Raw genomic sequence first — 57,422 nt, 5'->3', positions numbered from 1 at the left:
CGCGCGTCTGGCCGCCTACAGTGCTGTCTCCACCTCCCTGGCCCTGCGCAGTGATCGCGGGCTGAGCCAACTGCTGGACGCGGCAGTACCGATCGGCTCCGGCATCGGTGGGATGTCGTCGCTGCTGGAGGTCGCCGGTACGCCGGTCTTCGTGAAGCGGGTGCCCCTCACGGATATGGAGCGGCTGCCGGAGCATGTCCGGTCCACCGCCAACCTGTTCGGACTTCCCACCTTCTGCCAGTACGGCATCGGTGGGCCCGGTTTCGGGGCATGGCGGGAGCTCGCCGTCCACACCATGACCACGAACTGGGTGCTCGCGGGGCAGTACGAGGGGTTCCCCCTGATGTACCACTGGCGCGTGCTGCCGGACACGGCGCAGGCCCTGCCCGAGGAACTCGCCGATGTGGAACGGGCCGTAGCCTACTGGGGAGGCGGGCCAGAGGTGCGCCGTCGTATCGAGGCCCTTGAGCGGTCCTCCGCGAGCCTCACACTGTTCATGGAGTACATCCCGCAGACACTGCATGAGTGGCTCACGGAACAGGTACAACAACGGGTACGGGTACGGGCCGACGACGAGGCCGCCGACCGGGCCTGTTCCCTGGTGGAGAAGGAGTTGGAGGCCGGCACGTCTTTCATGAATGCCCGCGGGCTCCTCCACTTCGACGCCCATTTTCAGAACATCCTGACCGATGGCCGACGCCTCTACTTCACGGACTTCGGTCTCGCTCTCTCCTCCCGATTCGATCTGTCACCGTCCGAGGCCGCCTTCTTCGAACTGCACAGGACCTACGACCGCTGCTACACAGTCAGCTACCTGGTGAACTGGCTGATCACCGCCCTGTACGGTTACGAGCGGAAAGAGCGCGAGGCACTCATCCGGGCATGCGCCGAAGGAGAGGACCCACCGGCCGGCCCGCAGGAGGCCAGGGCGATCCTCGCCCGTCACGCACCACTCGCCGCGGTGCTGACGAGCTTCTACGGCAAGGTGCAGGATGAGAGCAGGCAGACCCCGTACCCGCTGGAGGCGCTCCGCCGGGTCTGCGCCCGCGCCGTGTGATCGGCCGGTCCATCACCAGCCACATGCGCACATCTCCGGTCACCGACGCCGTCAAGATGAGATGGCCCTCGCCACCACAGCTCCCCGATGACACCCGCAGAGACAATGATTCCATCCGCTCCCGCGCCGCGTCCGTCAGCTCGCCTCTGCCCGCCGCGTGATCAATTATCAGAGCCGCCATCGGCGGAAACGGGCACGACGGTCGGTACAAACAGGCTCAGCCGGTAGGTGGTCGGTTGGATCAACCGCCCGCAGAGGGTGTCCAGTCGGACCATCGTCCAGTCGATCTGCCTTGCCTCGCTGTTCTCGGTCCGCAGACGCTGGAGCTGAACGCGCCATTCCGACTCGTCCTGAGTCTCGAAGAGCACTTCCCAGCGCCCTGTCTCAGGGGCGATCTCAGGGGCAAAGCGGGCAGCAGTCCGCTGGCGCCCCTCCTGCTGCCGTCGTTTCCGCTTTCTCTGTCCTGGCACCGCCCTAGCATCGCGGCGCCCCCTCAGGCCGGCAAGGCCATTACCCGCATGCCGACCTCGGCCGGCCTTTGATCATCCCGCGCGGACCGAAGGCGCCGGTTCAGCCGCTGCGCCCTTGATCGTTTCGGTGGCGCCGCGCGGACCCGGGCCGACTGCTACGAGCCGCAAGCTCGTGCGGGGTCAGCCGTGAACCATCGCCGGGAAAGGAATCGCCCTCCGACTCGCGGTTGTGGTCGATATGCGTACGGTGTGCGGGTTGGACCGGCTGCTCCTCGGGCCGCGGCGGGGGCGGTTGCGTCCCACGACGCCTGATGGCCCAGGGAATCATGCCGACAAGCACCGCCACGATCGCGATTCCTATGATCAGTGGTGCTATACCGCCCAGGACCGGGCTGCTCGCCGACAGCGGGAAAAGAGGCTGACTGCTGATGAGCACGTTCATCTCCTTTGCGCTGATGCCTACAGGAGACGCCAGAACCGGCGCCGTCGTCCCTATGGGGAAAACGTCTGCCCCGAAGGCGTAGGGCGACACATCTGGTCCGATGTGTTCGGCGCCTCGGATGAGCTGGCACGAGGCATTGCCCAAGGACGAGCAGACGCCGTTCACCCTGAGCCCGCGGCCCCCTGCCGAACTCCGTGTGGGAGGGCGTGCTCGGCGACTCGACGGCTTCTCGGCGGTCAGCCGTGGTGTCGCCGAGCACATGCCCAGCGAGTACTGCCGCAACAACGGCCAGGACGAACCGGATGATGCGGACGAGTCCGCCGCGGCGGCGACGCTGTATGCCGCGCATGCCTCCCTGTTCGGCTGCCGGGATTCCGCCATCTGGACCGGCGCGCGGGCGGTGGAGGCCATCGACCAGCATCTTCTGTACCTGGCCGAGTGGGATACGAGTCGCGGGCGGACCGGGGCGCGGCGATTGCGCTGGACTTCGATCCCACTGTCGTCGCGTCGGCCTACCCCACGGCGCGGAAGGGGGCTTCAGGGGGTGTCGGTGGGAGTCGGCGCCGGCCGGCGTAGGGCGTTGACGGATTCGCGAAGGCTGACCTCCAGGTAGCTCATACGGCCGGTGGCCTGGAGCAGCGCGGCGCCGCCGGTGATGGCGGTGAGTATCTCGATGGCGGCGTTGTCGACGTCGATGTCGGCGGCCGTTTCGCCGCTGTCCCTGAGTGCCCTTACGCCGGCGGCGATATGGCCCTGCCACACCTCGTAGAGCTCGGTGATGATCTCGCGGACCGCCGGGTCGGCCATGTTCAGTTGGGCCGTCAGCGCCGTCAGCGGGCATTTGTCGCGCTGGGCGTCGTATCTCTCGATCACCCGTTGCCGCCAGGCCTCCCACTTGGGCCAGCTCGTCAGATCGCCGAGCATCGGCTGCTGCTCGGCGAGCACCTGCTCTGCCTCGTGGCGCGCCACGGCCAGCAGAAGATCGGCCTTGCCGTCCGGGAAGTAGTGGAAGAGCTGGCTCTTGCTCGTCGAGGTGGCCGCCCGGATGTCGTCCAGGCCCACCTTCGCCGGTCCGCGGTCCCGGATCAGGCGCGCCGCGCTCTCCACGATGCGTTGCCTGGTGGCGGCGCCCTTCGCAGTCAGCATGCGCGCGTCCAGTCCGCTCGGATCGGATCGGTAGTCGGTATGGGCGTTTCGAGGTGGCGGGCATCGTGTTCGGTTCACCTTACTCCAAACTGGACTTGCCGGTCCAATTTCAAAGTGTGACTGTGGACCGAACGGTCCAGTCGGCCGTCGGGAGCGCAAGAGCGGGAACGGAAGAGAGAGCACCATGGATCTGCAGCTGAACGGCAAGCGGGCGCTGGTGACCGGGTCGAGCACCGGACTCGGTGAGGAGATCGCCAAGGTCTTGGCAGCCGAGGGAGCGGCGGTCGTCGTCCACGGCCGTGACGAGGCCAGGGCCACGGCGGTCGCCCAGGCCATCCGGGAGGACGGCGGTGAGGCCACCGTCGCGATCGGTGACCTGGGGACGGACGCCGGTGCCGACGCGGTGAGGGCGGCATCCGGCGCCGACGGACCGGTCGACATCCTCGTCAACAACCTCGGTACCTACAACCCGGCGGCGGCCTGGGTCACCACCCCGCCCGCCGACTGGTCCGAGATCTACAACACCAATGTCGTCTCCAGTGTGCGTACGATCCAGCGCTTCGTCCCGGACATGCGGGAGCGCGGCTGGGGCAGGGTGATCCAGATCAGCAGCGTCCTCGGTGAGCTGCCCATGGCGAGCCAGCCGCACTACGCCGCGACCAACGCCGCCCGGAACAATCTCGCCGCCTCCCTGGCCCGCGAGCTGAAGCACACCGGAGTGACATCCAACTCGGTCGCCGCCGGCGGCATCCTCACCCCCGGCACCCAGGCCTATCTGCTCGACCTGGGGAAGCGGAACGGCTGGGGGGAGACCTGGGAGGAGATAGAGCCCAACGCCGTCGGCGAACTGGCCCCCAATGACATCGGCCGCATCGGCCGCCGGCGCGACTACGCCGACCTCGTCGCGTTCCTGGCCAGCCCGCTGTCGGGGTACATCACCGGCACGACCCTGCGCGTGGACGGCGGATGGTACGACGCGTAGTGCGCTGACGCGCCGAAGCGATGACGGGGCCGTCCGTCGGGCCCTTTCCCCGCCACCGCGAGGAACGCCCGGTTCCGTCGATGGGCCGCCCCTCCCGGCGCCACGGTCCTGGTGGCGTCTTCCGGCACGGCCGTCACCCTTGCCGCTTGCGGCAGGGCCGGGGTCTTCCGGGTCTTCGTTGCCCATGTAGGCCCATGGGTTCGGCCAGATTCGTGGGCAGGGGGCGCCGAGGCCGTGAGCGGCGACAATGGCGCGACGCGAGGGGCTTCTCGGCCGGTCCGTGCAACTGTGTGGATCAGGATCCATCGTTCGGCCAGCTTCCCAGAGCGGCAGCGAGCCGATGCGTAAGAGCCGGGTCCTGGACCTCATGGGCAAGGCGGTAAGTGATGGGCCCGACCTGCCGGCCCACGTGGTGGTCGAAGTGTGGATACGGCCCGGCAGAGTTGTGAGCGAGTTTGCCGACCAGCTCCGCGAGCCTGAAGAGCAGCTCTTCTTGCACCGTAAGCGGTCTCTCGGCATCCAGGCTCCGCTTGCGAATCAGATCGAACACCCCACGACCGCCGGCCCACCGGCTCTCATCGCCCGCCAAAGCGAGGGCGGCCTCGATCTCGGGAGTCCTGCCCAGACTCGCGGCGGCTGCATCAAGCACCGTTCCGGCCCATCGCACAGGATCCTGTTGACGCTCGAACAGGGATCGTCCCCAGGAGCTGACAGCATTGGTTGTTCCGCTCACGTCCCGATCATGACAGGCCTCAGGTCAGTGGGGGCCGGTCACGGCGCAGGATACGCAGGTGCTCGCCGCCGGGCGCACCTCCAGGCGCTCCGCCGGGATCGGCTCGCCGCACACCTTGCACCGCCCGTAATCGCCTCGTTCCAGCCGCTCCAGCGCTTGGTCCAGATCGGCCAGACGGTCCTTGGCCTGTGCCAGCATGGCGGCGACATGGGCCCGTTCGAAAGCGGTGCTCGATCCTTCCGGGTCATGCTCGTCATCGACCGCCACCAGAGCATTCGCCTCGACGATCTCGGCGAAGTCGCGGCTCAAGAAGGCGATCTGCGCGATCGTGTCGGCCCGCTCGCCGGTCAGCCGCCCGTGGACAGCCTGGCGCCCAGTCGAGGGGATAGCGGCATCATCGGAGAAATCGCCCATTTTTACGTCAACGCCATCCTCTGGATTCACATTCCCCAGCTTCTGAACCTTGGGTGCCGAGAATCCTAGTATTCAAGGCTGGTGCGGGTGTATTGACCTAAGGGTGTGGATGGCGATGTCAGCGGTCACCGCTGGAGACAGGGACAGGCCTCAGCCGGGCATCCCCATGATCAACCCGCCGTCGATGACGACGTCCTGTCCGATGATGTAGGAGGACAGAGGGGAAAGCAGGAAGCCAACGGCGTGGGCGACGTCATCTGAGCTTCCGTTGTACCCAGCCGGCACCGCAGAGGCCGTGGCTTCACGCCCGCCTTCGTCCGGGGTGAACCTGTCGTACATCGCGGTGCGGATGTATCCCGGACTTACCGAGTTGACACGGATTCCCTCGTGCGCGAGACCCACACCGAGAGAACGAGCCAGATTGTGAACAGCCGCCTTGGTGGCGGCATAGACAACGGCGGGCACCATTCCCCGATGCAGTGTCCAAGAGGCGTTGAGAACGACGGATCCGCCCCCCGCCTGCCTCAGCAACGGCAGCGCCTTCTTCACCGTGAAGAAGACTCCCTTGAAATTGCCCGATACGAGCTGATCGAAGTCCGTCTCGTCCGTCGCGTCGATGTCCTTGAAGATTCCCGACCCCGCGTTGGCGAAAAGGCCATTGAGGTGTCCGTAGCGCTCGCGGATCCGCACCATGAGAGAATCCATGCCGTCGAGATCAGTGGCGTCCACCTGAGACGTCAGGAGTCGGCTCCCCTCGCCGGAGACGGATAGGAGTTGCTCGGATGCCTCTTCCAGACGTGACTGGTCTCGCCCGGTGATGACTACATGGGCGCCGCTCTCAAGAAGATAGCGGGCTGTCGACAGGCCAATCCCGCTGGTTCCACCGGTGACAAGAAGCACCGCGCCGTCAAGGCCTGGTTGCGTCGGAGAAGCCATGATGTCGTCTCCTAGCCCTTCAATATGGCTTGAGGGGGGCCGCATAGTGGTAAGGAACCGGGGAGTGCCATCCCTCCCCAAGATTAATTCGAAGGTTACGTGTCAGCCACTTCGCGCCCGCGACCGCGGACAGGCCGGCCGACTGAATGAATGACCGGCGTAGCCCGGCACATCCTGTGCCGATGCTCTTACCTAATCCTGTTCTCGGATCAGCCCTTCGCTGAACCACCCGCGCCTGTCCGCACGGCCCGGCACGCGGGTTACCGGGGTCGGCAGTGTTCGCCTGTTCGCCAGTTCACGGTGGCGGTGGTAATGACGGTGTCGAGCCTGTCCCGGGCGCTCACCAGATCACCGATCTGTCTGTCGATACGGTCCCGTTCGACCGCAAGCCGGTCGAGCAGTTCTGGCGTGGCTTCACCGTTCACGACACACGGCAGCAGATCCAGGATCGACTTGCTCGGCAGCCCGGCCGCGTACAACTGCTGGATCAGTCGGACACGGTCAACCGCGCTCTCCGGGTAGTGTCGCTGGCCGCTGGGGCTGCGTTCCGAGTCAAGCAGGTTCTGCTCCTCGTAGTACCGCAGCGCCCGAACGCTGACGCCTGTCCTGGTGGCGAGCTCGCCGATACGCATCATGTCTCTCCGATGTGACCCGGACCACGCTTCTTGCCTCTGACGTCAGCGTCAGGTTTTAGCGTATCTCACGAAGACCTCACCCCCTCCGGAAAAGCGACGAAAGCGCCCATGACCAGCTGATCCGCCAGCCTCCGCGTCGAGCTCCGCACGGGCATCACGCACGCCGCGATGTCCTGCTGGCGCGCTACCGCACACCGTCTGCACCTCCGATGTCAATCGCTCAACAGCTAGAAGGAAGATCTTTCGATGACCGCATCAAATACGGCGACGATGGACCTGGCCGTCACCGCACCCACTCCCGTCGTCTCGGTGAAGCCGGTAGAGCTGGAAGCACCGGACCGTGGTGAGGACCTGCGGCTGAGGATCTCCGCGCCGGCGACCGGGAGCGAACTGCCGGTCATCGTCCTCTCGCACGGCTTCGGCTCGTCGCTGAACGGCTACGGCCCCCTGGCCGACTTCTGGGCCGCTCACGGCTTCGTGGTGATCCAGCCCACCCATCTCGACTCCAGGACAGTGGGTCTTCCCCAGGACGATCCCCGCACACCGCGGCTCTGGCGTTTCCGCGTCGAGGACATGAAACGCGTCCTCGATCAACTCGATCTGCTGGAAGCCGCCGTTCCCGGTCTCAGCGGCCGCCTCGACCGAAGCCGCATCGCCACGGCCGGACACTCCTTCGGCGGCCAGACGGCGGGCAATCTGCTGGGCCTGCGCGTCCTTGATCCGGTGAGCAAGAAGGAAGAGGACCTGTCCGACGCGCGGATCAAGGCAGGCGTGCTGCTCGCCACGGCCGGAAAGGGCGGAGCCGACCTGACACCGTTCGCGGCCGAGCACTTCCCGTTCATGAACCCGAGCTTCGCGAACATGACCACGCCCGCCCTCGTGGTCACCGGGGACAGGGACGACTCCCCACTGTCCGTCAGGGGACCGGAGTGGCTCACGGACCCGTACTTCCTGAGCCCGGGTGACAAGAGCCTGCTCACCCTGTTCGGGGCGGAACACTCGCTCGGCGGGATCGCCGGCTACGAGGTCCAGGAAACGACGGACGAGAACCCCGAGCGCGTCGCCCTGATCCAGCGGGTCACCTGGGCCTACCTTCGCCACGCACTCGGCATTGAGGATGCCGGTTGGACGGCAGCGCAGAAGGCTCTGTCGGAGAGCACCGCCCCCATGGGCCGGATCGAATCCAAGCGAAACCCCCAAAGCACGTTTGGGGCCTGAGAGGTGTGTTTGCCTGAGAGGTGTGTTCGGTAGTGCGGCCGGGCCGTGGATGATTACGGGATGCCGGTCCAGGTGAAAGCCGTGCGACAGGCCCCAACCGGGCCCGCGACAGTCCGAGTGTGTTCAGTGGTGGAGGACCCGCCCCGGCACCCGGGTGTCAGAGGTCGACCTCGATCGTCTCATTGATGTCGATGCCGACGACGAACTGCTTCATGCACTCCGCGTCCGTCAGCGGCCGGCGCCAGTCGTAGGACTCCTCCATCAGCATCTCGGCCGGAGTGCGCTGGTGGTGGCGCGCGAACGTGCCCTTCAGTACGGGGTGCCCGTCCGGTACCTCGCACGGCACATGTTCGTGTACGGCGGTCAGCGCGCCCGGAGCCGTGGTGCCGCGCGGCGTCATCACCCGGGAGGCGTACGTACCCAGGAAGCGGGCCAGGTCGGCCGCGCCCATCGAGGGCAGCCGCGGGTTGTCCCGGTCGATCAGGACCGGATCGGCGTCCTCGCCGTTACGGTGCAGTCTCGGCTGCCCGAGCCGCGCCTCCTTCAGCGTCCACTCCGCCAAAGCCGGGACCGACTTGGCGGGGACGTCGAGGACCGGACCGCCGACGCAGTACGCCGACACCTGTCCGTCCGCGACGTCGACGACGGCCAGGGGTCCGTTCTCGAAACGCGGGTCGACAGCGGGCGCGGCCGCCGGAACGGGCTCGGCCGTGGCCTTCCTCGTGGCCGGGCGCCGCGACGTCGGTGTCCTGGCGGTGCTCGCCGTCCCCGTCGGCCGTCGCCGCGTCGACCTCACGGTGTGGTGCGCGCTTTGTGCAAACCCGTGGCCGACGTGATGCTCCAGGAGGCGCGCGACTGGACGTACAGGAGTCCGGGTCGTCTTGGGGTCGCGGCCGACGCCGTGAACGGCCCCTCGCCCTCGATCAGAAGGGCTCCCGGCGTGAAGTCCGGACGCAGTTCATGGAGGGAGAAGGCGGTCCCCTCGTACTGAGTGACCCGCAGTGGCATCCGGCCACCCGGGTGCCTGAGGACGTAGGAGCCGCTGGATCCCACTTCTTCCGTCAGGACCGGAATGTGCTCCGCCGGATGCAGCCAGATCCGCCACGCGCGCTTGGTCACCATGTCGAGGTGTATCCGGTCGTGTCCGTCGACCGGCACGGGAACGATCGCCCGCGACAGCGTGGAGCCGTGCGTGAGGATCTTCCGGGGTCTTCCGTCCCTGCCGGGCGGGCTGGTCAGTTCGACCCAGGAACCCTCGGCTCGGGCGAGGTGGACCACCAGCAGTTCAGGGTTGCGGCGGTCCGTACGGACGAGCTGGACTCCGGTGGAGCCACCGCTCTCCCGGCGCTGCTGCTCGCCCGTGTTCTCGGGCCAGGTGTCGTAGGGCGTGGACGAAGTGGGCGAGGAAGCCGGGTGCGTTGCCGCAGCGGGTGGACGGTGGTCCGGTTTCCGCTTGTCGGCCGTCCTGACGGTGGTGGCGGACGGGCGGGGCCGCGGACGGGGAGCGGTCTGCCGCTCCCGTGGTCCGCTGTCGATCGGCGGTAGGCCCTCCGACAGGCGTACGGCATCGGCCGCGCACACGGCGATCGTCCGGACGGCACCCTCGGGTGGTGCCCACCGGGCCTCCTCGGTGGAGGGTCCATGGCGGGGATCGAAGAAGCACAGCGGGCGCCGTTCCGGGCGCGGGCGCCCTTCCGTCGCGGCGTCCACACAGGCGAGCGCGTGGCGTCCCTCGTCGAGGGAGCGCAGCACATCAGCCGCGTCCCGGAGGTTGCGGTCACCGACGAAGTTCCGCTTGGCCTCTTCGTATGCGTCCAGCGCCCGCTGGTAGTCGGCGAGAAGCCCGGCATCGTCCGGATGGCTTCCCGGTGCGAAGGAGTGCCGGGCCAGTGCCTCCCCGAACGCGGTGATCTCCGCGTCGACCCGGGCAAGCTCGTCCTCGCGTCCGCGTCCCCGGAAGAGACCGGTGAACATCCCCACTATTCCGTCGGTCACACAAGTGATCGTAGTCGTACCGGCCGGCCCAGGGGCGGCACCTGGCGCCCGCGGCCCCTTGTCCCGCTGCGCCGCGACTGCCGGTTCGTCGCACGAGACCAACCGGCGGCACAGGACTGGAAACATCACATACTGTGCGAATGCAAACGCTTTGAACTTGACAACGAGTGAACTCGTTGCACCGTGGTCCGACCGCGGCCGAAGCCCGGTCCAAGACCCACCGAGGCCTGATTTCCGATCGCCTGCCCACGGATTCGCACCTCAGGGAACCACTCTGCCTGCAGATACACAGTGCAGTTCCGGATTCTTTCACTTTGTGACCGGTTATGACAATGCTGTATACGCACCCGAACGGAGCATGCAATTCTAGGAATATCCCATTCCACTTCATCGTGGATTTCGACGCTTGAGGCGCTCGAATCTTTGCTATGGGAGAGTTTTGATGATGCGTGAGGAGGTGAGACGCTAACGTCGTCCGTCGACGCGAGAAAGCCCCGGTGGCGTCCAACCTGTCCGGGGCCTCTCTGGGGTTGATCAAGAAAGGAACGTGAATTCCGTGCTCGATCGGTTTCGCCCTGCGGGCTCATTCGTGCCCGCAGCAGGATACGACGCTAACATTCCGCAGTTCAGGCGTGGTGAAACCCGTGTGCCGAGTACCTGGGTTGTCACGCCGGAGCTGTGCGCCTTCATCGCGCCGCTTGTCGGACCGATGGTCCTTGTCCCGGGTGTCCGGCAGCCACCGGCGGGTGCCGCGGCCACGGTGGGGGCCCTTCTCGCGGCCCGCCGCTCCCGCATCGTCCGCCGCGGTCTGCCGGCGGGCGGACGCCAGTACGCGGCCGCGAGCGGCGGGCAGTCGGCTTTGCTGCCCGCGGCCGCATGAGGTTTGAGCGCTCCGGGAGAAAAACATGACGTGTCGTTCGGGGAGGGCCCGTGCCGCCAGCAGGCCGGTATAGACAGTGCGGTCACTGTGACCGCGTGTTCGAGCAGACCGCGGGACGTGGACGCAGACGTGAGTACTGCACGGTGGAGTGCCGCAGGCACGCGCAGCGTGAACGTGAGGGCCGGCTGTCCCAGCAGCCCTCGCACAGTCCGCTGGGGCGGCCGCTCGCGGAGGATCTGCAGGCCCTGGCGGCCGGTCTGCTGACGGCCGAGTACGGGGGGCTGGGCCTGGAGAAGCTGCTGCGGCTCGCGCGGGAACTGGCGAAAGAGGTGGAGTGCTACACCGCCGCCGCGGTGCACGACGCGCGCGCGGCGGGTTCGGGCTGGGAGAAGGTCGCACGGGCCGCCCAGGTGAGTGTGCCGACGGCGCGGCTGAGATGGAACGAGAAGCAGGTCGTACGGATGATGCACCGGCGGGCCGCGCGGCAGCCTCTGATCGGTGTCGCGGCGGCGGAGGGGCAGAATTCGGGTGATCCTGAGCAGCCGGCGGTCCGCGCGTCGCAGCGGCTGGCGTCGGCTCTGTCCTATCTGCACCGGGCCAGCGGTCTGACCATCCGTGAGGTGGCGGAGAGGACCGGTCTGTCGGCGTCGTACGTGTCACGGATCCTGTCCGGGGAGCGGATGCCGAGTTGGTCGGTGACGGCTTCGCTTGCCCGGGTGTTCGACGGCGAAGCCGATCACCTCAGCGCGTTGTGGGCGAGTACGCATGAGGTGACACACCCGACGAGGCATCCGTTTCCCCGGCAACTGGCCCGCCTGCAGGACGCGTTGCGCGGTCAGTATCTGGCGGCCGCCCGGCCGGATCCTTCACATCTGTGCCGGATCCGGCCCGGGGTCCTGACTCCGGAGATCGTGGAGGATCTTCTCTCCGGGGAGGAGGTGCCGGACTGGGACACGACCGGCGCGTTCGTATCGGCGCTGGGCGGGTGGCCGGCGGACATCCGGCCGCTGTGGGAGGAAACCCACTACGCGTTCCTGATGTGGCTGCAGTCCGCGCCCGGCGGGACCCGGACGGAGACCGGCGCCGGGAACGACGAGGACGACGACCCGCCGACCGGTTGCGGTCCGCCGCGATGAGACAAGAGGAAGGAGACATGTCCGTGGTCCGGCCCTCACACAACAACAGCGGCGGCTCGGCGCTCTCGCGCACGGATGCGGTGCGGGCCGATCAGCGCCCTGGTGAGCTGACGCTCTCTCTTCCGCTCGACTACATGGCTTTCTGCACCCTGCATCAGGACACGTATCTGCGTTACGCCTGTGCCCGGATCGGCGACGCGGAGGTGAGCCGGACCGTCGTGCGGACCGCTCTGGGGGAGCTCGCGCTGGTCTGGCCCGCGGCGCTGCGCAGTTCGTGTCCGGAGGCGGTGGCCTGGCAACTGCTCAGCGGCATCGTGTCGGCGGCTCTCACGGACTCGGGGACGGTTTCGGGTCTTCAGTCCGTGCACCGGATGCTGCCCGCAGGCCCGGCGGACGCACTCCTGCTCTGCCGGGAACTGTCGCTGACGGTGAAGGAGGCTGCTGAACTCATGGGCGAGGAGGAGCCCGCGGTGCGCAGCCGGCTCTCCATGGCTCTGCGCAGCCTGCCCGCCCCGCTGGACGACCTGACGGCCGGCCCGACCCGTCCGCCCGGTTCCTGACCGGCGCGCCGACCGGTATACGCGGCGCGCGGCGCGTACCGCGCGCGCCGCAGTGCCGTTCAATGCCTCAGTGCGCCCCCGTAGAGGGCGTGTTACTCCTTTGTCTTCCACCGGACCCGTCCCCGTCTTGCCTAGCATGTGTGTCTTGCCGACTGAGGGCTGCCGGTACTCCGCGCGCCGGTGTGGCGGGGACCGGTGTAGGACGGGGAGCGACCGCTGTCTACATCCATCGACGTGAGCGTGGCCAGTGTGGCGCGCATGTGCGACTTCTATCTCGGAGGCAAGGACAACTATCCGGCGGACCGGCGGGCGTGCGAGAGGCTCAGTGAGCGACTGCCCGACACCCGGGCGCTGATCATCAACAACCGGCGCTTCCTGCGTCGTACGGTGCGGATACTGGCCGCCGAGTACGGGGTGCGACAGTTCATCGACCATGGCACGGGACTTCCCACGCACGACAACATCCATCAGGTCGCGCAGCGTGTCGACCCCGACAGCCATGTCGTGTACGTGGGCAACGACCCGATGGTGCTGGCCCATGGCCGGGCCCTGCTGGAGCAGGAGGACAGCACGGCGGTCGTCCAGGCCGATCCGCGGGACACCGACGGTGTCTTCTCCGATCCGGACACGGAGCGGCTGATCGACTTCAACCAGCCGGTGGCGGTGCTGTTCGTCTCGGTGATGCACTGCGTACCCGACGGCGACAGCACACCCGCGGACCTCGTACGCAGGGTCGCCGCGCGTCTGGCGCCGGGGAGCTTCCTGGTGGTCTCCCAGCTGGTCAGTGAGCGTGAGGACGTCCGGGAGTTCGTCAACGGTCTGATGCTGGACAGCACGGGCGGACGCTGGGGCCGGGTACGGGAGAAGGGCGACGTACGGGAATTCTTCGCGGGGCTGGACGTACTGGACCCGGGTCTGGTCGAGGTGTCGTCCTGGCGGCCCGATTCGGAGGTCGTCCCGCGGCAGCGCTCCCATGAATGGATCGAGTACGGCGGCGTCGGGCGTATCGGCTCGGCGTGATGACGGAGCCGGGCCGGCGCCGTATTCCGCGATGATGACGACGCGGCGGCGTCGAGCCCCGGAGGGAGCCATTCCGGGCACTCGGCCGGACCTCTCCGGCGTTCCTGTCCGCGCTCAACCGCCGCCCGGGGGCGGGCTCAACCACTGCCCGGGGACACGCTCAACGACCGCGGGGTGGGGCCGGTGTACTCAATCAGCGCTGCGCGGGCTGGTGTCGGGTCAGGGGTAGCGCTCGCGCAGGGTCCGCCGGAGCAGTTCTCGGGTGTCCTTGGGGTTCAGGGACTCGTCGGCGAGGCGGTCCAGGACCAGCCGGTACTCCTGGGTCTCCTCCGGCTCTTCGAGGAAGACCGCGCTCTTGATCTGTTCGAGATAGACGATGTCCGGCAAGTCCCGCGCGGGGAAACGCAGATAGGTGATGGGCATGCCCGGTGACGAAGCGTCGGTGAGGTCCAGCGGGACCACTTGAAGGGTCACGTTCGGCCAGTGGGACTTCTCCACCAGATGCTCCAACTGCTCGCGCATCACCTCACGGCTGCCGAGCACACGGTGGAGGACCGCCTCGTCGATCACCGCCCACAGACGCGGCGCGTCCGGCCTCGACAGGAGTGCCTGCCTGCGCATCCTCAGTTCGGTACGGCGCTCGACCTCGGCCTGCGACGCCATGGGGAGCCCGCGCCGGGTTACCGCCCGAGCGTAGGCGGGGGTCTGCAGAAGCCCGGGAACGAAGTGCACCTCGAACGTGCGGATGGCGGCCGTCGCCTCCTGCAGTCCGATGAGGCGCTCGGACCACTCCGGCATCAGCCGGTTGTCGTACCGCTGCCACCAGCCCGGCTCGGACGAGCGGCGCAGCAACTGCAGCAGAACGGACCGCTCGTAGTCGTCCGCGCCATACAGGCTCAGCAGGGCGACCACGGTGCTCTCCGACGCGGGTTTGCGGCTCCTGCCCGTCTCGATGCGGCAGAGTTTCGACGCGCTGCACCTGAGGTGGCGACCGACGTCCTGCTGGGTCATGCCCGCGTCTTTACGCATTCCCGCCAGCTGGGCTCCGACGAGCATCTTGAGAAGAGTCGGTGCGGGGTCGGATCTGCTGAGGTAGGGCTCAAGATAAGCGACACGGTGCGGCTCGGCGGCGGACATGCGGGCTCCAGCTCAACGACAGGGAACAGGACCGCAGTTTCCCATCCCGGAACCCGCACCGTACACGAAAGGGATTAAGTCCGGACCCGTACCGGCCTACAACAGATGATCGAAATCTCCGTCCTTCACACCAGCGAGGAAAGCCGTGACCTCCGCCGCCGTGTACACGAGCGCCGGCCCCCGCGGATCACGGGAGTTGCGTACCGCGACGCTCCCGCCCGGCAGGGGCGCCAACTCGACACAGTTCCCTTCCGCGGCGCTGCGACGGCTCTTGACCCACATGACATCCAGAGAACTGGCCGCGACACCATTACCGACTGACTGCATGACACCTGCTTCCGCACATGATTTCGACAATTCCCGCGACCGAATCTCGAAGTACACGTGTCGGCCGGGGACATGCGTGTTCGATATCGGTAGCGGACTCGCTGCAATTTCTTCTGCAATTGCATGAGACTTGCTGACAGCGTGGATACTAGCTTCGTCGGCCGGGTAAGCCCGGTGCCGCGACCAGGCACCTCGTCGGGGAGGAAACGTGTCACCACACACAGCGACTACACGAAACCGGGCCGATCACGCCGAAAAAGCGCCTCTGATGCCCCAGACCGGTTCACCCGAACGGGGCACTCCCCCTCCCCCTATCACCCCCGACTGGGGACTCCAACTGAGGATCAGCGCGCCCGGATTCACCGCACGCCGCATCACCCGCCGGCCCCAGGCCCTCACCCGCGCCAGGACCTTCGCCCGCCGCACCCTCCATGGCTGGGACCTCGACCGCTTCGCCGACGACGCCCTCACCATCACCGGCGAACTCGTCGGCAACGCCATCCGCCACGCCCTGCACGAACCAGGAACCGGCGAGGACATCGCCTGGCTGGGCCTCATCCGCAACCCCACCCACCTGGTCTGCGCCGTCACCGACCCCAGCGACGCGCTCCCCGCGCCACGGTCCCCCGCCCAACTGCTCGACGAGAACGGCCGCGGCCTGCACATCGTCGAAGCACTCGCGGAAAGATGGGGGTACACCCCCCACCCCACCGGCAAAACGGTCTGGGCGGTCCTGCCGACCTGGCCCCACCACTAGGGTCTTTCGTTTGGATCTGGCTGGATGAGGGAGCGGGGTCTGGTGCCGTGGATCGCAAGGCGGAGGAGGGAGCCCACGCGGAGCGTAGGCGACTGACGACAACGCGGCGAGGCGCGGTGCCAGGGCACGCGAGCCCAGCAAGACCCAAACGAGAGGCCCTAGGCCCTGTCCGGTCGATCTTCGTGGATCAGCCCGGGGCGGCTGGTGCGTGCGATCGCGAGGCGTTCGAAACACGCCCTGAGAGCTGTCCTGCCTCGGGGAGCGGCCATTCCGCCGTGCGTCGAATATTCGATCACCCCGCTGGGGGCGAAAATCGCAGATCGGTTGCGTGGGCTCGTCGATCTGGTCGAGGTGTCGGTCACCACGGTGTTCGCGGCCCGCGATGCCTATGACGCCCGCCGGCCCTGACACAAGCGGGCACAGGGGCACAGGGCGGCGGATACATGGCGAAGAGACCGCACACGGCGGGAGTCGCGATGCGCCAGGCCTGTGCGATCGACGACACGGTGATCGGATGTAATGCCATGGTGGACACATGGTGGAACGCGTTGCCCGAGTCGGTACGTGAACAGGTGGACGGCTTCGTCCTGAATGACCGTCGCCTGCACGCGGTCCGGGAGGTGCTGGAAGCGGTTCAGACCCTGCCGGAGGGGCCTCGGACGCCGCGGCCGGGCCTGCGTGGCTGTCAGGAGATGGTGACGGCCCGGTATCAGGCCCTGGCCGACCGGATCGCCCCTCGGCCGGTTCCACCACGCGATACGGAGACGCTGACCGCCCGGATCGGCCAACAGCCTGGGCGGCTGGTCGCATTGGAAGCGCTGTGGGACGGGGACACCGACGGCTGGATGGTTGACCTCGTCGCCGTCTTCGACGCCCCGCAGAGCGAGCTCGGACTGGCGACGATCCGTCACGGATCGGATCTCCGCCTCTTCAATGGACAGGTACCGCCCTGGCCCGAGGCGCAGGAAGCCATACGAATCGGTACCGCCCTCGCGGAACGTTTCGATGTGCCCTTCCACTTCGCCAGTCCCGACGAACCCGACGACCAGGCGATCCGCTGGCGGGCCACACTCTGAATTGCCCTGTCCGGCCCTCCGCCTGTTCCGGCAGACCTCCGCGGTCGGAGTACTCCACAGCGAGGTCAGCTCCGGCCTCGGCGGAGTCCATGAGAACCGCCGCTCCGTCGGTCTCCCAGATCCCGCAGTCCTCCCAGTCGGTGCCGGGATCGTCCAGGAGGGCCCCGGCGGCTTCGAGGAGCTCGGCATCGGAGTCGGCGGCGAGCCGGCGCAGGAAGACGCGCTGCTCGGGCAGGTGGAGAGGGCCGGGTGGTGGGGCGCGGGAAGGTCACGGTCAAGTCCGCCCGGTCCGCCCGTGGGCAGGCTCGCTGAAGGTCAGATGGGTGGGATCGAGCGCTCGCAAGAAGTCCGAGGCGTCGAAGAGTTCTCCCGCGGCGGCCACGCCGGTCCTGTCGACCCGGCCGTCGATGATCCGTTCTGCCGCCTCCACGACGATGGGTGCGGTGACCGCGTAGATGTCGTGGCCGGACGCTGTCGCCCGGCGGCGGACGCCGGCCCTGCGCGCGACGACGTCGACGAGGAAGGTCTGTGCCGAGCGTCCGTCGGCGTCCACCGCCGTGGGCGGGGGCGTCGCGGGGTCGCTCAGATCGCGAAGGGGCGCCTCGTTGATACAGACACGGATCTCCGGCACTCGCAGGTGGCGGGAGATGGTGACCTGGTCGGCCGTGGAGAGCTCGGTGACCTTCTGGACGCCCAGCGGGGGCGGGAAATGCCAAGAGTATGTCCGCGGTGAGCCCTCGGGCGGAGTGAGACGGTTGCCGGTGAACACGAGGTGCCGGCCGGCGTTGCGCCGTACGGTCTTGCGCGTTCCCTGGGTCGGCTGCCAGCTGTCGAGGGCGATCGCGACCGTGATGTCGTCGGCGTCCGGCCAGTCACCCATCGCCGCGCAGGCCAGCAGATCGCCCAACCCGCCGTAGAACGCCATCGACGGCGCGACCACCACGCCCGCGTCATGGGCCTGGCGGGCACGCCGTTCGAACGTCTCCAGGGTGACGGCCTGCTCGGCGGCCACGTCGAGATAGGGGATGCCGGCGCGCAGTGCCGCGTCGAGCACGGCGGGCGCGGTGTCGGCGAAGGGACCGGCGCAGTTGATGACCGCCGCCGCGCCCGACAGCGCGCGGTCCAGGGACGGTGGATCGACGAGGGACGCGACCCGGGTCTGTGCCCCGGGGTGGGCTCGGGCGGCGGAGTGGAGCTTGGCGGCGTCGCGGCCGACGAGGAGAGGGGTGCGGTTACGCCGGCGAAGCTCCCCGATGACGAAGGCGGCGGTGTGCCCGTAGGCGCCGACGACCGCGATCGTCCCATGGTGTCTGTTCATGCGGCCATGCTCACGGCCGTGGGCGCCGGACACGAGTGACCGAAACGACGAGATGCGTACACTTTCGGACATGACATCTGTGGTGCTGGCGCTCTACGACGGGGCCATGCTGTTCGAGACCGCGGCGGCCTGCGAGGTGTTCGGCGTCGACCGGGGACTGGCCGACGCGTGGTACGACTTCCGGGTCTGCGGGCCGCGGGAGGCCCGGCTGGGCGGCTGGCTCCGGGTCGACACCCCGCATGGGTTCGACGCCCTCGCGGAGGCGGACACCGTCATCGTCCCGGCCTGCGCCGACGTCCAGGCCGACGCGCCGGCCGATCTCGTGGACGCCGTGCGCGCGGCCCATGACCGGGGCGCCCGGCTCGTGTCGTTGTGCACCGGGGCGTTCGTGCTGGCCGCGGCGGGGGTGCTGGACGGCCGTCGCGCCACCACGCACTGGGAGCACACCGCCGCGCTCGCGGCCCGCTACCCCCGCGTCCAGGTCGACCCGGACGTCCTCTACATCGATGACCGCGGTGTGCTGACCTCGGCCGGCAAGGCCGCCGGAATGGATCTGTGTCTGCACATCGTCACCGCGGACCACGGCGCCGCGGTCGCCAACGCGCTGGCCCGCCGGCTGGTGGTCCCGGCCCGTCGCGCCGGCGGCCAGGCCCAGTTCATCGCCGTATCGGCGGGCGCCGACACCGGCCACGCGTTCTCGGATCTGCTGGACTGGGTGAGCGAGCGGCTGCACGAGCCGCTGACCGTACCCGACCTGGCCCGCCGGGTGAATATGAGCACCCGGAACCTGACCCGCCGTTTCACCGCGGCCACCGGCACCACTCCCCTGCGCTGGCTGCACACCCAGCGCGTCCACCGGGCCCAGGAACTCCTCGAAACCACCGACGACAGCATCGAACTCATCGCCGCGCGCACCGGTATGGGCACCGCGGCCACCTTGCGCCGGCACTTCCACCGTGCCCTCGGTGTGCCTCCGGACATCTACCGGCGCACGTTCCGCAACCACCGCGCTCCCACCACGACATGGGCTCAGGCGTGACGAGGCCCCGGCGCCGGCGACGCCGTGCCACCCCAGCGGACCGCGCCGACGGGGCTTGCGTGGTTCGTGTCAGGCCGGTTCCGCGTACCGTGAGCCGGCGAAGTACCGTGTCACCGCCTCCACTTCGTCGCCGTCGCGCAGTCGCCGCAGTTCGACCAGAGGGTAGGTCTGATGGCCGTCGACCATGTCGCGCGGCAGGCCGAAGGAGTGTCCGGGCACCGGCCACAGCAGCAGCCACTGATGCTTCTCCATGGCGCCCGGTCCACGGCCCACCGTGACGGCGACCACCTGGTCCCAGCGGATCGCCACCTCCGGGTCGCCGGAGTTCCCCACCGACAGACCCTCGGGGCCGATCCGCAGCCTCAGGGGTCGCACCCATCCCCGGAAGGACACCAGACTCCAGGTCCAGCCCAGTACCGTGCTCAACGGCCCCAGCGCCACCACCGGTTCGGGGACCGAGGAGACGCCTTCGGTGATCAGCAGAACCGTCATGCCCGTTCCGGTCACCGCGACGGCCAGCGCCGCCAGGAGCCGGGCCCCGGTACGACGCCGCCCGACGAAGGTCCGGGGCTCCCGGGCGGCGGCCCGCGCGGCCGGCCGGGGCCCTGGCGCGTCGGCCAGAGGCCCTGGCGCGTCGACCAGCGGGCCGAAGCCGGGACCCTGCGCCGTGATGGGTCCGGGCGCCACCGCACGGCGCAGTCCGTGGGGCGCCCCCTCGAAACGCGGTCCCGCGTACCGGGTCAGCGCCCCGATCAACGCGTCGACGCCCTGGTCGAGTTCGGCGGTGTCGACCACGTCGTAGGCTCTGCGCCCGCTCCCGGTGAACGCGCGCCCGACCGGCAGGTCCGCTCCCTCGACGGGGTAGACACGGAGACGGGGTGGCCGCGGGACGGCCGTGCCCTCGTCGCCCTCTGCGGTGTCCGCCCTGCTGTAGTGGAGGGCCACACCCTCGATCTGTCCCCAGGCGAGACCGCCCTCGTGCAGGGTGATCCCGTACCCGTCGATACGCAGACCGAACGGGCGCCGCGCGCGGCGCAGATCCCTCGCCCCGGCGAGGACCGCCAGGCCGGTGAGTGCCATCGCGAGGAAAGCCGGGTTACGGGCCTCGCCCTTCGCCAGGACCGCCCACACCACCGCGCCGGCCTCCAGACAGAGACCCCATCCCATCCAGCGTCTGCCGCTCGCGCGCAACCGGCCGCTTCTCGTGAACTCCATCTGTCAACCGCCCCCCGCCGCCACCGCGGCCACCTGCTGTCCTCGCCGCCCCGCCGCCTCGCGGGCCCGGCCGGAGCCGCGTCGCTGCCCCTGCCCCTCCCCCTTTCGGACGCCGTGGCACGCACCGCATGGGCGAACACGAGACGAACGAGTGGCGACGCTTCGGCAGCCCTCGCGGATCAGTCCCCCGCGCGCTCCTCCGGGGGCGAGGAGCCGGCCCCGGCGGGCCGCCACTCGGTATTCGGGTGCAGCGGATCGATGGAGCGGAGGCTCCCGTTCGCCCTCGTGACGAGTGAGCCGCCGGTCCGCATCGGGAACGCTCCCTCCGACGAGCCGAAGGCGCTTGTGCCCATGGCGGTGGTCTGCCACCGCTTGCGGCCCGTCCGCAGGTCCAGGGCGACCAGCCGTCCGCTGTAGCTGGACAGATGGACCGCGCCCTCCCGTTCGGAGACGATCGGCGGTCCCAGCAGGTCCACGGCCGTGTCCTCGCTCCACAACCGGTCACCCGTCGTCGTGTCGACCGCGGTGACGCGGCCGGTGTCCTGGACGAAGAAGAGGCGGTGTCCGGCCAGTGTCGCGGCGCCGACCGGGCGCTCGGGCAGCTTCACCGTCCGCCGACTGCCCGTCCGGACGTCGACGCGCAGCAGGGAACGGAAGCGCTGTTCGGGTACGGCCTCGGCGTCCGGGACCAGTACGATCAGGTCGCCGCCGTCGAGCCCGACCGCGATGGCGAGTCCTTTCCTATGGATGATCTCCTCCGGGGTTCCGTTCCCGGGGTCCAGGCGGAGGAAGGTGGTCCCTTCCTCCGGGGTGCCGGAACACGCGGCATACGGCGCGTCGTCGAAGACCAGAGGCTGGCAGACCGGCCCGCCACCGGGCCACGGTGTCGACCACAGCTCGGCGCCGGTGGCGGCGTCGCGCCCGACGAGCGAACCGTCGTCGATGCCGTCGCTGGAGAGCACCGCGCGGCCGAAGAACGCCACCCTGCCCGTGAAGGCCGCCCTTCTCGTCCAGATCTCCTTCCCCGTATCCGCGTCCAGCACGATGAGATCTTCCCTCTGCGAACCGTCCGAGGAGGCGGGTCCGCGCAGCAGCACGCGCCCGGCCCGCACATCGATACCGCTGGACGCCCCGGGATCGGAGGACGGCACCCGCCAGTCGACACGTCCGGACGCGGCGTCGATCCGCGCCGCGTGGAAGCGGTCCCCGTTGCAGTAGACGGCGAGTTCGTACGCCCGGCAGTCCGTGAAGGCGTCGGACTCCCCGTTCGCGCCGGACAGCGTCAGCTCCCACGGGCGCCAGCCGGCGGGCAGCGCGGCCTCCCGCGCCGGGGAGGACCGGCCGACGCCCGCCGAAGGCACGGCGAGTGGCCGGTCGTCCGTCGGCCCCCCGGTGTCCCGGACACCGGCCAGCACCAGCACGCCCGCCCCGAGACCGGCCACGGTGACCACGGCCGCCAGAGCGAGCGAGGATCTGCCACGCAGCAGACGTGACAAGGGCCGTGACGAGGCCGGTGGCAAGGGCGGCGACAAGGGCCGTAACCGTCCCGGACCCGAGGACGGCCCGGCCGCGGGGCCCGAGGCACCGTCCCCGGCCGCGAGCCCCTCCTCGGACAACTCACCGAGCAGCCGGGCCAGTTCTTCCAGATCCGGCCGGCCCGACGGATCCTTGTCGAGACACCGTTCGACCACCCCGCGCAGTGGGGGCGCCACACGGTCCAGAACGGGCTGCTCGTGCACCACCTGATACATCGTCAGGTACGGACTCTCCGCGTCGAAGGGCCCGTGACCGGTGGCCGCGTACACCAGCAGCGCGCCGAGCGAGAAGATGTCCGAGGCGGCGGTCACCTCACGCGGACGGCTCAGCGCTTCCGGCGACATGAACGGCGGTGTGCCCATGATGTGCCCGGTGAACGTGAGCGACTCGTGGTCGACCGCCCGCGAGATCCCGAAGTCGATGACCCTCGGTCCGTCGGGCGCCATCAGCACATTCGCCGGCTTCAGATCGCGGTGCACCACATCCACACGGTGGATGTCGCCCAGCGCCTCCACCAGCCCCCGGGCCAGCCGCAGCACCTCCACCGCCGGCAGCGGCCCCTGTTTGTCCACCCGGTCCGACAACGTGGGAGCGGGCACGTACAGCGTGGCCATCCACGGCAGCCCGGCATCGGGATCGGCGTCCACCACCGAGGCGGTGAACGCGCCACTGACCCGTCTGACCGCCGCCACTTCCTGCCGGAAGCGGATCCTGAACTCCTCGTTCTGGGCGAACTGCGCGTGCACGACCTTGACGGCCACCTGTCTGCCGGACGCGGAGCGCGCCAGATAGACCACTCCCATACCACCGGACCCGAGCCGGTCCAGAAGCTGATAGCCACCGACCGAATCCGGATCCACCGCACCCAGCGGCACCCGCTCACACCCCTTCGCCGCTACACCGTCTTCCGCCCCCGCATCACGACCCCGGCGCCCGCCCATGCCGGGTCGTCGCGTGGAATCGGCCGGTAACCGTATCCCGAACACCCGTCGACTCGCGAGGAGTCGTCCCGGAGGGAATCGTGTCGTGAGTGCTCGGGCCGTCCGGACCGCGGGGGCGGTGAGGGCATTGAGGGCGGTGAGGGCTCGTCGCGTGAGCGGGTGCGTCGTCCCGGCTGCCCGGTCAGAGAGCCGCGGGCCGGAGTCCGGTGGTCACGGCGGAGCCGGGGGCGGTGGCGGGCCGGGGCACGGCGCGGGCGACCGCCAGCGGCTTGGCGTAGCAGCGGCTGAGCTCGTGGAAGCGGTAGTGGCCGAACTTGGCGCTGGGTTCGTAGCCGCTGGACGTGTAGAGGGAGATCGCCTCCGGCTGTTTGGTACCGGTCTCCAGAACCATACGGGTACGGCCCGCGGCGCGGGCGTCGTCCTCCAGGGCCGCCAGCACCAGCCGGGCCAGACCGCGGCCGCGCGCCTCCGGGATCACGTACATGCGCTTGATCTCCGCGTCACCGTCCGCGTACCCCTGGTCGTTCTCCTCCTGGCTCCGCCAGCCGCCGGTGGCGACCGGGTTGCCCTGGTCGTCGTAGGCGATCAGATACAGGCCCTGTGGCGGCTGGAACATGGCCGGGTCGAGGTGCGTGGCGTCGCCCTCGTGGCCATATCGCTCGGCGTACTCAAGCTGCACGCGGTCATTGAGCGTGACGGCGTCGGGGTGACCGAAGGAGACGCGTTGTACATTCATACAACCGATCGTACTTCCATGCGATCGGCGTGCTGGGTGATTATTTTCTCGCACCGTACAGGCCGCGCGCGCCCGTGGCACCGTCACCGCCGCCTGCCGGTCTGACGGTCCGCGTCCTCGGCCCTCGGCCGGGTGCCGAGGGCCGAGGACGCGTCATCCGTCTTCATGACATCGGCTGGCGTCGTCTCACTCGGCGTAGACGCTCAGTCCTGAGAGCTGGCCCGCGGGCCAGCCGGTGTTCGCCGTGAACTGCACACGTACGTACCGTGCCGACAGCCCGGAGGCGAGGGCGAGCGTCACGCTGTTGCCGGTCGCCGGGTTGAAGACATGCGCGGCCTGGGCGCTCAGCGGGGAGAAGGGCGTGTTCTCCGCCGCGCCGAGGACGGACAGGGTCTGGGTGCGGGTGGACCAGGCGGGGTTCGGCGGGAGGGACAGTACGACCCGTTTCACCGGCCGGACGGAGCCGAGGTCGACCTGGATCCACTGTGGGAAGGCGTTGTTGGGGCTCTCCCAGTAGCTGTTGGCGTCACCGTCGACGGCGTTGCCCGGACCGTAGTTCTGCGTCTGGCCGCTCGCGCTCGCCGGCTTGCCGCGCGCGAGGTCGCCGGTGGGCGGCGGGGTGGTGCCGCCGGTCGGTGTGGGGCGGGTGGCGGTCAGCGCGAGCTGGCCCTTCAGCATCCGGCCGCCGTCACCGGTGAGCCGCAGATAGTAGTCCGACGAGCACGCCGTGCCGTCCTCGTCCAGGGCCCGGATGCCCGAACCCACCGGGATCTGGGAGGCGTTCTCGGCGGTCTTCGCGATCTGGTTGCCCTCGTTGAACTCGTCGAACATGGAGATGTAGATCCCCGCGACCCCGAGACGGCACATGTTGTAGAACTGCCGCCACATGAAGTCGCCGTGCGAGCGGTGTCCCGACTGGAGATCGCCGGGCAGTACACAGGGCTGGTAGTCGATCCCGTAGGCGTCGCAGTGCGCCTGGTCGGGCCCGTTGACGTTGGCGTAGAAGTTGTCGGCGCCCGCGACATTCCCGATCCGGCCGACCATCCACGGCGAGAGCATGTCGAAGGCGTGATACACGTCCAGATATCCGGCCCGTGAGTCCTCGTTGCCGCTCCGCCAGTGCGTGGGCACCCCGCCCATCACATAACAGCCCTGCGCCTTGAACCAGTTGACGACATCCAGACACACCGCGGCCGACCAGGTCTTGTTGGGCTCGTTGAAGCCGAAACCCCAGATACCGACCACCGGTTTGCCGTTCTGGCGGGCGTAGGCCGGGGATTCGGTGTACACCCTCATCTTCTCGATCCAGTCGGCCTTCATCTCCGGCTGCATATTCGTCCAGGCCGTGGCGTCGTACATGATGTAGAACTTCCGCCCGTACTTCTCGGCGGCGCTCCGCACCTTCCCCGCCATGGCGTCCCGTGTCGCGCCCTCGCCACCGTTGGGGTTGAAGCGCTGGAGCGCGGCGGTGTCCAGGCCGTACTGCTGCATCCACGAGAAGTGCGTGTCGACGGTCTGCTGGTCGTACGAGGAGAACAGCGTGGCCGGCTGCCCACTGCCGAGCGCCGGATAGGCGGTCCGGTACGTATGGGTGTAGTCGCGTACGTCGGGCCAGCTCACGATCGCGGTGTTGCTGGGGGACGGTGACTGGCCCCAGTTCTGCGACCAGTGCCACCAGCCGTTGATCGGCGCACCGTCACCGGAGCAGGCGAACCAGCCCTGGTAACCGACGGTGATCTTGCCGACGACATCCCCGGGCGGGGAGGCCGCCTGCGCGCTCTGGGCCTGGACACCCAGGCCCACCGCCGCTCCGGTGCCGGCCAGTGCGGACGCGATGACGGTCCGTCGGGAAACGGCCATGGGGGGTTCCTCGCATTCGGCTCTGCGTATGGACGTGCGGGGAAGATCGGTGGCGCTCGGAGAACGTGGCGCGCGTGCGGACACCCGTGTGCGAGTGGCGGTGCGCGCGTCCCGGCGCCCGCCGCCACCCCACACAACGTAGAGACCTCTCTGGCCACGGGCAAGACAAAGAACTGAAAATTATTGACTGATCGACGTCAGATCCGAAGGGTCCAGCGAAATTACTGCTTTGGATGGGTGCGTCACCCAGGGCACGTACGGAACGGGCACGGCGGGACCACGTCTTGTGGCCCCGCCGTGCCTCCTCATGAGCGCTCAGACGCCCACCGAGACGGCGGGCACGTTGTATCCGTCCAGGCACAGACGGGGCCGGCCCGAGGGGAGCGCCTCGGCGGGCCAGGAGAGGGTGATCGTCCGGGACTCGTCGGGCAGCAGCCACAGGTAGTTGTCGCCGTAGAGCGTCGGCAGAACGCGCTCACCGCTCCGCTCGTCCCGCAGCGAGAGCCTGACCATCGCGGCGACGGACGAACCCCGGTTGTGCACCCGAGCGGTGAGCTCCCTGCGCTCCCCCGACCGGCTCACCCTGCCCGGGTCCACGGACACCTTGGCCGTACGGACCGTGTTGAGGGCCCGCATGTCCTTCGGCTCGCGGTAGCGCCAGTAGGTGTTCTCCGACAGCACACGTCCCCGCGCGTCCGTGAGACTCAGCCTCAGCAGATGGAACGCCGGCAGGTCCTCCGCCGGCGCGGCCGTGAACACCCGGGTGGTCGCGGAGCCCTTGAGGTCCACCCGCTCGCGCTTCTCCCCGCCGAGCCGGCGGCCGTCGAGACCGTAGCACCGCGCGGTGACCACCGCGCCGGGGATGTCCTGCGGTGTGTGGTTGACCGCCATGACACGCCAGTCGGTGGGGTCCGCCTGCACATGCAGGGTCTCGCACGAGGTCCGGGCACCGTAGTAGGTGCCATTGACGTCGAAGTCGTAGTCATAGGTCTGCCACACCGTGCTGTACCACGCGGGGTGGGACATCCACAGCAGCAGACCGCCGGCGTCGTCCCACAGCCGGGCGTTCCACGCCTCGAACATGGCCCTGGTGTTCTCGTAGTTGAGGAACTGCGCCTTGCGGCAGAAGTCCTCAAGACCCTTCGCCGTGCCGAGCCTCTCCTCGATCGCCGCCTTGTAGTTCTGCGGCGCCTGATTCCCCTGGGTGCTCCAGTCGTGGTAGAACCACGCGCCGCCGATCGGCCACTCGGGCTCGTCGCCGACGAGATTGCGCATCGTCTCGGCCGTGGACACCGTGGGCATACCGATCTCGGTGTGGAACCCGTAGATCCCGCCGCCGAAGGTCGAGGGCGAGAAGTAGCGCGCGGGCTCGACCCAGCCGTACGGGCCGCCGCCGGAGACGATGCCGCCGGCCGAGTTGTTCTGGTATAGCAGACCGGGCGCCTCGGCCGTGACCGCCTCCCGCATCCCGGTGTCGATCGCCTCCGGCGGATTGCCCTCGTTGGCGCCGCACCACACCGCGATGCTGGGGTGGATCCGGTAGCGCCGCACGGTGTCCCGGGCAAGGCCGTTGAACGCGTCGTGGTCCGGCGGGTCCATGGCCCAGGCGTTCGGGAAGTCGTTCCAGACCAGGATGCCGTGCTCGTCGCAACTGGCGTAGAACTCCTCGCGGTTGCTGCTCCCGACCCAGTTGCGGATCATGGTGAAGTTCATGTCCCGGTGCATCCGCACGGCCGCGTCGATACGCTCGGCCGGCATACGCCGCAGCAGTTCGTCCCAGCCCCAGTTGCCGCCCCGGCAGAACACCCGTACCCCGTTGACACTGATCTTCAGCGGTACGGTCGTGTTGTCGACGGAGGTCACATCGCGCCACGACTCGCCGTCGTCGGAGACCTGGATGGTGTACGACCTGGCGTACGCGGACTCCCAGACGATGGCGACCCGGTCGAAGGAGACCGACTCGCCGAGGTCGACCTGGATCCACTCGCCGTCCTGGTAGGCCGAGGACCAGCGCGTCGCGCCGTTCCCGTCCACCGCGTTCCCCGGTCCGCTCCCGCTCTCGGACGAGGACGCGGTCGCGTCCTTGCGCAGCGCCAGGTCCGTACCGGGGCGGTTGCTGTCCACCACGGACAGGCTCCACATCGAACAGCCCCAGCTCGTCGCCCTCGCGGTGCACAGCACCCGCAGATGGCGGGCCTTCTGGGCGGCGAACGCGGTGCTCTGCAGACTCGCGCTGCCCCCGGTGAACGGCAGCGGCACGGCGGAGTTGTCGACCGCCTTCACCTCGGTCCACTCGTCGCCGTCGTCCGACACCTCGATCGCGTACGTCTTCGCGTAGGCACGCTCCCAGGTGATGACGGCCCGGTCGAAGCGGACGGACGAGCCGAGATCGACCCGTACCCACTGATCGTCCTCGAACGACGAGGACCAGCGCGTCCGCGGGTTCCCGTCCGTCACATTCCCCGCCGCGTTGCCCGGATCGTCCGCCGAGGACGCGGTGGCATCCCGGCCGAGAGCCAGGTCCGTGTCGGCCCGGGAGCTGTCCACGACCGCGAGGTTCCATATCGACGAGCCCCAGTCGGTGGCGCGCGTCCGGCACAGGACCCGCAGATAGCGGGCTGTCCGCGGAGCGAAGTCCACCGTCTCCGCGTACGAGTCGGTCGCGGACTGGAAGGTCAGCGGGATGTCGTACTCGTAGCCGAACTGCCGGATACCGAAGCGGGTGGTGCGCCGGTCGCTCTCCCGTCCGTCGGCCGACGCCACCAGCGTGAGCTCATGGAGGTTCGCCTCGCCGTAGCCGTTGGGCCACCACAACTCCGGGTCGCGCAGGCGGAGTTGCGGGTGGGTGGCGGGAGAGAAGATGACGTCGGCCGACCCGCCGCCGGGGACCGTGACCGACTGCGAGACCTTGACACGGCCGAAGGCCGCCGACACCGTGACGCGCCGGCTGCCCGTGGCCGCGTTGTGGACGGGGACCACGACGGTGAGCTCCGCGGTACGGGTGTCCGGCAGGTCCGGCAGTACGGTGTCCACCCGCGGGTCCCCGATGACCGCGTCCCCGGTGGACCGCAGCCGTACGTGGTTCCAGATCCCGGCGGCCCGGTCGCGCACGGCGGGCATCCAGTCCCAGCCGGAGGAGGCCAGATACGTCGGCGAGTTGCGGTTCATCGTCGTCGCGCCCGCGTCCACCCACGCCAGGCCCTCGGGCCCCTTGTCGGTGGGGCTGCCGGGGAACGGCATCGGGCTGATCCGTACCGCGAGGGCGTGCTCGTCCTTGTCGGACCCGGCCAGCGATCCGGTCACGTCGTACGCGCCACGGGCGAAGGGGAACGACTGGGTCTCCACCTTGCTGCCGTCGAGCCAGATCTCGGCCTCGTGGTTGATGCCGTCGAACTCCAGCCAGAGCCGCCGGCCGCGGCCCGCGTCGAGGCCGCGCGGCAGCCGGAAGCGGCGCCGGTACCACCACGCGTGGCGGGAGAGGGCCTCGGGGACCTGGAGGTTGTTCAGCCCGGCGACGGGGTCGGGGAGGTGCCCCTGGTCCACGAGGGAGGTCAGTACGGTGCCCGGTACGGTCGCGGGCAGCCAGCGGCTCGTGTCCACATCCGTCCGGGACAGCGCGGCTCCGTCGCCGCCCGCCCAGTCGTCCATGGTGAGGTCCCAGCCGGACTCCAGCGGTACGGTGCCGTCCCCGGCGACCTCCAGCGGCTCGACCTCACGCCGGCGGGTCCCCCAGTCCGTCCAGCCGGTGGCCTCCGGCCGGGCGCCGCGGCTGACGCCGTACACCTGGAACCCGTTGAGGCCGAGGGGATTGGCGTTGGACCGCTTGCGCACCGTCATCCGCACCCACCGGGCGGTGACCGGCTTCGGCAGCGCGATCTCCACGACCCCGCCCCGCCCGGAGTCGGTGCCGTACACCTGCGTCCAGGACGTGTTGTCCCGGGAGACCTCGATCACGAACGCGACGGCGCAACTGGACAGGATCTCCTGGCCCGTGGTCCTGTCACGCGGGTTGCCGCCCGGGGCGTCGACGTAGGGCGGGTCGTCCACCGTCGCCTCGAAGGTCAGACGCAGCGACTCGACCTCGCAGGCCGCCTGGAGGTCGACGGATATCCACTGGGGATCCCCGTCGCCCGCGCGCCATCCCGAACCGCGCACACCGGTGAAGTCGAGTCGGTCCACCACGAACCGGCCCGGCGTCGGCGCGTAGTCGGTGGAGGACACCGACACGGGGCGGTAGGCGGCAAGCTCGCCCTTGGACCGGGCCGTGGCGGGAATGTCCCCGGTTGCCGCGTGACTGGTGGCCGGAAGCACCATGCCCAGACCGAATCCGGCCAGCAGGGTGGAGCCTGAGCTGAGAACCGTGCGACGCGACGGTTGTGCGGGTGGGACAGACATCAACAGAAGCTCCGATCAGGCTTGCTGCCACAGAAAGGTGAACCAGCAACCGAATGACAACGATGTCAGATCGTGGTTCGGCAGGAAGTGATCTGTCAAGGGATGCGCACGGACTTACTTTCTCCCGGCGGAGGATCGGCTTCCGCCGGGAAGGGGCTCGGCCGGGGTGCTCCGGCTCCGCCCTGGAGACGGACCTCGCCGCCCGGTCACGCGCGCAATTTTTCAGCCGCCGACGGCCTCGTCACCGGTCATCCCCTCGACCACCGCGGTGACGAACGCGAACCCTCCGGATCCGGGACATGATCCGCCGGACAGTCCGTCCGACGGTCCGTCAGACAGTCCGCCGGGAAGTCTCTAGGCGCGGTTGAGGGCGGCGAGTTGGGTGGCGAAGATACGGGCGCCGCCTTGGGCGGGGTGGCGTACGGCAGCCGCGGTGACACCGTTGCGTGCGAGAGCGTACTGGGCTTTGCGGCCGACAGCGATGATCGTGGTGATGGAGAAGGCTTCGACCAGCTCCATCACGATGGGGACACCGGCGGCGATCTCGGCGGCCCGAGGCGTGCGGTTGGACTCGGGACGGCCGGGCTCGTGCGGATGGTTGGGGTAGACCGGCCAGGAGATCGGCAGCGGGCCCCGCCAGTCGGCGAGCGCGCCCCATACGGCGGCCGACGACGCCTCCCAGGTGAACGCAGGCGCCTCGGGCGGTTCGAAGCCGTCGCCCTCCGGGGCGCCGGTGATCAGCCCCGGGCGGGCGGTGAGCTGACGCATGCTCATGAACGGAACACCGGTGATGGTGTGACCGCGGTAACCGGGGGCTTCACCGATCAGAATCACATCGGGCCGGATGTCCGCCATCAGTTCGAAGTAGTGCCGCAGGTTGCGATCGCGCAGCCGGCCCTTCTCGTCCGGTCCATGAGGGGACTCCGCGTCGTCCGGGACGGGAAGGGCACGCAGCAGTTCCCAGAACCGGTCGGTGTCGATCGCTTTCATCGGGGTCCTTTCCACCGCCCGCCGTGCCGTACGCGGCGACCGGGCCCTTCCCCGGCGTCGCCGGTCCGTCCCATGCGGCGAGTGTACGACCGGTCCGGTACGTCCGACGGACCGGTCGGACCGGTGCGGGAGGTGCGGGCGGCGCGGGAGGTCGCCACGTCCGTACGGCTCGTCGAACTGTCGGCCGCGCGGCCTCAGACGGTGACCGAGGCGCCGGGGGCGAGCAAGGTCAGCCGGTCCTGGAGGCCCTGACGGGTGAACGCGTCACGCACGGTGTCGGGGCCCTCGGTGAAGTGCTCCCAGCCCTCGGTGTGTACGGGGATGACGGTGCGTGCGCCGAGGATCCTGGCGGCTTCGGCCGCCTGGTCGCTGGTGAGCGTCAGATAGCCGTCCAGCAGCGGGGTACGGGCGGCGCCCGCGAAGAGCACCGCCAGGTCGACGGGCCCGATGTTGTCGGCGATCCGCCGTACGACGTCCAGGGACGCGTTGTCGCCACTGACGTAGATCGTGGGAACGTCCGGGCTGGTCAGTACGAACCCGGTGACGGGACCAGTGATGTCAGCCGTCCCGTCGGGACCGTGCTGGGCCGGGGCGCCGGTGACCTCGACATATCCGCCGTCCGGGCGCTCCAGGGTCAGCCGGTCCCAGGGCCGCAGTCCGGTGGCGGCGCCGCCGAGGCGTTCCGCGGCCTCGGCCGTGGTGAGCGTCACCGGGACCGTGGCGAGCAGACGGCGCCCGGCCCGGTCGAGGTTGTCGGCGTGCTGGTCGTGCGAGAGCAGCACGGCGTGGACCGTACCGATCTCCTCCGCCGGTACGGCCGGGCCGCGCGTCTTGACCAGCGTCCGGGTGCCGCTGGTGATGGGACCGGGGGCGTCGAAGGCGGGGTCGGTCAGCAGCCGCAGACCGCCGATCCCGATCAGCGCGGTCGGTCCGCCGACCAGCCGTACCGTGACGGGAGCCTTCCCGGTGGCATGTCGTCGGGCTTCCATGTCTCCATCGTGCGCCTCCCGGCACCGCGCCGCGCCACGAGCGGCTTTCTCGCCTGTCACGGGCCCGGCCTCCCGCGCGGCGGGGTGCTGAGCACGCGCCGCTCGTTGTGAATGCGACCGATACCGTCACGCACCGCGTCTCCCGAGGCTTATGCTGGGCCCCGCGCAGGTGTCAGTGACAACCAGTCAGCACCCGGCACCCGGCGCCCGCCGCGACCGACATCACTGTCCTGTCGTGGAACGTGGCACCGCCTTCCGCGACGGTCTTCCGCGAAACCTCCGCGCCGCAGCAGCTCCGGCCAGGACTGTCCCGCGCCCCCTGCGCCGTCCGCGCTTCCTGTGCTTCCCGCGCGTTCCGCGCATCCGCGCTTCCCGGGTGACCGCTTCCGCGGACCCTCTGTTCGGCGCGACGTACATCGGCGCCCCTCGCGCGACTCCCCCCATCGACCCCCACCGATCCGCTCCGGCCTCCCTCGCGGAACCGTCTCTTCTCAAGAGGTCTCATGCGAACACCTTCCACTGTGGATACTCCGGCCCACGCTCGGCGGCCGGCCACGAGGGCGGCCCTGGCCGTGCCGGCGCTGGGCGCCCTCGTCCTGGGCACGAGCGAGCTCGGTGTCGCGGGGCTACTCCCCCGTATCGGCGCCGACTTGGGGATTTCCGTCGGTACCGCCGGTGGTCTCGTCTCCGTATACGCCGTGGCCGTCGCGCTGCTGGGCCCGCCGCTCACCGCGATGACGAGTCGTCTGTCCCGTCGGCGGGTTCTTCTGGGGGCCTTGGGGGCGCTTGCCGTCGGGAACGGTGTCACCGCTCTCGCCACGTGTTTTCCCGCCCTGTTGGCGGCCAGGGCACTCACCGGAGCCGCGGCGGCGATCTACGCGGTGACGGCGCTGGCCGTGGCCACGGCGCTGACCGGACCCGAACGGCGAGGACGTGCGGTCGCCACCGTCTTCGGCGGCATCACGGTCTCCGCCGTCGTCGGTGTTCCCGTGAGTACGCTGCTCGGGGACGTGTTCGGCTGGCGTGCCGTCTACGGTGCGCTGGCCGCGCTGAGCGTGGCTGTCCTGGTGGCGGCTGTCCGTCTGGTGCCGGAATCCGCACCGGAGCCGCCGTCGGACATGCCGAGCCGGCTCAGGGCACTGGCCGAGGCGCGTCTGCTGGTCACCTTCGCCGGCAACGCCGTTGTCACCACGGGCCACTACATGGCATCCACCTACCTCGTCGTACTCCTGACCCGGGAGACCGGCCTCAGTAACACCACGGTCGGCGTTCTCCTTCTGACCGGCGGAGTCTCCGGTACGGTCGGCACCCTCGTCGGCGGCACGTGCGCCGACCGCCATCCTCGACGCGCTCTGTCAGGCGCCACGGCCCTGCTGGCCGTCAGCATGGCCGTCATTCCCCTGGCCATGGCGAGCCCGGCCCTGATCTGGCCCGTCACCCTGCTCTGGACGGCGGCCTTCAACGCCTTCAGCACCGCGGCGCAGGTGAATGTGTCCCTTCAGGCCCATCCGGTCACCGACCTCGCCGCGGCGGCCAATATCTCCGTGTTCAACGCGGGCATCGCCGTCGGCTCCGCCGCCGGCGGACTCGTCCTTCCCCTCGCCGGCTTCACGGGCATCGCCCTGACCGGTGCCGCACTCGCTCTCGCGGGACTCACCGCCGTGCTCATGAGCTTCGCGTACGCGGGGCCCCGCTGAGCGCGAACCGCGGGGGGAACGGGCACAGGTGCCGGCGGCGGTGTGCGACGACGTGTCCCGCTCGTGCCGCGTACGGAGCGTTGTGCCAGGCTGATCTTCGTACAGCCTGGCGGAACAGCCCGGCGGAACGGAAGGTGGGCGGGGATGGATTCGGTCGCGGCCGGGAACGGTGGAAACGCGCGGCGCGTGATGCTCGGGACGTGGCCCACCCCCCTTGAGCCCATGCCGCGGCTGGCCCGTGCCCTCGGTCTCGGCGCCGACGATCTGTGGGTCAAGCGTGACGACCTGATGGGTCTCGGTGGCGGCGGCAACAAGGTACGGAAGCTTGAGTGGACGTGTGGTGCGGCGGTGGCACAGGGCGCCACCGTCCTGGTCACCACCGGCGCGCCCCAGAGCAACCATGCCCGGCTGACGGCGGCAGCCGGCGCGCGGCTGGGACTCGACGTCGTCCTCGTCCTGGCCGGATCACCCGGTACGTCGGCGTCGGGCAACCTCGCCCTGGACGGGCTCCTCGGTGCCACGGTCGTCTGGGCGGGGGATGCCGACGCCCGGGAATTGCGGTCGCGCGCCGAGGAGGAGGCCGGGCGGCTCCGCGCCCGGGGGGCGGTCCCGGCGCTGATCCCCTTCGGCGGTTCGAGCGTGCTCGGAGCCCGGGGCTATGTCGAGTGCGGCTGGGAACTCCTCTCCCAGGTCCCGGATCCGCACACCGTCGTGGTGGCGCTCGGTTCGGGAGGGACCATGGCGGGCCTCGTCGGCGCGCTGGGCCCCGAGCGGGTGCTCGGCGTCCACTGCGGAGCCGTACGGGAACCGGCCGCCACGGTGTCGACGCTGGTCACCGGGCTGACCGGCACCCGCTGCGCACCGGGAGACCTCCGTATCCTGCTCGACCAGGTCGGCGACGGATACGGCGCCCTGACCGAACCTGTCATGGAGGCTCTCACCCTTACGGCCCGCACGGAGGGCACCGTCCTGGATCCGGTCTACACGGGCCGTGCGATGGCGGGGCTCATGGCGGCGGTCGGCGCCGGTGACATCGTTCCCGGTACGCGTACCGTCTTTCTGCACACCGGAGGGCTGCCGGGGTTCTTCGGCCACGCGGCGACGCTCGCACGCGCCGAGGCGGAGGCGACTCCACAGGCACCTCGCTGAGTGCGCTGAGTGGCAACGGCGTCCCGCGCCCGGGATCCCGGATGCCCGGACATGCCAGGCCGGGTGAGCGGAGTCCGCCGGGTGAGCGGAGTCCGCCGGGGGGCGGCGGCCGGTGGAGGCCTCACCCCGGGGGCTCGCGGTCAGTCCGCGGGTTTCTCCCAGATCGAGACATGCTGACCGCTCTCGTTCGTCAGCGGGTCCCGTGTCCATCCGTCCCACCGCTCGCGCGGCCGTAGCCCGGCGAGCTGGGCCATCAGGTCGAGTTCGGCCGGCCAGACATAGCGGAACGGGATGGACCGGTGGTCGCCACGGCCGTCGACGATGTCGATGTAGTTCGAGCTCATGGTCTGGGCGGCGATGTCGTCGTAGATGTCGAACGCCCATCGCGTGGGGCTCACATGGAACGGTACGACGTTCTGCCCGGCCGGGAGCTTCCGCAGTTCGGGAAGCATGACCTCGATGACGAAAACCCCTCCGGGTTCGAGGTGCGCCGCGACATTGCGGAAGCACGCCACCTGCGCCGCCTGTGTCGTCAGATTCATGATCGTGTTGAAGACCAGATACGCGACGGAGAACGTCCCCTCCACCTTCGTCGTCGCGAAGTCACCGATGGTCACACCGATCGCGTCGCCGCCCGGCTTGGCGCGCAGCCGGGCGACCATCGCCCGTGACATGTCGATGCCGTGGACCGGGACACCGCGGCGCGACAGAGGCAGCGCGATACGTCCCGTCCCGATACCCAGCTCAAGTGCCCGGCCCTGACCGGCGAATTCGGCGAGAACGTCGACCGCCGCCTCCACGGCGCCCGGCTCGAACGGGCCTTCTGACGATTCGTCGTATGTCGCCGCAACACGCTCATCGAAGTAGCCGTCGTGATCGTCCATGGGCGGGACCGTACTCCAGAGCGCGTTCGCCGCACCCACCATTTTTTTTCCGGCCACTCCGCCCCGGTGGTGGGTGACGGCTCTCGCTGCCTCCCCGTCCTCCCGTCTTTCCGTGCTCGCGCCTTTTCGTCCTCGGCTCCGCGCCGTCGATCACCTCGCGCGGTTCCGCACCGGCGCGTCCTGACCGATGATGACGGGTGGGGCCGCGTCTTCGGTATGGCATCCGCTGTCCCGGGAAGGGAGTTCCCCGATGAGGGAAACGACGTCGGACCGGTCCTCGCCGGATGAACGGTCCGGCTACGCCTCGGGGAAGGAAGCCCCGGAGGAAGAAGCCGAGGTGATCGTGGTGGGGGCGGGACCGGCGGGCTCGTCCGCGGCCTTCCATCTCGCGAAAGCGGGCGTCGATGTGGTGCTGCTGGAGAAGTCCCGCTTCCCCCGGGAAAAGGTGTGCGGGGACGGTCTGACCCCGCGGGCGGTCCACCAGCTGATCAGAATGGGCATCGATATCGACTCCCCGGGGTGGATGCGTTCCCGCGGGATGCGCTGGGTGGCCGGGGATCACCGGGTGCATATCGACTGGCCCAGCCTGGGGCGTTACCCCGATTTCGGTCTCTCGCGCAGCCGGCACGATTTCGACGACATCCTGGCCCGGCACGCGGTCACCGCCGGAGCGCGGCTGCGCAGCGGGGTGAAGGTGACGGGTCCCGTGACCGATCGCGCCGGCCGGGTCACGGGTGTCACCGGTGTCTCCTCGGTCGCCGGAGGGCAGGAGCGGGCGGTCTACCGCGCGCCGATCGTCATCGCCGCCGACGGCGCCTCCGCCCGACTCGCCCTCGCCATCGGTCTGGAGCGGGACAGGAACAGGCAGATGGCGACAGCCGCTCGCCGTTACTACCGCAGCGCCGAGCGTTCCCAGGACGAGTATCTGGAACTCTGGGCCGATCTCCGCTTTCCCGGGAGTGACCACTATCTGCCCGGTTACGGCTGGATCTTTCCGATGGGTGACGGCCGGGTCAACGTAGGTCTCGGTGCGCTGCCCCATCGACGGTACGGAAAGGCGGATCTGCGGGCCGCTCTGGCGCAGTGGCTGGCCCGTACTCCTCATGCGTGGGGACTGCGTGAGGAGAACGCCGACGGTCCCGTCAGGAGCGCGGCCCTGCCTCTCGGTTTCAACCGCCATCCGCTGTACACGCGCGGGCTGATCCTGGTCGGCGACTCGGGCGGGATGATCAGCCCCTGGAACGGTGAGGGCATCGGCCAGGCCATGGAGGCCGGCGAAGTCGCGGCGGAGAGCGCGGCGCTGGCGCTGGCGCTGGCGCTTCCCCAGGGACCGAGGCGGGAGCGCGCGCTGCTCCACTATCCGGTCGAGATGAACCGGCGCTGGGGTCGCTACTACCGTCTCGGCAACGCCGCCGCCGATGCCGTCTTCAGCCGGTCGGGCTTCCAACCGGTCCTCAACCGCTATGTCATGGGCTCGCCTTTTCTGCTCAGGACGCTGGCCCGGCTGCTCGCCAACCTCACCGACAAGCCCTCGCGGGACGTGATCGACCATGTGCTCAACACGCTCGTCCGCCTGGTCCCGGCACCACGGGTGGGGCGCCGCTGAGCAACTCACCCTCGGCACCGGCCCCGCTCGGACCGCGCGTACCGTCGCGGTCGGATCCCGCCCGCCCGTCTACGTCGCCGGGCTCTTGGCGGGCGCGGCGGCACGAGTCGTACGCGACCAGGCGTCGAGAGCGGCGAAATCCGCGTCGGTGAGACCCTCGCGGGGGTCGACGCGATGGAGCAGCGCGTGTCCCCGGTGGTGTGCGGCCACCCAGGCCCGGTCGGCGTCCGTGATCTCGTCGTCGACCCAGGCGAACGGGCGTCCGGCCGCCCATGCGACGAGGGCCCGGGTCTTCCAGTGCAGTCCGGCCCTCGCGTCCCGCTGGTCCTGCTCGTCCTGCTGGTCCTGCTCATCCTCGTCGGACGGCTCCGGCCAGATCACCACCGCCAACCGCGGCAGCCCGATCCGCGGGGCGATGATCTCGTTCGCATCGGCCATCCATGTCGTGGCCCAGACCAGCTCACACGGCAGCGCCGTCAGCCGGAGCCCGTGCTGGGGATTGATCCTGGCGAGCAGTGGATTCGAACCGCCCTCCCCCGGCCCGGGTCCCGTCCGACAGATCGGATCTCCGTCCTGGTACCGGTGCGGCTCACCGCCGAAGGGGATGAGTGGTCCGTCGACATCGAGGAAGAGCAGTGGTCTCCGAGCGGTACCGGTCACGGCCGCACGATAGCGGCCGACGTGGCGTCCGCGCCGCGCTCCGGCCCGTTCCTCTCCGCCTCGCGCCGTCGATCGCGGGTACGGGTGCGGGTACGGGCGTCCGATATTGAGCCGCGCTGTTGTGTGTGATCCGGCCAATCCCCGCGCGTGGCCGGGGCGTGTGATGGGGTGTGAGGGACGCACTCCATTTCCTTGGAAGGACGCCCGTCATGCAACGTTCCTTCGCACGCCGGAGCTTGTTGGGAGCGGCCGCCGCCGTCGGTGGCGCGGCACTCCTGGGGCCGCTGGGCGGCGCGGCAGCCGCCACGGAGGCCACCGGGAGCCGATGGCCCGCCGGATTCCCCCTGCCGGACGGCTTCCGGCCCGAGGGCATCACCATCGGCTCGGAGCCGTACGCCTACTTCGGTTCGATCGCACACGGCGACGTGTACCGCGCGAGCCTCGCGACCGGTCGCGGCCGGGTGATCATCCAGGGACTCGGTCCCGAACACCCCGTCACCGGGCTCAAGATCGACGCCTGGGACAGGCTGTTCCTGTGCGGCGGGGCGAGCGGTGAGATCCGGGTCGCCGATCTGCGTACAGGCAGGATCACGAGGACGTTCACCGTGGGCACGGACGTCACCCTGGTCAACGATGTGTTCCTGACGCCCGATGCCGCCTGGTTCACCGACTCGTTCGAACCGCAGTTGTACAAACTGCCGCTCGGCCGACGGGGAGAGCCGGGAGACCGGATCATCACCGTGCCGCTGACCGGTGACTGGGTCCAGGGCACGGTCATCACCGCCAACGGCATCACCGCCACACCGGACGGCCGGGCACTGCTCGTGGTGAACGACTTCGCGGGCGGCGGCAGTCTGATGCGGGTCGATCCGCGCACCGGGGTCGCGCGCACCGTGGACATCGGTCCGGCCTTGCTGCCCAACGGTGACGGACTGCTCCTCCTCGGCCGCCTCCTCTATGTCGTACAGCAGCGGCAGAACGCCATCGATGTACTGCGGCTCGACAACGCCGGTACGAAGGGCACGGCCATCACACGGATCACCGACCCCGAGCACTTCCGTGTCCCCACGACGGCCGCCGTCTGGAAGGAGCGTATCTATCTGCCCAACGCCCGCTTCGATGTGACGGAGCCGACGCCGGAGACGGACTACGACGTCGTGTCCGTGAAGCGCCTGCGCCCCTGAGCGGCGCTCGACTGCCGGACGGGCTGAGCGCCACCGCCCCAGGTCGAAGCGGCCGGCCGGTGGCCACCGGGCCGGCCGCTCGCCGCGTGTCCGCGCCCGCGTGTCCGCGCCATCGCTCTGTGCCGTGCCGTGCCGGGGTCTCCGGCCAGAGGCCACTGTGAAGACACGACCTAGGCCGTCGGCCAGAAATCCCAGGACCTGGGCCGTGCGAGCGCCTCCCACTCCGTGCGGAGCAGGGACAGGACCGCGATGTCGTGGCGGCGTCCCCGGTGCAGACACGCCGAGCGGCGGACTCCCTCCCGGACGAACCCCGACTTCCCCAGGACCGCGAGCGCGGTCGCGTTCTCGGTGTGGGTGAACGCCTCCACACGGTGCATCGGCAGCTCGCCGAACGCCAGATCGGCCAGTGCGTCGAGTGCGTCCGTGCCATGTCCCCGCCCCCGGTGGCGCGGGTCGAGCATCAGATGGACTTCCGCCGCGCCGTCGACCAAGTCCTGCTCCACCAGGGCTATATGGCCGATCGGTGTGCCGTCGGGAAGCAGCACGACGAAGTCGTCACGGTTCTGGTCCTCGATGTCGCGCTCGACCCGCTCACGGAGCCAGGACAGCGGCCGCGGCCAGAGACCGATCTCGTGCGCGGCGACCGGGTCGGATCGCCAGCCGTGCAGCAGTTCGGCGTCCTCGGTCCCAAGAGGGCTGAATCCGACGGTCCTTCCCCGCCAGCACAGTTCCCGGTCCTTCTCCGCCGCCGTCTCGTCCATCGCGTTCTCGCTCACAGGCCGGATGCTACGGGCCCGGCGGAGGCGGTCACCACGCGATTTCCCGCGAGGAACCAGCGTGTGGCCTCGCGTCGGAAACCCGGGACCGGTCGGAAATCCCGACGGAAGGTGTCTGCTTTCGGTGCCACGATCGTCGCACGGCCGCTGCCCGGGGCAAGTCGGCGGTCCTGCCCGCCCGCTGTGGTGCGGGCAGGACGGGGCGCGGCAGGTGGGACGGATTGAGCAGGACAGGGAAGGACAGGAATGTCGGCACCACTTGAAGGCAAGGTCGCACTGGTCGCGGGGGCCACCCGGGGAGCCGGCCGCGGCATCGCGGTCGAACTCGGCGCGGCGGGCGCCACCGTCTATGTGACTGGCCGCAGCACCCGTGAGCGGCGCTCGGAGTACGACCGTCCCGAGACCATCGAGGACACCGCCGACCTGGTCACCGCGGCGGGAGGCCGGGGCATCGCCGTGCCGACCGACCATCTCGTCCCCTCCCAGGTCCGTACCCTCGTGGACCGGATGGCGGCCGAGCAGGGCCGGCTGGACATCCTGGTCAACGACATCTGGGGCGGCGAACAGCTCTTCGGCTGGGACGCCCCCGTGTGGGAGCACGATCTCGACAAGGGGCTGCGGCTGCTCCGGCTCGCGGTCGAGACACACGCGATCACCAGCCATCACGCCCTTCCGCTGCTGCTGCGCCGCCCCGGCGGGCTGGTGGTCGAGATGACCGACGGGACGGCCGAGTACAACCGGGACACCTACCGGATCTCGTTCTTCTACGACCTCGCCAAGAGCGCCGTGCTCCGGATGGCCTTCTCCCTGGGCCATGAGCTGGGGCCGCGCGGTGCCACCGCGGTGGCGCTCACACCCGGCTGGCTCCGCTCGGAGATGATGCTGGAGCATTTCGGCGTGACCGAGGAGACCTGGCGCGACGCGCTGAAGGCCGAGCCGCACTTCGGTATCTCGGAGACACCGTCCTATGTGGGGCGCGCCATCGCGGCTCTGGCCGCCGACCCCGAGGTGTCACGCTGGAACGGCACGTCCCTCTCCAGCGGCGGGCTCGCACAGGTCTACGGCTTCACCGATCTCGACGGCAGCCGACCGGACGCCTGGCGCTATATGACCGAGGTCCAGGACGCCGGGAGGCCCGCGGACACGACCGGATACCGCTGAGCGCACGCGGGCCCCGCCACGGGGCCTGCCACGGGGCCGCCCGAACCCCGGACCCGCCCAAACCCCGGTCCGGGTCCCGCCAACCGGTCCCACCCGGGGCCAGGCGTCCCACCCGGGCCCCGTATCGGCCGCCCCTCAGCCCCCGCGCGACCTCAGCCCTCCGCGAGATCGGAGGGACCCGTGGGATCGGCGAGATCCGCGGGAGGGGCCTGGGTGATCGGCAGCAGTACCTGGAACCGGGTGTCGCCCGGCCGGGACTCCACCCTGATGTCGCCCCGGTGCTTGTTGACGACGATGCGGTACGAGATGTCGAGGCCGAGGCCGGTGCCGTCGCCCACGGGCTTGGTGGTGAAGAAGGGTTCGAAGATCCGGGGCCTGACCTCCGGCGGGATACCGGCCCCGGTGTCGGCCACCTCCACGAGCAGCCGCTCGCCCGCCCGCCGGGTGCGCAGGGTGAGCGTGCCCTTCTCCCCCATCGCGTCGACCGCGTTGTCGATCAGATTGGTCCACACCTGGTTCAGCTCGGCGCCGAACGCCGGGATCGCCGGCAGCTCACGGTCGTACTCCCTGACCACCCGGATACCGGCGGGGACCTTCGCCTTCAGCATGGTCAGGGTGGCGTCGAGCAGGGTGTGCACATCCACCGTCCGATGGGGCGCCCGGTCGAGCTGGGAGTACTGCTTGGCCGCGCCCACCAGGTCGGAGACCCTGGTCACGGCGTCGTCGATCTCCCCCATCAGGAGTTCGGAGTCGATGGTGTACGCGAGCCAGCGCACCGCCGAGTCCAGATGTTCGTCGCCGACCGTCTCGGCGACCATGGACAGCCAGGGGACGCCCACCCCTCCCGACACCAGGATCGGGGCGAGATCCCAGGGGCCGGCCACCCCGTGCTCCTCCAGCCAGTCACCGAGTACGTCCTCGGCGTCGGCGGCGTCCAGCGCCGACAGCGACGACGCGGCGGCGGCCTGTTTGACCGCGGCGTCCTGGAGTTCCACCAGACCGCGCAGCCGGGTGCCGTCCAGCCGTCCGTCCGCGATGAGCGCGAGCTTGTGGCGCATACCGGTCACCCGCTCACGCAGTGCCTCGGTCGCTCGCACCGCCGCCGCGGCCGGGTTGTTCAGCTCATGGGTCAGCCCGGCCGACAGCGCGCCGAGCGCGACCAGCCGCTCCCGCTCGCCCATCACCGTCTCCGCCGCACGTGTGCCGAAGAACAGACCCTCCAGCAGATGGAGGGCCATCGGGAACCAGCCGCGTACCGCGTCGGCGAACTCGTCGGCCGGCAGTACGAAGAACTCGGCGTCGCTGACAGCCCGCAGGGTGTTCGGATAGACCTGGGCCACCCGGTCGCCCAGATACGCCTGGGTCGCCCCGCCGTAGACACCGCGCCGATCGGTCCTGGAGACCTCGATGTCGTCGCCGTGCAGCCGCCGGCTGAGCGTCACCGCGCCACTGAGCAGTACGAAGAAACAGGTGGCGGGTTCGCCCTCGTTGTAGACGGCGCTGCCGCCCTCGCGCCGCTCCACCCTGCCGCGTTCCGCCAGCCACGCGAGCTGGCTGTCGTCGAGCGCCTCGAACAGGAACAGCGTGCGCACCTGCTCCGGGGTCAGTCGGTCCGAAGCGGTCATTGCGCCTCCAAGTAACGATGGACCAGCGAGATGGCCATCGCGCCGTCGCCGACGGCCGAGGCGACCCGTTTGAGAGACGCGGCGCGGACATCGCCGGCCGCGAAGACCCCGGGGACGCTGGACTCCAGGTGGTACGGGTCCCGGGGCAGGGACCAGCCGGCCGGGCGCCGCCCCTCGGCGACGAGATCGGGGCCGGTGAGCACGAAACCCCGCTCGTCACGGGCGACCACGCCGTCGAGCCACTCCGTACGCGGCTCCGCGCCGATGAAGACGAACAGCCAGGAGGTGGCGACCGTGTCGACCGCGCCCGACCGGGCGTCCCGCAGGGTCAGCTGCTCCAGATGGCCGTCGCCCTTACCGCCGACCACCTCGGTCCACGGATGTACGACGATGTTGTCGATGGCACCGATCTGGTCGATCAGATACCTGGACATCGACCGGCCCAGATCGGCGCCCCGGATCAGCATGTGGACGCGCTTGGCATAGCGGGAGAAGTGCAGGGCGGCCTGACCCGCCGAGTTGGCGCCGCCCACCATGTACACCTCGTCGCCGGAGCAGGTGGGCGCCTCGGTGACGGCGGAACCGTAGAACACCCCGGCGCCCGTGAACGGCTCCAGACTGGGCGCCGCCAGCATGCGGTACGAGACCCCCGTGGCCAGCACCACCGTATGGGCGGTGATCGAAGCACCGCCGCCGAACCGCAGCACCCTGCCCGATCCGGCCGCCTCCAGGGCGACGACCTCCCGGGCACTGAGGATCTCGGCCCCGAACTTCAGCGCCTGGCGGCGGGCCCGGCCGGTGAGCTGTGAGCCGGAGACACCGTCGGGGAATCCCAGATAGTTCTCGATCCGGCTGCTCTGCCCGGCCTGCCCGCCGGTCGCCTCGCGCTCGACCAGGACCGTACGCAGCCCCTCGGACGCGCCGTACACGGCGGCGCCGAGTCCGGCGGGGCCGCCGCCGACCACCACGAGGTCGTAGAAGTCCGAGGTGGGTGTGGTGCTCAGTCCGACATGCGCGGCGAGTTCCTTCTCGGCGGGCGCCACCAGGGAGGTGCCGTCGGCCGTCACCACCAGGGGCACGTCGGCCGCGGTGACTCCGGCGGCGGCCAGCAGGCGGGCACCCTCGGGCTCATCGGCCCTGAGCCACCGGTACGGCACCAGATTGCGGGCGAGGAAGTCGCGTACGGCGAAGGACGGGGCGGACCAGCGGTGGCCCACCACCCGGATCTCGGCGGCGGTCGGATCGGGGGTGGCCGCCCAGACGTCCAGCAGGGAGTCGATCACCGGGTAGAGGTGCTCCTCCGGCGGGTTCCACGGCTTGAGGAGGTAGTGGTCGAGATCGACGACATTGATCGCGTCGATCGCGGCACCGGTGTCCGCGTAGGCCGTCAGCAGCACCCGCCGGGCGAGCGGGAAGAGGTCCATCGCCTCTTCGAGGAACTCGATGCCGTTCATCTTCGGCATCCGGTAGTCGGCGAGCATGACCGCGAGCCGTTCGCCGCGCAGCTTGATCTCGTGCAGCGCTTCGAGCGCCTCCGCTCCGGAGACCGCGCGGACGACCCGGTACCGGTCGCCGTACCGGCGCCGGATGTCGCGGGCGACGGCCCGGGAAACGGCCGGATCGTCGTCCACGGTCAGGATCGTCGGATTCGCCATGACACCACCATTGTCTGGAGACGGGACGGCCTCCGGACCAGCGGCTTCCCCTGGAGGCCTGAGAACCCAGTTTACGGCGCGCTGTCGCGGGGCCGCACGGTACGTCGGCTCGTGGCAGGCGGGCCTGGCCGGGCCGCGCCGGGGTGGTCAGACCGTGCTCGCGCCGCTGACCACCCGGGCGAAAACGGCCGAACCGCAGGAGAACCCGGCGACGGAGCCGACAAGGAAACCGAGGTCCTCGGGGGTCGCCTCCGGGAGGAGCCAGCTGTCCGCACCGGCGCCGAGAAATGCCATCCCCACCCAGGTGAGCACCCCCGCGACGGCGGCCAGGCGCCTGCGCGGCGGCCGTGCGCGGTAGTGGCCCACCATCGTGTCGCCACCGGCGAAGAAGGGGCCCGCGAGGGCCGCGCCTGCCAGGCCGGTCCAGAATCCGAACGGCCAGGTCACGAGACTGAACACACCGAAGACCAGAAGACCGAAGAACTGCCCCACGCTCGTGCCGACGAACAGGTCCCACGGATCGAGGCGGGGCGGCTCTGTCTCGCTCTTCTGTTCCGTCATGGGCGAACGGTAGTTGCCGGACGGATCAACTCGGCCTGGCACGGCGACAATTACCGTTATGTTCACCGCCGGTATCCCCTCGTCGCGTCCCCGCGACACCGGACGGAGGACCTGCGACCGGATTGCGTCCCTCTGCGCCGCGAACTCTTCTTGATTCGGTCCCCGGAGCCCGACAGAGTGCCGTCTGCGGTCCCTTTCGTGGCCGGATGACCAGGGAGAAGAGAAATATGGCGACGCGTCGTGCCGACGTGCCGGACCCCCGCTCCGCACGGACGGAAACCGAGTTCGTCGACGCGCTACGGGCCCTGAAGGACAGATCGCGGCTGACCTACCGGATGTTGGCGGAACGGGCCGAGGCACGCGGCGATGTCCTGCCCCGCAGCACACTGGCCAACGCGCTGACGCGGGATGCCGTACCCCGGGAGGATGTGGTGGCCGCGCTGGTACGGGCGTGCGGCTGCGAAGAGGACGTGGTCGGCGAGTGGCTGGAGGCCCGTCGTCGGGTCGTGTCCGCGGCGGCGGAGCGGGACTCGGAAGCGGCGGAGGCGCCCGCGGTGGGCACGCCCGCGACGGAGACGCCCGCCGGCTCCTCCCGGTCGGCACGGACGCGGAGTGGTGGATTCCGCGCCCGCGCCGGTCGTATGCGCGGTGTCCGGTGGGCGGCCGCGGCGCTGGTGCTGGTGCTGGGAGTGCTCGTGGCCGGAGTGGTCCTGTCGGCGCTGGTCCAGGGCGGCGGCGAGGAAAGTCGGTCCGCCGACCGGCGGCCGCCGGAGGGCCGGGTCACCGTACGCGCCGCGCACAGCGGTCTCTGTCTGACGGAGGGCCGGGAACGCAACAAGCGCAGCGACCGCCCGCTGGCGGTGCAGAACGACTGCGAACGGGCCGCCGCGTCCCCGCCGGTCACTCTGCTGGAGCGGGTCGACGACGGGATCTACCGGCTCAAGTGGTCGCATCCCGAGCACGGGACGGGGTGTCTGGCCGTCGACGAGGGCGGCACCCACGACGGGTATCTGATAGCGCCCCAGAGCTGTACGGAGGACCAGCCCGCGCAGCGCTTCCTCGTCGAGCCGGTGGACTCCCCCGCCGAGGACGGCTTCCGGCTGCGTCCGCTGCACAGCGGCAAGTGCGTCGGTTTCGTCGACCCGGCCAAGGCCCCGGGAGCGGAGCTGGTGCAGTCGTCCTGCACGGACTCCGCCGAGCAGGAGTTCTTCATCACGGCGAGACCGGGCGCAGCGGGGTGAGGGCGGCCCCGGCGTCCTCGGGCCCGGCACCCTCGGACCCGGCGCCGGCCGCTCGCCGCCGCTGTCCGGGACAGCGCTGAACACGCAGGTCAGCGGCGTGTCTCTGTCCGGGACGGCCGATCCGTCTTTCTCCGTCGCTCAGATGCCAGAAAGCTGCCGGTGTCACAGGGAATTCCTGCCGACGCCGAACGAGCGACTGGACGGTCACCATGCGCAGAGCGGTTATGTACACGACGGGGCACACCACGTCACGAACCCGGTTCTCCGGCGCTCGGGGCCGTGCGAGCGGCCGTACCCCTTCGCCGGGGCCCGTGACATCGCCGAGGACATCGCGATCGAGGCGACCGGACGGGACGCCCGCCCCGTCGAAGACCCCGTGGGGCGTTGTGCGTCCGTCCTGCGGGACCCACCGGTATCCCTGATCCGGGGCATCAGGTGGTGATGGGGGTGGTCCGGGTGCAGTTCTTCCATTCGACCCAGGGTCGGGTGCCGCCGCTCTGCGGGCCGGTGGCGTAGGTGGGGTCGCCGGTGATCGTCTGCTCCTTGTGCTCGTGGGTGATGTCGATGCCGAAGAGTTTGAAGCCCATGGTGACCTGGCCTGCGGAGATGCCGAAGCCGATGCCGAGTGAGGCGTTCCACCAGTCGGTGTTGGCCTTGTAGTCGAGGCGTGAGAGCTTGCCCTTGTCGTGCAGGAGCCGCTCGATGGGGCCCGCGTCGGTGCCGGGCGCCTCGGCGGCGTCGGAGGGTGAGGGCAGCGCGTCACCGGCGGGGAAGTCGCCGCGCCCGCGCAGCCAGTCCTCCACCAGTGTGCTGTCCGCGTCGTTGTCGAGAGCGACCTCGGCCGACTCGACATGGATCCGGGACTCGATCTCGCCGCCGCCTCCGCCGACGTCGATGGTCACGGGCCCGGCGTTGGCCCCGGCGCCGACATTGATCCCGGGCCCCTCACCGGCCTCCTGACTGGTCGTGATCACCATCTTCTGCGGATGGTGCGGCCGGCCGTTCTCCTCCTCCTCGTCGTACATGGCCGCGTCATAGGTGACCGCCACCTGCTGCATCCGCGTGCCGACGGCCTGGCCCACCTCACCGGCCTTGGCACCCACGGAGAAGGTGTACGTGAAGGTGATCTTCCCGGCGTCCGGTCCCGTCTTGGCCCGCAGGACCACCACGTCCTCGGTCATCGAACCCGAGAACGTCTCGCCGGAGATATTGCCGAGTTCCTTCGGCTTGCCGTCCTTGCCGCCCTTGCCGCTGCCCTTCGTGAACGACTTGCCGAAGCTCAGCCCGCCCGACTTCTCGACACTGGTCTTGGTGATGTCGACGTCGGGCGCCCGCTCCGGTTCGAGGTCGGGCTTCTTCTTGCCCGCGTGGTAGCCGCAGATCATGCCGAGTTCGGAGGAACGGGGGCCCGCCGGACGGCTGTTGCAGTCGTCCATGGCCTTCAGATACTCGGTGAACTGCTTGGCGTCCGCGAGATTGGCCTCCAGATCGGCCTGCGGGTTGTCGCTCTTGTTGCCGTTGAAGAGCCACTGTCCGCCGCTGCCGCTGCCCGCCAGATACGTGCCGCTCAGCGAGGCGCTGCCGCCCCAGTCCTTCAGCCCCGGAATGCCCGCGGAAATGCTCGCCGTGACCCCGGCCCCGGATTCGGTCACCCGCTCCAGGGTGACCGTACCGTCCGACCACTGCTGGAGTTTCACGGTCTCCGAGCTGCTGATCTTGATGAAGAGGATCTGGATGACGATCGTGTCCTTGGTCTGATCCTGCGAGAGCAGACACTTCGCGGGCTGGAAGGGGTCGTCGGGAGGCACGACGGGATCCTCGCCCCCGCCTCCGCCGTCGTCCCCGCCCCCGCCGCCGTCCCCGTCCTCACCCGAGGCGCAGCCCTTCCCGCCGTCGGCGGCATGGATGATCCGGCACACCGCGTTCCTCAGCCCGACCGCCTCGTCGTCGGGCACCGTCAGCCCCACGATCGCCGCCACGACCAGGGCCACCACCCCGGCCACCGCGGCATACTCCACCCCGCCCTGGCCTTTATCGCCATGGGCATGCCAAATCTGGACACCTCTGGCACCCCTCACCATCCACACCCCGCTCCACGCCGAAACCGTTCCCCCGAACGGAAGGCAGCGTAGAAACGAAGTCAGGCCCAACAGCAGGGTCCCCGGACCCACTTGTGGGCCCAAGCCTCATCGGTCCCACCCGGCGCGCGGGCCGCCGACGCGGCCGGCCGGGGCGGGTGAACCGCCGGCGCCGGCGCCGAACAGGACAGCCACCCGCGGGGTGTTGGTCCACCCCCCGCGGACAGTGCCGCCCGCCGGCCGGTCCGCCCGGGAACGGCCCGTGGCAGCTCAGGGCCCCGTGACCGTGTCGCGCGAGGGTGGAGAGCGTGGCCGACGGCAGGCCGTCGGCCAGCTTTTCACCTGGGGGCCTTATCTTTTGACGGATCATGAGAAAGTTCCGGAGATTTCAGCCAAACCTCTGGACACTCCCCAGGCGCCGCCCTAGTGTCTCGCCCCACCAGGCAAGTGTTTCGTCGCGGTAACACCCACACCGCCCAACAGCACCACGACCATCCGGCGCTCACTCGAACGCCCCGCACCACACCCGTCTTTGTACGTCTCCCCCCACGGTCGGGCCCCGCCCGTCCCTAGGCGCCGTGTGTCCGCCGTCGCGACGGCCGTACACACACGCACTGTTGCAGCCCCCTCGGCTCACGCCGACGAACGTCATCACACGGGGTATTCCGACCGCGCGACCGGCGCGGTCGTGACCGCAGGAGAAGGGAAGCGATATGAAGATCCGCACGTTCATCGCCACGGCCTCGTTGGTGGCCTCCGGAGGCCTCGTGGCGGTCGCCGGTCCGGCGCAGGCGGCTCTCTACACCACCTGTGTGGGTGACGGCGGCGCCGTCACCGTCGGCGGTGACCTGGTCGTACCCGCCGGCCAGTCGTGCACGCTGACCGGTACCAAGGTCAAGGGCACCGTGACGGTGGAGGCGGGGGCCGACCTCGTCGCCTCCGGCGCCACCCTCAACGGCGGGGTCACCGTGGGCGCGAACGCCTATGTGGACCTCACGGACACCGCGGTGAAGGGCGCCCTGACCGCGCAGGCGGCCTTCGGCACGCATCTGGAGAACAGCTCCGTCAAGGGCGCGGTCAACGCCGACCAGGGCTTCCTGTACGCCGTCGACTCGACTCTCGACGGGAACGTCAGAGCCCAGGCGGGCGAGCTGTACGTCTCCGGCAGCACCGTGGACGGCGACCTCACCGGTGACGCCAACCAGTACAGCGATGTCTACGACAGCACGGTCGACGGAACGCTCACCGTGAGCGGCAACTCCCTCGGCGGTGTCCTGTGCGCCAGCGAGGTGTACGGGAACGCCGTATACAAGTCGAACTCCGACGCGCTCCAGCTCGGTGGGGCGGGACTGCTCGGTTCCTGCTCCGGGGCCACGTATATCGACAAGGACCTCACGGTCACCGACAACACCGCCAACGCGGTGCTGGACAACGCGATCGTCCGGGGCAGGCTCACGGCCACCGGCAACTCCCCCGTGCTCCAGGTCGGTGAACTGGCCCGGGTCCGCGGTGGCATAACCGGGGAGACCACCGCCGCCGCGTCGGCCGCCGCCGCGCGCTCCGCCAAGGCGGCCCCGCAGGACCGCGGGAACGACCTGGCCGGGAAGGCCGCCGAGCGCGCCGCCGAGGCCCGTGCCGCCGCCCAGGCCGCGGGCGCGACCCGTCTCTGACAGGCCATAGCCGTACCGCACCGACCGAGCCGCGCCCTCCCCCGTGCCCTTCGCCCCGAATCCCTCGGGGCGGGGCCGGCGAGCCACGGCGGTGCGACACGCACGGCGGCACGGCATCACATCACCGCTACACCCCCGCACCGCGGCAACAGCAGCGCGGCGCCCCGAATCTTCCTCACCTCACTTCCTCCCTCAGGAGTGGCCATGGGCCATCTGCACAAGTCCTTCGACCGCAGGGACTTCCTGCGCGCCACCGTGGGCACCACCGTGGCGATCGCCGCCGCCTCGGTCACCGGAGCGACGGCGGCCACCGCCTCCGCCGCGACCAGTGGCCTGTCCATCCCCAAGGACCGCATCGGCATCCAGCTCTACAGCATCCGCGACAAGGTCACCGCGCTCGGCTTCGGTGTCGTCCTGCCGGAACTGGCCCGGATCGGTTACCGGGAGATCGAGTTCGCCGGATACACCCAGAACACCTCCATCCTGGGCCGGCAGATCACCCTCACCGAGATCCGCAAGCTGCTGGACGACAACGGGCTCCGCGCGGTCGGCAGCCATGTCGGCATCGGCAATCTCCGCGGCAACCTCCAGGGCGAACTCGACGCCGCGCAGATCCTCGGTATGCCGCACCTGGGCACCGCCAACGCGCCCTCGAATCAGAATACGGTCGCCGGCTATCTCGCCGCCGCCGAGGAGTTCAACACCTGGGGCGCCGCGGCCACAGCCCGGGGCCTCAAGCTCTACCAGCACAACCACGCGGGCGAGTTCGCCTTCGCCACCGACCAGCCGTCGGTGCGGCTGTACGACGTCTTCCTCAGGAACACCGATCCGCGCCATGTGTATCTGGAGCTCGACGTCTACTGGGCGTATGTCGGCCAGCACCGCTGGCCCGGCTTCGACCCGGCCGCGTATGTGCGCAACCAGCCCTACCGCTACCCGCTGTTCCATATGAAGGACGGCGACTCCAACCCGTCGAAGGCCGACGGCTTCGACATCGTCGAGTTCGGCGCGGGCGACCTGCCGTACGAGAAGTTCATCCGTGACATCGGCCCCCGTGCCGACCACATCGGCATCTGGGAGCAGGACACGGCCCCCAACACCCAGCCCAACCCGCCCGGTTCCCTCGGTGCCGCGGAGCGCAGCTTCACCGCGCTGAAGGGACTGCTCGGCTGACACCGGTCCGCCCCCGCCGAGGGCGGACCGCGCGAACGCACCGCCTCGGAGCGTGAGAGCCCCCACCCGCACGCACGCCCACCGGCCCGGCCCGCCGGAACCCCGTACCGCTGTCACGGTACGGCCGACGGGCCGGTCCGGTCGCGCACCCTCCTGACCGCCAGCGACCAAGGAGACGTATCACCGTGCACCGTACCCTCAGACGTCTGATCTCAGGCGTCCTGCTCGCGGCAATGCCCGCGCTGGGCATGGTGGCCCTCGCGCCGGCCGCCCAAGCGCACGACGACCATGAACACGCCCTGGACTGGGCGAACTACGAGAAGGTCACCCTGACCAAGGACACCGGCGAGCCGATCGACCTCGCCGTGATGCCCGACAACCGGGTGCTGCACACCGCGCGCAACGGTGATCTGCGGCTCACCGATCCCGGCAGCGGTGTGACCAAGGTCGTCAATCACCTCGACGTGTACCAGAACTCGGAGATGGGGCTCCAGACCGTCACCCTGGACCCGGACTTCGCCACCAACAAGTGGGTCTATCTCTACTATTCACCGCCGCTGAACACCCCGGCCGGCTCGGCCCCGCTCCAGCTGCCCGCGGGCGAGACCGACGCGTACTGGGACCGGTGGAAGGGCTACGACACCCTCACCCGCTTCAAGTGGACCGGGGACAAGCTCGATCTGTCGACCGCCCAGGAGATCATCCGGGTCGACTCCAACCGCGGCCAGTGCTGCCATGTCGCCGGTGACGTGGACTTCGACGCGAACGGCAATCTCTTCCTGGCCACGGGCGGCAACACCCCGGCGTCGGGGCCCAATGTCAACGGGTACACCCCGATCAACGACGCGCCCACCTACAACCCGGGGCTCGACGAGCGCCGTGGTTCCGGCAACACCAACGACCTGCGCGGCAAGATCCTCCGTATCCATGTCGAGGAGGACGGCGGCTACACCGTCCCCGACGGCAACCTGTTCCCGGTCGGTACGGCCAAGACGCGCCCCGAGATCTTTGTGATGGGGCTGCGCAATCCGTTCCGGCTGTCGGTGGACAAGGAGACCGGCGCCGTGATGTGGGGCGACTACGGCCCCGACGCGGGAACGGCCGATCCGAACCGCGGTCCCATGGGATATGTCGAGTGGCAGACCACCACCAAGCCCCTGAACGGCGGCTGGCCGTTCTGCACGGGTGACAACACCAAGCCCTACCGGGACTTCGACTTCGCGACGCTCACCCCGGGCCCGGCCTTCGACTGCGCCGCGCCGGTCAACGACTCGCGCTGGAACACCGGTCTGTCCGAACTGCCCGCGGCCACCCCGGCCACGCTCTGGTACGGGGACCGCGACACCGATCAGCCGTGGCCCGAGCTGACCGCGTTCCGCGGCCCCGGCGGACCCGGCGGCCAGGCCCCGATGGGCGGTCCGGTCTACCACTACGACGCGGACAACCCCTCCCCCGGAAAGTTCCCCGAGTACTGGGACGGCAAGGCGTTCTTCGGCGAGTTCTCCCAGGACTACGTGGCGGCCGCCACCCTCGCGGGACCTGACGGCCCGGTCACCAAGCTGGAGAACGTACTCCCCAACAGCGAGCGGTCCGAGAACGGCATCCCGCCCTGGGACAACCCGATGGACCTGGAGTTCGGCCCGGACGGCGCGCTCTACGTACTGGACTACGGCGACGGGTTCTTCCGTCAGAACCCCGACGCGGGTCTCTACCGGATCGACTACGCCGAGGGCAACAAGGCGCCCACCGCGGTGATCAAGGCGGACCCCACCTCCGGCCAGGCACCGCTGTCCGTCTCCTTCGACGCCACCGCCTCCACCGACCCGGACGGCGCGACCCTCACCTACCAGTGGGACCTCGACGGTGACGGCACCTTCGACGCCACCGGGCCCACGGCGAGCCGTACGTACCCGGCGAACGGCCAGTTCCAGGCCCGGCTGAAGGTCACCGACGCCCAGGGCAAGATCGGACTGACGAGCCGTCAGATCACGGTGGGCAACACCGCGCCGACCGTCGGCATCACCTCGCCGCCGAACGGCGGATTCTTCAACTGGGGCGACGCCGTGCCGTACGGGGTCGCCATCGAGGACGTCGAGGACGGCAGCGCGGCCGACTGCGCCAAGGTCGCCTGGACCTTCGGTCTCGGACACAACCAGCACGGCCACCCGGTCAACAGCGGAACGGGCTGCTCGGGCACGGTCGTGACACCGACCGACGCCGGGCACGGAGACACCGAGAACGTCTTCGGCGTGCTCGGTATCACCTACACCGACAAGGGCGCGGGCGGTGTGCCGCCGGCCACCGGCGACGCCCAGGTGGTGCTCAACCCGGCGCTCATGCAGGCCGAGCACCACGACTCCGCGCAGGGCGTCACGATCACCGACGACACCGGCGCGTCCGGCCAGCGCAAGGTGACGTCCTTCGACGCCGGGGACTGGATCTCCTACGACCCGGTCTCCTTCACCGGCATCACCGGTGTGCGGACGCGCGCCTCCGGCGCCGGCACCCTGGCACTGCGCTGGAACTCCACGGACGCGGCCCCGTTCGCGACCGTGTCCGTACCGGCCGGTGAGGGCTGGCAGACCGTCACCACGGCCCTGTCCCAGGCGCCTTCGGGCAGCGGACGGCTGTATGTCACCACCTCGGGCGGTGTCGATCTGGACTCCCTGACCTTCCAGGGTCCGGGTGTCGCCGACAAGACACCGCCGAAGGCGACCGCCACCCTCAACCCGGCCCAGCCGGGCGGGAGCAACGGCTGGTACACCGGCAATGTGTCGCTGAACGTGACCGCCACGGACAACGGCACGGTCAGCAGCCGCCAGTACTCCGTCAACGGCGGTACGACCTGGCTGTCGGCCAACGCCGCGGTCACCCTCTCCACCGAGGGCACCACCACCGTCCTGTACCGGGCGACCGACAGCGGCGGCAATGTCTCCGAGGTCGGCACCCTGACCGTACGGATCGACAAGTCCGGGCCTTCGGTGACGGTCACCGGCCTGGACGCCGACGGCGCCTACGGCGACTCCGAGCGGCCGGCGCCGGTCATCACGGCCACGGACGCGGTCTCCGGAGGAGCCACCGCGACCGCCACCCTGGACGGAGCGGCGGTCACCTCCGGTCAGCCCGTACAGCTCTGGCGGCTGCCGCTGGGAGGCCATGACCTCAAGGTCACGGCCCAGGACCGGGCGGGCAACACCACGACGAGGACCGTGCACTTCACCACCGGCACATCCCTCGCCGATCTCGAGGCGCTGATCCCGAGGCTGCGCGCGGAGGGTCTGATCACCGCGCAGGGCCAGCAGCGGCTGACGGTCCGGCTCGACCAGGCACGGGCGCACGTGGAAGCCGGGCGGATCAGCCAGGCGGCGGCGGTGCTGGAATCGTTCGCCACCTCGGCGGGCGACACCGCTCTGGTCAGCGACGCGGCGGCGCGCGCCGCCCTCGCCCGTGACGCGCGGACCGTGAAGGGGGATCTGACCGACTGAGACTTCGGCGAAGCCCCGCCGAAGCGCTGTCCGAAGCGCTGTCCCGAAAGTCGGGGCAGCGCTTCGGGCAACTTTTGGCAGGACGAGCGAAAGTTTCATACGATCGAACAGTAAGCCGTCGACGACAGTCGGCAGCCGCCGTTCGGACGCCCCGGCACCCACGCGTATTCGGGTGCCGGGCACCGATGCCCGGCGGCCCGGGTCGGACGGCCCGATGACGCCTTGAGGAAGTGGAGCTCGTGAGCGTTCAGTACGGTGTATTGAGCATGCTGCGCGACAACGGCCCACTGTCCCGGGCCCAGTTGTCGGACCGGCTGGAGGTGCCGCGCCCCCGGCTGCTCGCCGAACTCGACCGTATGGTCGCCACCGGGATGGTCCTGGAGGCGGGCCCGGCCGCCTCACGCGGCGGGCGTCGCTCCACCCTCGTCCAGCTCGATCCCGGCCTCCGCTTCGGCGCCGTCGATCTCGGCGCCAGCTCGATCGACATCGAGATCACCGACGGCGGTCTCGAACCCGTGGCCGCCTACTCCGAGGCCGCCGACATCCGCTCGGGGCCGGTCGCCGTGCTGGACCGGGTCAGCGAACTCCTCCACAAGCTGCGCGCCCAGGGCCACTACACCCGTCTCGACGCGATCGGTATCGGGCTGCCGGGACCGGTCAGCTTCCGCAACGGGGTGCCCGTCTCCCCGCCGATCATGGTGGGCTGGAACCGCTTCCCCGTACGTGACACCCTCGCCCGCGAGCACGGCTGTCCCGTGGTCGTCGACAACGACGTCAATGTGATGGCCCTCGGCGAGGCGCACAGCGGGGTGGCCCGGTCCGTCGACCATCTGCTCTTCGTCAAGATCGGCAGCGGTATCGGCTCCGGTATGCAGCACCACGGCCGGATCTACCGGGGCGCGGAGGGCTGCGCCGGGGACATCGGCCATATCCAGGTCGAGGCCGACGGGCCTGTCTGCTCCTGTGGCAACACCGGTTGTCTGGAGGCGTATTTCGGCGGTGTCGCGCTGGCGCGTGACGCCATGGAGGCGGCACGCTCCGGCCAGTCCCCGGCCCTCGCCGGCCGGCTCGCCGCCCAGGGGGCGCTGACCGCCGTGGATGTCGCCGAGTGCGCGACGGGCGGGGACAACGCCTCCGTCAATCTCATCCGGGCCGGCGGCCACCGGGTCGGCCAGGTCCTCGCCACCCTGGTCAGCTTTATGAACCCGTCGATGATAGTGATCGGCGGCGGTCTGTCGGGGCTCGGCTATGTCCTGCTCGCCGAGATCCGCAGCGTCGTCTACAAACGCTCGCTCCCGCTCGCCACGGGGAATCTGCCGATAGTGATGTCCGAACTCGGCCCGCGCGCCGGGGTCGTCGGAGCGGCGCTCCTCGCCAGCGAACTCGCCTACGGCGGGCCTTCCTGACGGAGCCCGGCGCATGAGGCAACGTGCCGGGTGACGGCTGTGCGGGCCGGACGGCAGTGGAGGCGGCAGTGACATTCGACATCGTGACGGCGAACGCCGACGACATCGCGCGACTGCGCGTCTGGGCGGACGACGAGGGGTGGAATCCGGGCAGATCCGACATCCACGCGTTCTTCGCGACCGATCCGCACGGGTTTCTCGTCGGACGGCTGAACGGTGAGGCAGTCGCCTCGGTCTCCGCCGTGCGCTACGGCGAGGATTTCGGCTTCATCGGCTTCTACATCGCCCGGCCCGCCGTGCGCGGACAGGGCTACGGTATCCAGGTCTGGCGGGCGGGGATGGCGCGGCTGGCCGGCCGCACCGTGGGCCTCGACGGAGTGATCGACCAGCAGGAGAACTACCGCCGGTCCGGGTTCCGCAGGGCGTGGAACAACATCCGCTACGAGGGCGTGCCGTCCGGCGCCGACCCCTCGGCGGCCTCGGACGGCATCGCGCTGGTCGACGCCCGTACGGTTCCCTTCGCCCAGCTGGCCGCCTACGACCGGCGGTTCTTCCCCGCGCGGCGTGACTCCTTCCTCGCCTCGTGGATCGGTCTGCCCGACCGCACCGGCTTCGCCGCGGTACGGGACGGGGAACTGCGCGGTTTCGCGGCCATCCGCCCCTGCGCCGGAGCGGCACGGATCGGCCCGCTGTACGCCTCGTCCCCGGGCGTCGCGGAGGCACTGGTGGGCCGGCTCGCCTCGGCCGTTCCCGGGCAGCCCGTGGCGATCGACATCCCCGACGGCAACGCACCGTCGGTGGCGCTCGCGGAGCGGCTCGGGCTGACGCCCTCCTTCGAGGCCGCGCGTATGTACACCGGCCCGGTTCCGGAGATGGATCTGCCGGGGCTGTACGGGATCACCAGCCTCGAACTGGGCTGACCGGGGTCGGCGCGGCGGCCCGCGTAGGCCCTCGTCCGGTCCTCACACACACTCCGGCGCGGAAGACAGGAAGGGATCCGATGCGTATCAACCGCCTCGACCACCTCGTGCTCACGGTGGCGGACATCGACACCACGGTCGACTTCTATGTACGTGTCCTCGGCATGACGGCGGTCACCTTCGCCGGGGGACGGCGTGCCCTCTCCTTCGGCCGCACCAAGATCAATCTTCACCGGGCGGGAAAGGAGTTCGAGCCGAAGGCACGTCGGCCCGTACCGGGCAGCGCGGACTTCTGTCTGATCGTGGACGAGCCCCTCGACCGGGTACGGGAGGAGCTGGCCGCGCACGGCGTACCGGTGGAGGAGGGCCCGGTCGAGCGCACGGGCGCCACCGGAGCGATCGTCAGTGTGTATCTGCGGGACCCCGACGCCAATCTGATCGAGCTGAGCAACTACCGGTGACGCGCCGCGACGAGCCGGTCGGGCATCCGCGGCGCGGCCGTGCCGAGGACACCGCCGCGCCGAGGACACGGCCGGCCGTCCGGGGTGCTC

General features: G+C 69.8%; 49 protein-coding genes and 1 pseudogene (1 of these 50 running past the window's edge). 23 read left to right on the top strand and 27 right to left on the bottom strand.

Annotation, left to right across the window (positions count from 1 at the left end; genetic code table 11):
* Positions 1-1,057: the 3' portion of a protein kinase family protein gene (locus tag ACWGDX_RS00250; protein WP_453620657.1), read on the top strand. The gene continues 38 nt to the left of window position 1, outside the view; only the last 1,057 of its 1,095 coding nucleotides appear in the window; the start codon falls outside the window, past its left edge; it ends in the stop codon at positions 1,055-1,057.
* A gap of 161 nt (positions 1,058-1,218) precedes the next feature.
* Here the strand turns inward: ACWGDX_RS00250 and ACWGDX_RS00245 are convergent, their stop codons facing one another.
* The 3 genes from ACWGDX_RS00245 to ACWGDX_RS00235 form a co-directional block, all read right to left on the bottom strand.
* Positions 1,219-1,425, bottom strand: coding sequence for a hypothetical protein (locus ACWGDX_RS00245; RefSeq protein ID WP_453620655.1), 207 nt, complete (start codon positions 1,423-1,425; stop codon positions 1,219-1,221).
* Between the two features lie 202 nt (positions 1,426-1,627).
* Positions 1,628-1,969: a DUF6479 family protein gene (locus ACWGDX_RS00240; RefSeq protein ID WP_453620654.1), complete on the bottom strand. Its 342-nt coding sequence runs from the start codon at positions 1,967-1,969 to the stop codon at positions 1,628-1,630.
* A gap of 537 nt (positions 1,970-2,506) precedes the next feature.
* The gene (locus ACWGDX_RS00235) at positions 2,507-3,115 is read right to left on the bottom strand and encodes a TetR/AcrR family transcriptional regulator (protein ID WP_453620652.1); all 609 of its coding nucleotides are present in this window, start codon (positions 3,113-3,115) and stop codon (positions 2,507-2,509) included.
* Between the two features lie 184 nt (positions 3,116-3,299).
* Here ACWGDX_RS00235 and ACWGDX_RS00230 point away from each other — a divergent pair, with 184 nt between their 5' ends.
* Complete coding sequence (locus ACWGDX_RS00230; protein WP_453620650.1) at positions 3,300-4,097, top strand: SDR family NAD(P)-dependent oxidoreductase; 798 nt, start codon at positions 3,300-3,302, stop codon at positions 4,095-4,097.
* A gap of 295 nt (positions 4,098-4,392) precedes the next feature.
* Here the strand turns inward: ACWGDX_RS00230 and ACWGDX_RS00225 are convergent, their stop codons facing one another.
* The 4 genes from ACWGDX_RS00225 to ACWGDX_RS00210 all read right to left on the bottom strand — a co-directional run bounded on the left by ACWGDX_RS00225 (position 4,393) and on the right by ACWGDX_RS00210 (position 6,815).
* Positions 4,393-4,830 carry a hypothetical protein gene (locus ACWGDX_RS00225; protein WP_453620648.1) on the bottom strand — a complete coding sequence of 146 codons (438 nt, stop codon included), beginning with the start codon at positions 4,828-4,830 and terminating at the stop codon, positions 4,393-4,395.
* A gap of 24 nt (positions 4,831-4,854) precedes the next feature.
* The gene (locus tag ACWGDX_RS00220; protein ID WP_453620994.1) at positions 4,855-5,244 is read right to left on the bottom strand and encodes a TraR/DksA family transcriptional regulator; all 390 of its coding nucleotides are present in this window, start codon (positions 5,242-5,244) and stop codon (positions 4,855-4,857) included.
* A 150-nt stretch (positions 5,245-5,394) separates the two neighbouring features.
* Positions 5,395-6,180 (bottom strand): SDR family NAD(P)-dependent oxidoreductase, encoded by a 786-nt coding sequence (locus ACWGDX_RS00215; protein ID WP_453620646.1) that lies wholly within the window; start codon positions 6,178-6,180, stop codon positions 5,395-5,397.
* Positions 6,181-6,440: 260 nt separating this feature from the next.
* Positions 6,441-6,815: a MerR family transcriptional regulator gene (locus ACWGDX_RS00210; protein WP_453620644.1), complete on the bottom strand. Its 375-nt coding sequence runs from the start codon at positions 6,813-6,815 to the stop codon at positions 6,441-6,443.
* Between the two features lie 246 nt (positions 6,816-7,061).
* On the opposite strand from ACWGDX_RS00210, the gene ACWGDX_RS00205 reads away from it, so the two are divergent.
* Positions 7,062-8,033 (top strand): alpha/beta hydrolase family protein, encoded by a 972-nt coding sequence (locus ACWGDX_RS00205; protein ID WP_453620642.1) that lies wholly within the window; start codon positions 7,062-7,064, stop codon positions 8,031-8,033.
* Between the two features lie 157 nt (positions 8,034-8,190).
* Here ACWGDX_RS00205 and ACWGDX_RS00200 read toward each other — a convergent pair whose 3' ends face one another.
* Positions 8,191-8,829 (bottom strand): hypothetical protein, encoded by a 639-nt coding sequence (locus tag ACWGDX_RS00200; RefSeq protein WP_453620640.1) that lies wholly within the window; start codon positions 8,827-8,829, stop codon positions 8,191-8,193.
* On the bottom strand, positions 8,826-10,028 hold the full coding sequence (locus tag ACWGDX_RS00195; protein ID WP_453620638.1) for a hypothetical protein: 1,203 nt from the start codon (positions 10,026-10,028) through the stop codon (positions 8,826-8,828). The genes ACWGDX_RS00200 and ACWGDX_RS00195 overlap by 4 nt, the downstream gene beginning before the upstream one ends.
* Positions 10,029-10,674: 646 nt before the next feature.
* On the opposite strand from ACWGDX_RS00195, the gene ACWGDX_RS00190 reads away from it, so the two are divergent.
* The 4 genes from ACWGDX_RS00190 to ACWGDX_RS00175 all read left to right on the top strand — a co-directional run bounded on the left by ACWGDX_RS00190 (position 10,675) and on the right by ACWGDX_RS00175 (position 13,624).
* Entirely contained in the window at positions 10,675-10,908 is a 234-nt protein-coding gene (locus tag ACWGDX_RS00190) for a hypothetical protein (protein ID WP_453620636.1), read from the top strand.
* A gap of 95 nt (positions 10,909-11,003) precedes the next feature.
* Positions 11,004-12,044, top strand: coding sequence for a helix-turn-helix domain-containing protein (locus ACWGDX_RS00185; protein WP_453620635.1), 1,041 nt, complete (start codon positions 11,004-11,006; stop codon positions 12,042-12,044).
* 23 nt (positions 12,045-12,067) lie between these two features.
* Positions 12,068-12,604 (top strand): sigma-70 region 4 domain-containing protein, encoded by a 537-nt coding sequence (locus ACWGDX_RS00180; protein ID WP_453620633.1) that lies wholly within the window; start codon positions 12,068-12,070, stop codon positions 12,602-12,604.
* Positions 12,605-12,820: 216 nt separating this feature from the next.
* On the top strand, positions 12,821-13,624 hold the full coding sequence (locus ACWGDX_RS00175) for an SAM-dependent methyltransferase (protein ID WP_453620992.1): 804 nt from the start codon (positions 12,821-12,823) through the stop codon (positions 13,622-13,624).
* 219 nt (positions 13,625-13,843) lie between these two features.
* Here the strand turns inward: ACWGDX_RS00175 and ACWGDX_RS00170 are convergent, their stop codons facing one another.
* Both ACWGDX_RS00170 and ACWGDX_RS00165 read right to left on the bottom strand, forming a co-directional pair.
* Positions 13,844-14,761: a helix-turn-helix domain-containing protein gene (locus ACWGDX_RS00170; protein WP_453620631.1), complete on the bottom strand. Its 918-nt coding sequence runs from the start codon at positions 14,759-14,761 to the stop codon at positions 13,844-13,846.
* A 96-nt stretch (positions 14,762-14,857) separates the two neighbouring features.
* Positions 14,858-15,088, bottom strand: a complete 231-nt coding sequence (locus tag ACWGDX_RS00165) for a DUF397 domain-containing protein (RefSeq protein ID WP_453620628.1) — start codon at positions 15,086-15,088, stop codon at positions 14,858-14,860.
* Positions 15,089-15,356: 268 nt separating this feature from the next.
* Here ACWGDX_RS00165 and ACWGDX_RS00160 point away from each other — a divergent pair, with 268 nt between their 5' ends.
* The 3 genes from ACWGDX_RS00160 to ACWGDX_RS00150 all read left to right on the top strand — a co-directional run bounded on the left by ACWGDX_RS00160 (position 15,357) and on the right by ACWGDX_RS00150 (position 16,921).
* On the top strand, positions 15,357-15,845 hold the full coding sequence (locus ACWGDX_RS00160) for an ATP-binding protein (RefSeq protein ID WP_453620627.1): 489 nt from the start codon (positions 15,357-15,359) through the stop codon (positions 15,843-15,845).
* Positions 15,846-16,049: 204 nt separating this feature from the next.
* The gene (locus tag ACWGDX_RS00155; protein ID WP_453620625.1) at positions 16,050-16,253 is read left to right on the top strand and encodes a hypothetical protein; all 204 of its coding nucleotides are present in this window, start codon (positions 16,050-16,052) and stop codon (positions 16,251-16,253) included.
* 35 nt (positions 16,254-16,288) lie between these two features.
* Complete coding sequence (locus ACWGDX_RS00150) at positions 16,289-16,921, top strand: hypothetical protein (protein ID WP_453620623.1); 633 nt, start codon at positions 16,289-16,291, stop codon at positions 16,919-16,921.
* Positions 16,922-17,021: 100 nt separating this feature from the next.
* On the opposite strand, the pseudogene ACWGDX_RS00145 reads toward ACWGDX_RS00150, so the two are convergent.
* Positions 17,022-17,135, bottom strand: a pseudogene (locus ACWGDX_RS00145) (hypothetical protein); the annotation flags it as partial.
* Between the two features lie 60 nt (positions 17,136-17,195).
* Positions 17,196-18,239, bottom strand: coding sequence for a saccharopine dehydrogenase family protein (locus ACWGDX_RS00140; protein WP_453620621.1), 1,044 nt, complete (start codon positions 18,237-18,239; stop codon positions 17,196-17,198).
* 70 nt (positions 18,240-18,309) lie between these two features.
* On the opposite strand from ACWGDX_RS00140, the gene ACWGDX_RS00135 reads away from it, so the two are divergent.
* Entirely contained in the window at positions 18,310-19,278 is a 969-nt protein-coding gene (locus ACWGDX_RS00135) for a helix-turn-helix domain-containing protein (RefSeq protein ID WP_453620619.1), read from the top strand.
* Positions 19,279-19,347: 69 nt separating this feature from the next.
* On the opposite strand, the gene ACWGDX_RS00130 is transcribed toward ACWGDX_RS00135, so the two are convergent.
* The 7 genes from ACWGDX_RS00130 to ACWGDX_RS00100 all read right to left on the bottom strand — a co-directional run bounded on the left by ACWGDX_RS00130 (position 19,348) and on the right by ACWGDX_RS00100 (position 31,940).
* Complete coding sequence (locus ACWGDX_RS00130; RefSeq protein ID WP_453620617.1) at positions 19,348-20,493, bottom strand: hypothetical protein; 1,146 nt, start codon at positions 20,491-20,493, stop codon at positions 19,348-19,350.
* Positions 20,494-20,672: 179 nt separating this feature from the next.
* Positions 20,673-22,832: a protein kinase domain-containing protein gene (locus ACWGDX_RS00125; protein ID WP_453620990.1), complete on the bottom strand. Its 2,160-nt coding sequence runs from the start codon at positions 22,830-22,832 to the stop codon at positions 20,673-20,675.
* A gap of 319 nt (positions 22,833-23,151) precedes the next feature.
* Complete coding sequence (locus ACWGDX_RS00120) at positions 23,152-23,706, bottom strand: GNAT family N-acetyltransferase (protein WP_453620615.1); 555 nt, start codon at positions 23,704-23,706, stop codon at positions 23,152-23,154.
* 186 nt (positions 23,707-23,892) lie between these two features.
* Positions 23,893-25,566 (bottom strand): discoidin domain-containing protein, encoded by a 1,674-nt coding sequence (locus ACWGDX_RS00115; RefSeq protein ID WP_453620613.1) that lies wholly within the window; start codon positions 25,564-25,566, stop codon positions 23,893-23,895.
* A gap of 315 nt (positions 25,567-25,881) precedes the next feature.
* A complete protein-coding gene (locus ACWGDX_RS00110) occupies positions 25,882-29,961 on the bottom strand; it encodes a discoidin domain-containing protein (protein ID WP_453620611.1) in 4,080 nt (1,359 codons plus the stop codon).
* 354 nt (positions 29,962-30,315) lie between these two features.
* The gene (locus ACWGDX_RS00105) at positions 30,316-30,951 is read right to left on the bottom strand and encodes a uracil-DNA glycosylase (RefSeq protein ID WP_453620609.1); all 636 of its coding nucleotides are present in this window, start codon (positions 30,949-30,951) and stop codon (positions 30,316-30,318) included.
* A 194-nt stretch (positions 30,952-31,145) separates the two neighbouring features.
* Positions 31,146-31,940: an MBL fold metallo-hydrolase gene (locus ACWGDX_RS00100; protein WP_453620607.1), complete on the bottom strand. Its 795-nt coding sequence runs from the start codon at positions 31,938-31,940 to the stop codon at positions 31,146-31,148.
* A 503-nt stretch (positions 31,941-32,443) separates the two neighbouring features.
* On the opposite strand from ACWGDX_RS00100, the gene ACWGDX_RS00095 reads away from it, so the two are divergent.
* Positions 32,444-33,637 (top strand): MFS transporter, encoded by a 1,194-nt coding sequence (locus ACWGDX_RS00095; protein WP_453620605.1) that lies wholly within the window; start codon positions 32,444-32,446, stop codon positions 33,635-33,637.
* A 144-nt stretch (positions 33,638-33,781) separates the two neighbouring features.
* The gene (locus ACWGDX_RS00090) at positions 33,782-34,786 is read left to right on the top strand and encodes a D-cysteine desulfhydrase family protein (protein WP_453620603.1); all 1,005 of its coding nucleotides are present in this window, start codon (positions 33,782-33,784) and stop codon (positions 34,784-34,786) included.
* 140 nt (positions 34,787-34,926) lie between these two features.
* On the opposite strand, the gene ACWGDX_RS00085 is transcribed toward ACWGDX_RS00090, so the two are convergent.
* On the bottom strand, positions 34,927-35,670 hold the full coding sequence (locus ACWGDX_RS00085) for a class I SAM-dependent DNA methyltransferase (protein ID WP_453620601.1): 744 nt from the start codon (positions 35,668-35,670) through the stop codon (positions 34,927-34,929).
* 250 nt (positions 35,671-35,920) lie between these two features.
* On the opposite strand from ACWGDX_RS00085, the gene ACWGDX_RS00080 reads away from it, so the two are divergent.
* Complete coding sequence (locus tag ACWGDX_RS00080; RefSeq protein WP_453620599.1) at positions 35,921-37,276, top strand: geranylgeranyl reductase family protein; 1,356 nt, start codon at positions 35,921-35,923, stop codon at positions 37,274-37,276.
* Between the two features lie 69 nt (positions 37,277-37,345).
* On the opposite strand, the gene ACWGDX_RS00075 is transcribed toward ACWGDX_RS00080, so the two are convergent.
* The gene (locus ACWGDX_RS00075; RefSeq protein ID WP_453620597.1) at positions 37,346-37,936 is read right to left on the bottom strand and encodes an HAD domain-containing protein; all 591 of its coding nucleotides are present in this window, start codon (positions 37,934-37,936) and stop codon (positions 37,346-37,348) included.
* Positions 37,937-38,145: 209 nt separating this feature from the next.
* Between ACWGDX_RS00075 and ACWGDX_RS00070 the strand changes: the two genes are divergently transcribed.
* Positions 38,146-39,120, top strand: a complete 975-nt coding sequence (locus tag ACWGDX_RS00070) for an SMP-30/gluconolactonase/LRE family protein (protein WP_453620595.1) — start codon at positions 38,146-38,148, stop codon at positions 39,118-39,120.
* A gap of 170 nt (positions 39,121-39,290) precedes the next feature.
* Here the strand turns inward: ACWGDX_RS00070 and ACWGDX_RS00065 are convergent, their stop codons facing one another.
* Positions 39,291-39,896, bottom strand: a complete 606-nt coding sequence (locus tag ACWGDX_RS00065) for a GNAT family N-acetyltransferase (RefSeq protein ID WP_453620593.1) — start codon at positions 39,894-39,896, stop codon at positions 39,291-39,293.
* A 246-nt stretch (positions 39,897-40,142) separates the two neighbouring features.
* On the opposite strand from ACWGDX_RS00065, the gene ACWGDX_RS00060 reads away from it, so the two are divergent.
* Positions 40,143-41,057, top strand: coding sequence for an SDR family oxidoreductase (locus ACWGDX_RS00060; RefSeq protein WP_453620591.1), 915 nt, complete (start codon positions 40,143-40,145; stop codon positions 41,055-41,057).
* Between the two features lie 152 nt (positions 41,058-41,209).
* Here the strand turns inward: ACWGDX_RS00060 and ACWGDX_RS00055 are convergent, their stop codons facing one another.
* The 3 genes from ACWGDX_RS00055 to ACWGDX_RS00045 form a co-directional block, all read right to left on the bottom strand.
* Entirely contained in the window at positions 41,210-42,682 is a 1,473-nt protein-coding gene (locus tag ACWGDX_RS00055) for an ATP-binding protein (protein ID WP_453620589.1), read from the bottom strand.
* Positions 42,679-44,337, bottom strand: a complete 1,659-nt coding sequence (locus tag ACWGDX_RS00050; protein WP_453620587.1) for an FAD-dependent oxidoreductase — start codon at positions 44,335-44,337, stop codon at positions 42,679-42,681. The genes ACWGDX_RS00055 and ACWGDX_RS00050 overlap by 4 nt, the downstream gene beginning before the upstream one ends.
* Positions 44,338-44,484: 147 nt before the next feature.
* The gene (locus ACWGDX_RS00045) at positions 44,485-44,898 is read right to left on the bottom strand and encodes a hypothetical protein (RefSeq protein ID WP_453620585.1); all 414 of its coding nucleotides are present in this window, start codon (positions 44,896-44,898) and stop codon (positions 44,485-44,487) included.
* 227 nt (positions 44,899-45,125) lie between these two features.
* Here ACWGDX_RS00045 and ACWGDX_RS00040 point away from each other — a divergent pair, with 227 nt between their 5' ends.
* On the top strand, positions 45,126-46,139 hold the full coding sequence (locus ACWGDX_RS00040; protein WP_453620583.1) for a helix-turn-helix domain-containing protein: 1,014 nt from the start codon (positions 45,126-45,128) through the stop codon (positions 46,137-46,139).
* Positions 46,140-46,570: 431 nt separating this feature from the next.
* Here ACWGDX_RS00040 and ACWGDX_RS00035 read toward each other — a convergent pair whose 3' ends face one another.
* A complete protein-coding gene (locus ACWGDX_RS00035) occupies positions 46,571-48,157 on the bottom strand; it encodes a hypothetical protein (RefSeq protein ID WP_453620581.1) in 1,587 nt (528 codons plus the stop codon).
* 773 nt (positions 48,158-48,930) lie between these two features.
* On the opposite strand from ACWGDX_RS00035, the gene ACWGDX_RS00030 reads away from it, so the two are divergent.
* The 6 genes from ACWGDX_RS00030 (at position 48,931) to ACWGDX_RS00005 (ending at position 57,332) form a co-directional block, all read left to right on the top strand.
* Complete coding sequence (locus ACWGDX_RS00030; protein ID WP_453620579.1) at positions 48,931-49,887, top strand: hypothetical protein; 957 nt, start codon at positions 48,931-48,933, stop codon at positions 49,885-49,887.
* Between the two features lie 204 nt (positions 49,888-50,091).
* A complete protein-coding gene (locus ACWGDX_RS00025) occupies positions 50,092-51,060 on the top strand; it encodes a sugar phosphate isomerase/epimerase family protein (protein WP_453620577.1) in 969 nt (322 codons plus the stop codon).
* Between the two features lie 185 nt (positions 51,061-51,245).
* Positions 51,246-54,545, top strand: a complete 3,300-nt coding sequence (locus ACWGDX_RS00020) for a PQQ-dependent sugar dehydrogenase (protein WP_453620575.1) — start codon at positions 51,246-51,248, stop codon at positions 54,543-54,545.
* A 266-nt stretch (positions 54,546-54,811) separates the two neighbouring features.
* The gene (locus tag ACWGDX_RS00015; RefSeq protein ID WP_453620988.1) at positions 54,812-55,951 is read left to right on the top strand and encodes an ROK family protein; all 1,140 of its coding nucleotides are present in this window, start codon (positions 54,812-54,814) and stop codon (positions 55,949-55,951) included.
* Between the two features lie 68 nt (positions 55,952-56,019).
* Positions 56,020-56,871 (top strand): GNAT family N-acetyltransferase, encoded by an 852-nt coding sequence (locus ACWGDX_RS00010; RefSeq protein WP_453620573.1) that lies wholly within the window; start codon positions 56,020-56,022, stop codon positions 56,869-56,871.
* Between the two features lie 80 nt (positions 56,872-56,951).
* A complete protein-coding gene (locus ACWGDX_RS00005) occupies positions 56,952-57,332 on the top strand; it encodes a VOC family protein (RefSeq protein ID WP_453620571.1) in 381 nt (126 codons plus the stop codon).
* Positions 57,333-57,422 lie beyond the last annotated feature (90 nt).

The organism is Streptomyces sp. NPDC055025 (assembly GCF_053608565.1).
This window is presented reverse-complemented; position numbering and strand designations above follow the sequence as displayed.

Coding starts and splice junctions, on each gene's coding strand:
- ACWGDX_RS00015 (WP_453620988.1), top strand. CDS start 54,812: ATGCTGCGCGACAACGGCCCACTGTCCCGGGCCCAGTTGTCGGACCGG.
- ACWGDX_RS00085 (WP_453620601.1), bottom strand. CDS start 35,670: ATGGACGATCACGACGGCTACTTCGATGAGCGTGTTGCGGCGACATAC.
- ACWGDX_RS00160 (WP_453620627.1), top strand. CDS start 15,357: ATGCCCCAGACCGGTTCACCCGAACGGGGCACTCCCCCTCCCCCTATC.
- ACWGDX_RS00165 (WP_453620628.1), bottom strand. CDS start 15,088: ATGCAGTCAGTCGGTAATGGTGTCGCGGCCAGTTCTCTGGATGTCATG.
- ACWGDX_RS00150 (WP_453620623.1), top strand. CDS start 16,289: ATGGCGAAGAGACCGCACACGGCGGGAGTCGCGATGCGCCAGGCCTGT.
- ACWGDX_RS00040 (WP_453620583.1), top strand. CDS start 45,126: ATGGCGACGCGTCGTGCCGACGTGCCGGACCCCCGCTCCGCACGGACG.
- ACWGDX_RS00070 (WP_453620595.1), top strand. CDS start 38,146: ATGCAACGTTCCTTCGCACGCCGGAGCTTGTTGGGAGCGGCCGCCGCC.
- ACWGDX_RS00240 (WP_453620654.1), bottom strand. CDS start 1,969: ATGAACGTGCTCATCAGCAGTCAGCCTCTTTTCCCGCTGTCGGCGAGC.
- ACWGDX_RS00125 (WP_453620990.1), bottom strand. CDS start 22,832: ATGGGAGTGGTCTATCTGGCGCGCTCCGCGTCCGGCAGACAGGTGGCC.
- ACWGDX_RS00060 (WP_453620591.1), top strand. CDS start 40,143: ATGTCGGCACCACTTGAAGGCAAGGTCGCACTGGTCGCGGGGGCCACC.
- ACWGDX_RS00215 (WP_453620646.1), bottom strand. CDS start 6,180: ATGGCTTCTCCGACGCAACCAGGCCTTGACGGCGCGGTGCTTCTTGTC.
- ACWGDX_RS00045 (WP_453620585.1), bottom strand. CDS start 44,898: ATGACGGAACAGAAGAGCGAGACAGAGCCGCCCCGCCTCGATCCGTGG.
- ACWGDX_RS00030 (WP_453620579.1), top strand. CDS start 48,931: ATGAAGATCCGCACGTTCATCGCCACGGCCTCGTTGGTGGCCTCCGGA.
- ACWGDX_RS00135 (WP_453620619.1), top strand. CDS start 18,310: ATGACATCTGTGGTGCTGGCGCTCTACGACGGGGCCATGCTGTTCGAG.
- ACWGDX_RS00050 (WP_453620587.1), bottom strand. CDS start 44,337: ATGGCGAATCCGACGATCCTGACCGTGGACGACGATCCGGCCGTTTCC.
- ACWGDX_RS00080 (WP_453620599.1), top strand. CDS start 35,921: ATGAGGGAAACGACGTCGGACCGGTCCTCGCCGGATGAACGGTCCGGC.
- ACWGDX_RS00235 (WP_453620652.1), bottom strand. CDS start 3,115: ATGCTGACTGCGAAGGGCGCCGCCACCAGGCAACGCATCGTGGAGAGC.
- ACWGDX_RS00055 (WP_453620589.1), bottom strand. CDS start 42,682: ATGACCGCTTCGGACCGACTGACCCCGGAGCAGGTGCGCACGCTGTTC.
- ACWGDX_RS00110 (WP_453620611.1), bottom strand. CDS start 29,961: ATGTCTGTCCCACCCGCACAACCGTCGCGTCGCACGGTTCTCAGCTCA.
- ACWGDX_RS00130 (WP_453620617.1), bottom strand. CDS start 20,493: ATGGAGTTCACGAGAAGCGGCCGGTTGCGCGCGAGCGGCAGACGCTGG.
- ACWGDX_RS00220 (WP_453620994.1), bottom strand. CDS start 5,244: ATGGGCGATTTCTCCGATGATGCCGCTATCCCCTCGACTGGGCGCCAG.
- ACWGDX_RS00170 (WP_453620631.1), bottom strand. CDS start 14,761: ATGTCCGCCGCCGAGCCGCACCGTGTCGCTTATCTTGAGCCCTACCTC.
- ACWGDX_RS00095 (WP_453620605.1), top strand. CDS start 32,444: ATGCGAACACCTTCCACTGTGGATACTCCGGCCCACGCTCGGCGGCCG.
- ACWGDX_RS00005 (WP_453620571.1), top strand. CDS start 56,952: ATGCGTATCAACCGCCTCGACCACCTCGTGCTCACGGTGGCGGACATC.
- ACWGDX_RS00090 (WP_453620603.1), top strand. CDS start 33,782: ATGGATTCGGTCGCGGCCGGGAACGGTGGAAACGCGCGGCGCGTGATG.
- ACWGDX_RS00205 (WP_453620642.1), top strand. CDS start 7,062: ATGACCGCATCAAATACGGCGACGATGGACCTGGCCGTCACCGCACCC.
- ACWGDX_RS00210 (WP_453620644.1), bottom strand. CDS start 6,815: ATGATGCGTATCGGCGAGCTCGCCACCAGGACAGGCGTCAGCGTTCGG.
- ACWGDX_RS00230 (WP_453620650.1), top strand. CDS start 3,300: ATGGATCTGCAGCTGAACGGCAAGCGGGCGCTGGTGACCGGGTCGAGC.
- ACWGDX_RS00025 (WP_453620577.1), top strand. CDS start 50,092: ATGGGCCATCTGCACAAGTCCTTCGACCGCAGGGACTTCCTGCGCGCC.
- ACWGDX_RS00100 (WP_453620607.1), bottom strand. CDS start 31,940: ATGGAAGCCCGACGACATGCCACCGGGAAGGCTCCCGTCACGGTACGG.
- ACWGDX_RS00140 (WP_453620621.1), bottom strand. CDS start 18,239: ATGAACAGACACCATGGGACGATCGCGGTCGTCGGCGCCTACGGGCAC.
- ACWGDX_RS00105 (WP_453620609.1), bottom strand. CDS start 30,951: ATGAAAGCGATCGACACCGACCGGTTCTGGGAACTGCTGCGTGCCCTT.
- ACWGDX_RS00115 (WP_453620613.1), bottom strand. CDS start 25,566: ATGGCCGTTTCCCGACGGACCGTCATCGCGTCCGCACTGGCCGGCACC.
- ACWGDX_RS00120 (WP_453620615.1), bottom strand. CDS start 23,706: ATGAATGTACAACGCGTCTCCTTCGGTCACCCCGACGCCGTCACGCTC.